Source organism: Shewanella sp. Koi 1 (genome assembly GCF_052907445.1).
Genome location: NZ_JBREJM010000001.1, coordinates 2,879,758 through 2,935,000 on the forward strand (window position 1 = coordinate 2,879,758; position 55,243 = coordinate 2,935,000).

The window sequence follows — 55,243 nt, forward strand, 5'->3', positions numbered from 1 at the left end:
AGTTCACTTTTGACAGCACTCACTCGCTTTGCCCATTCCCGCGCATCTTGGTTCATTCTCACCGGCTCTGCGATTGCCCTCGAAGCGGCCGCATTGTATTTCCAATACGTGATGAAGTTAGATCCCTGCGTCATGTGTATCTACCAGCGTCTCGCCGTATTTGGCATTCTGGCGGCAGGACTGATAGGTATGACGGCGCCTAAGTACCGCATCGTTCGCATTTTAGGCGCCCTTGGCTGGGCCGTCAGTGCAACCTGGGGATTAAAACTGGCGTTAGCCTTAGTCGATATGCAGAATAACCCTTCGCCCTTCTCGACTTGCTCATTTTTACCCGAATTTCCAGCTTGGATGCCACTCCATGAATGGTTCCCATCCGTGATGTTGCCAACGGGAATGTGTACCGATGTGCCATGGCAGTTTATGGGCGTCACCATGGCCGAGTGGATGGTGGTAGCCTTTAGTGGTTATCTGGTCGCACTGTTACTGTTTATTGTGCCCATCTTGAGCGGCTCGAATAAACCTTCGCTCTACAAATAATCTTGCTAAGGCAGACTAAGGTCTGCCTTATTTTTAGCTATAGCTGTCAATCTTTCTCGCCGAAAGTACTCTGCGAACTTTGATTTAAGCCAATGGCAAATAGACCAAAAAACGCTAAACTGGCTCCATGATAACGGCATTTGGAACGCGTAGAACATGGATAAACGGCCTCTCATTGAGCCTCAAGCACCGTTAACCCACTGGCAAAAGAGCCTGCCGTTTAAACTCAGCCTGATCCAACTGCTGATCGCCAGCATACTGATCTTCAGCACGGCTTGGGTCATTCTCAACATTCAGACCCAACAGATCAGCGAGCAGCAAACCCTGCTCAATCAAAACCATGGCCAAATCATCATTGCTAAATTGCAGGAAATGACCTCCCAAGTGGAGAATCAGGTCAATGCCATCAGTCAAATCGCCATGCTATACCGTTACGAACCTGAGCAACTCAGTAAGAGCATTCCGGTATTACTCTCGATTGAAAATCAAAAGGCGATTATTTCAGGTGGCGGGATTTGGCCCGAGCCAGGGGCATTTGACCGGCAAAAGTTTCGCGACAGCTTATTCTGGTCACACAATATTCACGGCGAATTGGTCGCCATCAATAGCTATAACGATGATAGTTTTCCAAGCTACCACACCGAAGAATGGTATCGGCCTACCCGCTATTTCCCCGTAGGAAAAATATTTTGGTCTAAATCCTATGTCGACCCCACCACCCATGAGCCTATGGTGACCGCATCGGGTGCCATGTGGATGGATCATCAGTTTATTGGAGCCGCCACGACCGATATCAGCCTTGAAAAACTCAATCAGCTCCTACGCAATACCATGCTCGATGTCAGTGGCTACGTGATAGCCCTAGACCATCAAAACCAAATCTTGGCCTCGCCTAATAGTGACAATCTGCCACAATCTTCCCACAGTTCCACCCATGCCCTACAAGACTTCGATGAGTTGGCAAAAACTGAGACGGCCTTTAGCCCCATTGCCTCGGCACTGCACTTAGCCGACCGCAGTTTTATCGAACAAGCCGTGGCTGAGCGCGTATTTACCCAAGAGCAAATGGATAACCTCACCCGTCTAAGCAACGATGGGGAACGGCAGATGCTCTCCGCCATCGTCAATGACAATGCCAAAAACCAGTTCTTAACACCTAGACGAATCGCCTCGGTCTCATTGACTATGGACCCTATCCTCAAGGGTCCCTCACTGGTGTCGGTGTTTTTAATGCCCCACACCTACTGGAAAATTCTGGTCGTCACGCCCATCGCCCCATTACAGGACACGGCCAAAAAACTGATCGAAAAAGTCGGCCTCTCCCTCGTATTAATTCAGATGCTCGGCCTTATCCTGCTGTTTTTATTGCAACATAGATTAATTATCGCCCCCATTATGGAGATGGTGCAGGCACTCAAACGCAATGATTCGGCCTCTATCGAATTAAAAGCCAAGGAGCGGCACGATGAGGTCGGCCTACTAGCGAAAAGCTTCTTATCCCGCACCCAACAGCTTGAAGTCGCCATGGCCAGTCTAGATGCCAGTAATCTCGCCCTTGAGCAGCAATTACTGACTCAACAGCATTTTCAGCAGGAGTTAAATCAACGTAAGGAACAATTAAGATCCTTACTCGATTTCTCATCCACCATCATTTACATCAAAGACTTAAACGGCAGATATACCTTAGTGAACAACAAATACTGCGAAGTGTTAGGGATTGAGCGGCGCAAGATCATCGGCGCCACCGACTTTGATCTGTTCCAAAACTCACTCGCCCAACAGTATCAACAGAACGACCAAAGGGTCACCCATAGCCACGATGCCCTGCATTTCGAAGAAGCCATTCCCTCCCTTCGCGGCGAGGTTATTTATCAAATGAGTAAATTCGATATTCGCGATGATGAGGATAATTCCATGGGCGTCGGTGCCATTGGCTTTAATGTAGACTTGAAAAAACGCCAAGAAAAAGAACAAGAAAAGCTGCTGCAATCGCAATTAGCCCAGCTAAAAGATGAGCAGCGCAAGACCCAACTCTCGCAGCAAGAAAACAGCCAGCTCAGGGAACAACTCGCGGCGATTCAAGCTGAGATCAATCAGCAAATCCAACTCAACTTGAGCAAACAACAAAGTCAGAAACTGATGCAGAATTTCCTAGCCGACGTCATGAGCCAAATGATGCAAGAGCAGGACAAACTCCTCGCACAGATCTGCCAAGTGCGCACCAAGGAGGATGACAGCCACCAAGCCCAAGTGGTGCAATTGATGAGCCAACAAGCGGCCAGACTCAGGCATATATCTCAGCTGTTTACCGATCAGCATAGTGAGATACGCCCGCTGCATTTAGCTCAGTTTATCAATCAATTATTGAGCTTATTGCAGCCACAACTGTTGAAAACTCAGGTTAAAGTCAAGCTAGAGTGCGACGAGCAATTAGTAGTCGATGGCAATGCTTGGCAATATTTGCAATTTTTCTATCGGCTGATTAACAACACCTTGCACCATGCCTTTAAAGAGCATAATCAAAACAGAACCTTAGCATTAACCCTTGAGAAGAAAGACGGCGAGTTTCAGATGCAGCTTAAGGACAATGGTGTCGGGATATCAGTCGCGCACCTTGAGCAACTAAAACAAGAAATTCAACAAAACCAATGTATTGGCACACTGACTTGCATTAATCTTTGGATAAAAGAAGAGTTACATGGCGAGCTTAAGGTAGAGAGTGAGCTCAATCGTGGCACTCTGATTGAGTGCCACTGGCCATTAGCTGCAGTATAGCCACGGCTAAGTGCAAGCCCATTGGGACAAACTAGTCGCTCGACTTATCGAGGGACACATCCACCAGATAATGGCCCTGTAGCCAATTACGGCCAATTAAGAGTTTATTGGACATTTGACTGCGGTCCTTAAGATTCACTTTGACGGGATACTCAAGTCCCGGTTCGCCTAAGGTCAATTCGACCATATAACGCACTTCACTCCCCTGCGCGTTACGGATAAGCGAAGTATCGACAATCCTTGCCCTTAACCGCTTTTCCTCTCCACGCTCATTTTCGGTAGTGAAATTAAGCCACTTGCCGATGTTGTTATCCATATTGATAGGATCTTCATCGTCAATCTTGAGATCAATCGCATGCAGGGAGTTTTCAACCGCCCCCGTATCGATGCGCGTTTTAAAGGTCAGCCCGGCCTCTTTCACTTTGATTAACGCTGTCGGGCCAATAAGACGTTTCTCAGCCACATCAACAACATAACGGCCCGCTAACCAATTACGGCCGATCAGTAACTTATAATCCATATGGCTTCGGTCACGTAGGTTAACGGCAACCAGACGGTGTTGGCCCTCAAAACCAATGTCCAACTCGACCAAATAGCGGACTTCACTGCCTTGAGCGTTATTCACTGTGGTGGTCTTTAGGATTTTCGCCGCTAAGCGCCGCTGCTCGCCCGCCTCGTTTTCGGTGGTAAAATGCAGTGTCTTACCTATGTTATCCTGCATCTTATCGGATGCACCGCCTTCAACTTGCAGATCAATGGCGTGCAATGAAGTGTTCGCAGCCCCCGTATCAATTCTTGCCTGAAAATCCAGTTGTGCGGCCAATAAGCGCATCTTCTCTGATTGACCAATAATCGCCTTAGTGTCAGTAGATACTGCGCTCTGCGCAGGCGTTTGCACCTCTTCGCTGACTTTGCCGCAACCAGCAAGGCTCAAACTTGCTATAATGGCGCCTAGCAATAATGTGGTGCAGCGACCGACACTTTGATGTTGTAACATCCTCACTCCTTATCTGAACGATGACGAGCATACAGCATTGAGCCCATCACCTTGGTCGATGTAGGGGGCTAGTGATAGCACAAAAGCGAAGGAAAAGAGCCGAAAAACACTAAGCTAAGGTCAAATGCAGCATTTAAGCCAATGAAAAAACAAGGAATAGTCACAAGTTAACACGCAATGGTTACAGCCGTTACACCTCTGCCACTTTCGCTTCGTCCAACCAAGCTTTCGCCAGCGCGCGCTCATGTTCACTAAAAACCTTCACCGGACAGGGCAACATAAAAGCCAGTGTATTGACCATAGCACCTAGGCTTTGCATGTCCGCAATCATCACCACCCGCGAGAAATCACTAAAATGAAACACACTGAGTAAAGCATCATCCCAGAGTGCGCCCACGGTAATGCCAATAAAGTCGGGGCTGAACTCGTACCACAAGCGAAGACTCGCATGATCCTGCAACTTGGCCTCAATCGCGGGAAGCAGTAAGGCTTCGATATCCCCATGGGTGACTTGACCCGACACCACAATGGTCAGCATATCTTCGGCATAGCTTGGACGTATCGTTAGCATTATGCATCTCCCTTGATATCGCACGAGAAAATACGGCTATAGAGTAAAGATATACCCTGTAAATGAAGATGCTTGAAAAGTGGGAATTATTTTACTCAAACTTGCGGGAAACTGATGCGATGGCAGGTAATTACGAGATGAGATTGTAAAGTCCGCAAAACTTGCGTAAGCATTGCACGGTAAGGCAAGCCCTATTCACTTCACACCTTCAGAGCCTGCACGAAAGGCATCGACTGGTGCCCAAACAACCCACAGGCCGAAGTAACACATTAAAAGTGAAGTAATGATGGGAGATAACGAACAAAGTAAGTAACTAGCTAACAAACTAACTGATAGGACTAACCCAAGAGATGAGGTTAATCCTAAGCTTAAGCGAAGGTATTACACATGGACTTGAATTTTCGAGATTTCTTGATCGAATAAATTCTTTATAAGGCCAGAAAACTCGGTGATAAACAGCGTTTGCTCTGGCGTGGCCCTATGATTCGCCACTGAGGCTAAGATTTCCTCAAGATCGTACACAATCGCATCGACCTCACGGATAATGGTGTTTCGTTCGGCAAAAGAAAGGGAAGGATTTTGGCCGCAGACCATAATAATCTGTGCGGATAATTGCTCTTCGAACAACTCCATCACAGTATCGTCGGACACATTTTGGGTATCGGGCGTTTCGAACAAGCCAAGATGCTCAGTCAAATACTGGATCAAATGCATGTAACCGTCTTTATCTGTGACCATTTTTTACCCTTCACACACCAAAATCTATCGCCAAAGGCGACACTGAAAAAACAAAACCCACATCTAAAGTGGTCGATATAAAGATTTGCACGTCAGCCACTCGCTAACCATATCGCGAACAGGAGCGCTGACGTATTGATCTAAACCAATCTTATCGCTGTTACTTTGTTAAGGTTAGTACAAACGACACAGGAACGGCTTGGCTAATACTAGATAAACCTGCAATATCACGCAATTTATCCACACCCGAGACCAAATCGAACTCGTTAGCATTGACTATTATCGGCTGAAAACTGCTAACCATCAGTTTATTATCAGATACTTTGGTTAAAATTACCGAAAAAGTTTTCGTTTGTTGCTTTCCATGGAGGGAAATTTTCCCATCGATGTCGGCCACTTTAGTCTCACCGACGGCTAGATCTTTCAACATCTTGGTATCCACCTGCGAGCTTAACTTCAACTCGGGATACAAGGACACTTCAAACAACAGGTTTTGCATACGCTCATCGCGCACATCGATACCAGTCGCCACACTCATCAGGGGAATGGTTAATTCAAATTGACCATTATCCTTAAGGGCACCATTGAGTTGCTTAAAGTGATGAACTTCAGCGATATCACCCTTTTTCACCGACACGAAGCTGACTCGAGAGTCCTGCTTCATTACTTGCCACTGGGCCGCACAGCTAAAACTAACCAGCGTCGATAATGCTGCAATTACTATCCATTTTTTCATCGTATCCATCCTCAATCAGTGAGAGTTAAGGCAAGGCGGTCACCCTGTGACACAGAAGTCCCCGCCGTATCCTTAGGCAATCTGTGACAAAGATCACCTAAGTCTCGCTAAAGATACTCTTTTTCTTGTTTAGCGACTAGTTAACTATCGTTAAACTCGCACCAGCCACTTATCTAAACTATTGGCAAAAGCCTGTTTATCCGCCGCCGATAAGGCATCAGGACCACCGGTATGCACACCTGATGAACGTAAATCTTCCATAAAATCGCGCATCGTCAGTTTTTGGCGAATATTGTCCGTAGTGTAGAGTTCGCCGCGGGGATTAAGCGCCAGCGCGCCCTTTTCAATCACTTGCGCCGCCAACGGGATATCGGCGGTGATCACTAAATGCGTAGCCTCAACATGGTCGACAATGTATTGATCTGCCACATCAAAACCTGAGCCGACACGCACTTGGCTGATATAAGGCGATGGTGGCACCCGCAGCATTTGGTTCGCCACCAGCACTAGCGGCAGCGACTTTCGCTCAGCCGCGCGAAATAAAATCTCTTTAATCGGGTTTGGGCAGGCATCGGCATCGACCCAAATCTTATACTGTCCCACGCTTACGCTCCTAAAGACCATTAAGGTGCTAAACGGTCAATGACCCATTCATCCGCTTGGCGAGTGTAGAGAAAACGATCGTGCAGCCTGTGCTCACCGCCCTGCCAAAACTCGATGCTCGAGGGTTTGACTAAGTAGCCGCCCCAAAAACTCGGTAAGGGCACATCACCCTTGGCAAATTTGGCTTTCATTTCAAAGAACTTACCTTCGAGCACTTGTCGCGCGCTCAGTTTGCTCGACTGCTGTGACACCCAAGCCGCAATCTGGCTATCCTTAGGACGGGTCATAAAGTATTTCAGCACTTCGGCGGTAGAGAGTGGCTGCGCCTCACCGAGAATCGATACTTGGCGTTCAATCGGATGCCAAGGAAAATGCAGACTCACCTTGTTATTGGCTGCGATCTGCTGCGCTTTTCGGCTACCTAGGTTAGTGAAGAACACAAATCCCGAGTCATCGAAGCGCTTTAATAGCACAATTCGCTGATAGGGCTGACCATGCTCATCGACGGTGGCAACACACATCGCCGTGGGATCGCTCAGCTCGGCATAGCGAGCTTGCGTCATCCATAACTCGAATAGCTGCATGGGATTTTGGGGTAAATCGGCGCGTCTTAGACCGCCTTTGGTGTATTCGCGGCGAATATCACTGAGATCTGTCATAGGGTTTCCTTTTACAAGCGCACAATGATTGCCATCGGTGCAATCCGCTGAAAATGCAAGTTTACCATGCCTTACTCGCAATTCGCTGCTCTGTTATTACGCCGTCAATAAAAAAGCCAAGGCCGTTAACCTTAGCTTTTTATTGATAATCCAGCGCTTAAGCGTGGTAAAAAGATGGACTCAAGCAGCACGAGCGAAACTCACCAGAGTCTACCACTACATAAACTCGGGCTGTAACACTTGGGTTTCGAGTAACTGATAATGACTAAAGGTAATCTCCCCACCTGATGTTGTGGTGACCACGGCTTGGCCTAGACACAGATGAGCAGGGAATCCTTCGGTAACGATAGGCTGATTAAAACCAATCAAATCCCAACTCGATGGGGAGAATCCATTGATTAATCGCGCTACAACGGGATGGGGGTAAGTCGCTAAATCGAGATTAGTCTCGAAGCTCACATAGGAATGCTCCCCTTGCCCCATCGATGGGGTGATATGCAAGGTAACATAGTCTGTCCCACGTATCGCATTCAACGAAAAACCAGCAGGCTGAAAACAATGCATATCAAACTGAAAATCGGGAAAGAGTTGCTGAAATTCAAGCCGTTGATAAATCCCCTGCTCAGTTTGTGTTGGCAGCTTGAGATAATCGGCAAGCTCGCCACGGATGTGGTACATCATCAGTTCAAGGCAAGTCTCGGTTGAGGGGATAACTTGGCTATCTGTACAAAACAGATCGCCAGTACAAAACGGATTGTCACTACAAAACAGATAGTGATGATGTGAGTCTAAATGGCCCACTCGAAAGGCTTTGCCGGGGATCAAGGTTCGCAATTTAGCGATATCGTCTGCAAAGTTCGAGCTTTGTAGCTCAGCTTGGTATTCATTCTTGCGCTGATAACAGAGCGCGGAGATGTGTTCCACGCCTAAGGCGTTGATAAAATGGCAGGCAGCATCAACCAGCGTGCTATTTCCACAGGTGAGCAGCAGAATCTTATCATCCCAGACGAACAGACTGGATTCACTCAGCAGATAGGCATCGCAGGCAGGATTACTGATTGTGGACAGGATTTCCGCATTGGCGCAGGCCACTAAGGTTGACCAAAAGCCGTACTCTCGTTGGCGCAATGACGCCATCTTGGGAGTGAGTTTGATCTCAAGCTTTTTTTCCGCGCCTTCAAAAAACATCAAACCGTTCGCCTCATCTTATCCCTGTGTTTGGGCATCTATTGATATAACAGTCATTAATGGTTCGCTGGCAACGCTGGCTTAAGTGAACACACGCATGTTAAGACTGGTAACCCATCAATTTCGCGCGGCTATTTTTACACGACTAACGCCGCAATAAAACCACTGAGCTTGCTTTTACAAGGTGACAGCCTTGCAAAGCACTAGCGAAAAGCAACTGGCTATAAAAAACAAAAGTCAGCCTAAGTGTCCCTAGGCTGACTTTTTTAACACACTCAATATTAAGAAAAATCTTCTAAATAAGTGTAACCTTTTAGGCCCACTTGCAGTTCTTCTAAAATCTGGGCGCGTTCGTCTTCGGCAATGTGCTGATTCACTAACTCTTCGTAAGTACGCATAAAGTCAACGGCATCTAAGTTAACATAGCGCAGTACGTCAGCAACAGTATCACCGGCAAGGACCGACTCAATGTTGGTCATACCGTTCTCTTCGATGCTTACCACAGCAGAGTTGGTATCACCAAACAGGTTATGCATATCACCTAAAATCTCTTGATAGGCACCGACCATAAAGAAGCCCATCAGATAAGGACTTTCAGCGCTCCAAGCCGGAACGGGCAGCGTGGTTTCAATCCCTTGACCATCAACGTATTGGTCCACAATACCGTCAGAGTCACAGGTGATGTCCAGCATCACGGCGCGGCGCTCTGGCGCTTTGTCTAAACCAGACAGTGGCAGCACAGGGAACACCTGATCGATACCCCAAGCATCCGGTAACGATTGGAATAAAGAGAAGTTAACGAAGAACTTATCGGCTAACTTTTCGTTTAACTCATCGATAATCGGTCTGTGGTAACGGTTTTTAGTGCTTAACAAACCTTGAACTTCGTGGCATACACGCAGGTTAGCCTGCTCAGCCCAGGCACGTTCTGCCAAGCTTAATTGACCTAAGGCAAACAGCGATTGCGCTTCTTGCAGGTCACTTTGGCTATCGTGGTAAATCTCAATCAGTGCACGTTGATCGGCGCGGCCGCTGATCTCGGTCCAAGATTGCCACATGTTGTGCAGCAGCTGTGGCGACTCTTCCGCTGGCGGCTGGATTTCTTCTACCTGATAGGCTTCAGTACCAATCACATCGGTGATCAACACAGCGTGGTGCGCCGTTAAGTGACGGCCAGATTCTGAAATAATACGTGGCATAGGTTGCTCGTATTCATTACAGATATCGGTAAGCACGTTCACGATGTTATTCGCGTATTCACTTAAGCCATAGTTCATTGAGTTGTTACTTTGGCTACGAGTGCCGTCGTAATCCACCGCTAAACCACCGCCGACGTCGAAACAGTTAATGCTGGCGCCTAACTCACGTAATTCACAGTAAAAACGCGCCGCTTCGCTCACACCTTGACGAATATCGCGGATGTTGGCGATTTGCGAACCTAAGTGGAAGTGCAATAACTGCAGCGAATCCAACATGTCGTTTTCTTTTAACTGATCTACCACAGTTAAAATCTGCGCCGCAGATAAACCGAATTTAGACTTTTCGCCACCGCTGGCCTGCCACTTGCCTTTACCTTGGAAGGCAAGGCGAGCACGTAGACCTAAGCGAGGTTTCACTCCTAAGCGCTTAGACTCGGCCAACACCATCTTCAGCTCAGACAGTTTTTCTAAAACGATGTAGACCTTATGGCCTAACTTTTCACCAATTAAGGCTAAACGAATGTACTCGTTATCTTTGTAACCGTTACATACGATCACTGAACTGGCTTTCTGCGCCATGGCCAGTACGGCCATTAATTCTGGCTTACTGCCGGCTTCTAGGCCTAATTGTGGAACTTCTTTTGATGCTTGGCTCGCAAGGATCTCTTCTACCACAGTTTTTTGTTGGTTTACTTTAATGGGGTAAACCAGCAAATAGTCGCCGCCTGATACTCATATTTTTGTATCGCTTGGTCGAATGCTTGGCACAAACTGTTCACTCTGTGGTGCAGAATTTGCGGGAAACGAACTAATACAGGTAAAGCGACCCCTGCTTTAACCATGTCTTTTGCTAGCTCATTTAAGCCAATCTTGTGATCAGGATTCTTAGGATCCGGCGACACTGTCACCTCACCTTGGTCGCTGATCCCATAAAACCCTTGGCTCCAGTGGGTAACGTTGTACCCAGCACGAGCAGCATCAATAGACCAATCATTCATTTTTATTTAGCCCGTCTATAAAAAAATGGGTTAAACGGCCACTGCATTCTTGCACGACCGCCCGTTCGACAAACCCAGGTAAACATACGGTTACCTGACATACAATTAGGATGTATTCACCCTGTTTAATGCAGCAAAATCCCCCCAGCAGAGGTGACATTGATGCGTTTTTCCTTAACGCAGCCGGGGTAAACCCCAATTCTTATTACACTGGCGATGGTAGGAGATTGCGTTCATATCACCTTTTATCGCCAAGGTTTCTCACCAATGGCATTAACCTTAGCGCGCTTTGAGGTTAAAAAACACCCAAAACCCTAACGTTAGGCGTTGCATCACAGCCGAAGACCCCAAATTCATTAAAAAGAGGGTCAAGCATGTCTACAACAACAGGTAACACTAAAGGAACAACATTACATATTAAGCGGCCAGGCAAGACCGAGCGCACCTAATAACAGGCAAGATTATTGTAACAGGGGACTGTTGGCTTCTTCGCGGCCAGAATTGATACGGATTAACGTGAGATGTTTAAGGCTGGTATCGTCATAGGGCATAACGATTGAGCGCTGACATTGTGATGCTTTTAGGCAAAGAGCAAAAAATGGATGCTTGTGCATTAGCTAAACAATTCCTCTTAACCCCATGTAACCATTATAAATTGTACGTTACACGGTTAATGACCTGTGAACCATAAAACCATTACAACTCACGTAATATTTGTCATGTCTGTAACGAGCGAAGTCGTTAAACGGCGCAATTAAACCGCGCAATGTCACAGAATGCAAGCAAGAATCTCATTTAATATTTTTCATTAAAATATAACAAACACCCCATTAACAGGGATGGCATCCCCATGCAGGGTTAATTTTGATAAATTAATAAGTTAGTGAATAATCCTACTTTTAATACGTTCAATATTTTTTAATAGCCTTGCAGAATAAATGGCTAACAATCGCAGCGTCGGCATGATTTTTAACGCTCACTAAGCCATTAATCCTAAAGTGCAAACCTAAAAGCCGAACTGGAAGCTGCCGTTTACGGATAAAGCGGTTATAATCACCGCCGAATGACATCTATAGATAGAGAGCTACATGGTACAGATAGGAAAAACCTGCAAACTTGAGGTGGTAAAACAAGTCAGCTTCGGTGTGTATTTAAATGCCCACGAATTTGGCCAAGTGTTACTGCCGAACAAAGCCACCCCAAAAGATTGCCAAGTCGGTGACTGGCTAGAGGTCTTTTTATATCTGGACTCTGAAGATATCGTCATTGCCACTACGCGCAGACCACTTGCGCAAGTCGGTGAGTTTGCCTATCTAAAAGCCGTGGCAACGGGTCCTTACGGGGCATTTTTAGACTGGGGATTAGATAAAGATCTACTGCTGCCCTTTGGTGAGCAGCATAAACCCATCGAAGAGGGTCGCTCTTACCTCGTTTACGTGCATGTTAACCGCGCGGATGAACGTATTGTCGCCTCATCAAAAATTGATAAGTTCCTCGATAAAACTCCAGCTCAGTACGAAGTAGGTCAACAGGTTGACTTATATATCGGTGGCACCACAGATTTAGGCTACAAAGCCATTATTAACCATGCCCACTGGGGCGTGATTTACCAAAATGAAGTGTTCCAAAAGCTGCGTTTTGGTCAAAGAGTGAAAGGTTTTATCAAACAAGTTCGCCGCGATGGCAAAATCGATTTGGTCTTGCAACAAGGCAGTAAGCAAGAGCTCGATAAGCACGCGCACATTATCTTAGTGAAACTTAAGCAAGCAGGTGGCTTCTTACCGCTGACCGATAAAACCGATGCCGAAGTGATTTACGAGCAACTCGGCATGAGCAAAAAAGCCTTCAAGAAAAGCATCGGCGGACTGTTTAAAGCGGGCAAGTTAAGCATCGATGATGATGGCTTACGCCTGACTGAAGCAGACTGATTGGACAGAATAGTCAACCGAATACGGGACTTAGCACTCTCTTGCCCCCATGTTCGTGCTTTATTTGTACAAATAGTTTGCCTTAAACCTCAGTTTACCGACAAGCGCTAGGATATTAAGCATGGCTCTGTTATAACAAAGCCATGCTTTTTTCTTTGGAGCTTATATGGAACTCACGTTACACGAAGCCAGAGTTATCGGTTGTCTACTTGAAAAAGAAGTCACCACCCCAGAGCAATACCCTCTTTCACTCAATGCCCTGACCCTCGCCTGTAATCAAAAAACCAGCCGCGATCCCGTATTGGACTTAAGCGAAGCGCAGGTTCAAGATGCCCTCGATTCATTGAATAAAAAGCGACTTATCAGCGAGCAATCCGGCTTTGGTAGCCGAGTCGTCAAATACAAGCACAGATTCTGCAACACCGAATTTAGCGAGTTACAACTTTCCAGCGCGGCGCTAGCTATTGTCTGCTTGCTGCTGCTTCGCGGCCCACAAACGCCGGGCGAGTTGCGAACCCGCAGCAACAGGCTGCATGACTTTAAAGATGTACTCGAAGTGGAAGCCTGCATTAAGCAATTGATGGAGCGAGATAAACCCGTGCTAGCCCAACTGCCACGGGAACCAGGTAAGCGTGAATGCCGTTACACTGAGTTATTCTCCCAAGGTGCTGAGCAGGTCAGCGCCGCGTCATTCACCAGTGCCACAAATGCAGATGCCCACCCGCTAAATGAGCAGGATAGGCAACAACTGGAAGCGAGAGTTACGCAGCTTGAAGAGCAAGTAGCTGAACTTAAAGATAAGTTAGACTCGCTTATCGCTTCTTTATCCTAACCGCACCGCGGGACAACTTTCGCGAATGGTCGCTCTTAATGATGACTAACGTGAAAGTTTGTCCGCTCACTCACTGACGAGACAGCGAATGACACCAAACGCTCCCAGTACATTCAACAACATGCTTTTGATCGCTGGCTTTGAATGTCGCAAATTTCTATTTAACCTTCGCGGGATTATCGCCCTGATCGCCTTTGCATTAGTGTGGGGCATGCTGTTGCTCTACCCCATCCAAGGCGCTTCGACCCTATTAATGCAGCCCAATATCAAAGATCTGATCGACGGTCTCTTAGGCAACCAAGCACTCAATGTGCTGTTTGACTGGCCCGTGGCGGAAATGGCTATCTTCTGGTGCTTTGCGCTGTATCTGTTTCCCATGTTCAGTATTTTGATTGCCGCCGATCAGTTCTCCTCAGACAAATCCCGCGGCACATTGCGCTTCTATACCCTAAGAACCAGCAAAGACAGCCTACTCTTCGGCCGCTTTTTGGGGCAAATATTGATCCAAGGTCTACTGATCTTATTGACTATCCTCGCCACCATAGCGCTGGCACTCACTCGCGATATCGGCTTGTTATTACCCGCATTAACGTCGGGTGCCTTGGTCGGCATCAACTTGCTTATCGTGATTTTACCCTTTACCGCGGTCATGACCCTATTGTCCCTTTATGCCAACACGGCAAGACAGGCCATGGTGCTCGCCACCATCTTGTGGACAGTCGTCTCGATTGCACTGTTGATTTTGGGTAATCAATCCAGCTTATTTGAAGGCTTACAATGGATATTGCCTGGCGCTCAACTGTCGAACATGGTCAACACCAATGGACTCAATAGTTTTGCCTACGCACCAATCCCCCTATTACAAACCGCATTCGCCCTCTTCCTTGGCCGCGTTTATATACAAAGGAGTCAACTATGATCCTCATTCAATGCCAAGGACTGTCCAAACACTATGGCAGTAAAAAAGCGCTCAATAACGTTAACTTAACCCTCGAATCGGGAGCGCCCATCGCCTTGGTTGGCCCTAACGGTGCAGGTAAAACCACGCTATTTAGCCTACTTTGTGGTTACCTCTCCCCAAGCGCGGGCACGGTTCGTATTCTGGGAGAAGCGCCAAATAGTCCAGCATTATTAGGGCAAATTGCCGCCCTGCCACAGGATGCGACGCTCGATCCCAATTTGACCATTATCAGTCAGTTAAGCTTCTTTGCGCGTCTTCAAGGGATGGATAGCAAGCAGGCAAATCAAGAAGCCCTGCGAGTGCTGAATTTAGTGGACTTAGCCGAGGTGGCGCAGCAAAAGCCACCGAGCCTGAGCCATGGAATGAGTAAACGTGTGGCGATTGCCCAAGCCTTAATCGGCTCGCCTAAACTGGTATTACTCGATGAGCCAACCGCAGGACTCGATCCTGCCAATGCGAAGAAAATCCGTGAACTCGTCAGAACGCTGTCGCCCACAACCACTTTTGTGATCAGCTCTCACAACTTGGACGAGCTCGAGAAGCTCTGTGACCAAGTGCTGTATCTAGATAAAGGTGAGCTAGGCCAATCGATTTCAATGCGCTCATCCAATAATGGCAGTGATTATCTCACCCTCACTATGGAAAGCTGCGACAGTGAAGCGCTCATCCAAGCCGTCAGTCAAATAGCCGATGTAGTGAATATCACCTCAAAACAAGCCCATGTATTTGTGATCCAGTTGGATGACACAGCAAATCGACATTATGAGTTTGAAACCGCCCTACTCGCCCTATTTAAGCAGCAGCATTGGCAATATAAGATGCTGCTGAAAGGACGCACATTGGAAGAAACGTTATTTTCTTAAGCCCGCGATAAGTCCAGCTATAACTCCACCGCTTAGCTCCAACTCTTACAGCGCCCGCAAGGGCGCTCAGCTAAAAACATTTTATATTTAACCTCCAGAATTTGCGTATGCCTTATATTTCCATTCCATTAAAAATAAACCCAAAGCCTCAATAAAGTTTGTACTTAAATCATTTAGCAAAATTTATAAGTTATGCTAGGTTATTTTGAACAATCTGTATTTTTCGCCTTTAAACTGACACAAGATCTATGTTCAGCTGCTATCGATATAATTGGAATATTTCAATCATTAAGGAAACTAATGGCTACTAGAGAAAGCATGAAACAATGGATTGTAGAATATCTTAATTCCTCAGGAGGACGAGGCTCACCTCGTGATGTATCGAAGTATGTCTGGGAGAAATACGAATCTGAGCTAAAATCCTCTGGAGATCTGCTGTACACTTGGCAATATGATATCCGTTGGGCCGCTCAAAAGTTAAGGAATGAGGGTGTTCTGAAATCAGTTAATGGACGACGTGATTTACCTTGGGAGCTAAGCTAAATATAAACCTTGTTAACTCAAGTAGGCGTCATCACAGCAAGTGAAAAGATTACCGCATAAGGAGCAATACACAGTGAAGTGGGCATTTATTGACTATGAAAACGTCGGTAATTTAGAAAAAATCGACCTTTCTATATACCAAAAAATAATCATATTCCTTGGAGCAAAGCAACCCAAGATAGATTTTGGTGAAAAAAAGTATGACACGCCACTTGAAATCATCGTTATTCAACTGAAAGCAACCCAGTCAAATAATCTAGACTTTCATCTATCATATTATCTCGGATGTTATGAGAGCACTGCGAGTGAAAACGTAACCTTCGACATCATTTCAAACGATAATGGTTTTGCTCCACTTATCGCACATATAAAAGCAAATGGACGTATCTGTAAGCATATTAAGCTTGCAACAGTAGAAAATATCAGCGCAAAATTACTGCATAGTTTAACTTCGAAGCCAAAAGAGAAACGCCCGAAAAAAGTTGACTCCTTACGTAACCATATCGCTTCTCATATGGGGATTAAAGGTAATCAAATCGCAATCCAAGGCTACTTAAATCAATTGATTAATGACAAAGTGATTTCAGTGTCTGGAGATAGGTAAGTTATCATCGCTAACCAATAAAGCAGCAGTTAAGCCGCTTTGGTAAACCTAGGCTTTCAATCTGATCCCGAGCTTGTTATAACTCCCCTTTCCTGCTCTTTCGCTGAATTCAGAGGTTTCAATGAACAAAGCACAACTTACCCAACGTATCGCCACTTCGCTTGAACAGTCCCAGGCCAGCACTAAACCTGTTGTCGAACAGATCCTACAACAGATCCATATCGCCTTAAGCGAAGGTGAGAAAGTCTTCCTGCCACAATTTGGCACCTTCGAATTACGTTATCATTTACCTAAATCGGGTCGAAACCCGCAAACTGGCGAGACGATTGAGATTGCAGGCTTTAACCAGCCAAGCTTTAAGGCGGCGACAGCGCTTAAACAAGCGATAAATGAGTAGTATTGCGGATGTGTAAAATTGCCTCGTGAAAACCACGGGGCTTTTTTATGGGACAAGGTTAACGACATCATTTTGGCAATAAGCCTTAGCGCTCAAACGCAGCCTACAACAGCTCAGTTTGATGCTATCAAGCTCAATGTGGAGAAATAAAGTTGAGAAATAAGTAGGTTATAAGGCAGGACTAATGCCTGTAACAAAAGTGGCAAGCGCGAAGCCGTACCTCTAGCGAAGAAGATAGAAACGGCACTTTAAACAAAAACCCAAAAATCAGAGCCGTAGATGCAAAAAAGCCCCGACTAATGTCGAGGCTTATTTACTATTCACTAAGAATAATGGTACCCGAGGCCAGACTTGAACTGGCACGCTGTTACCAGCGAGGGATTTTAAATCCCTTGTGTCTACCGATTCCACCACTCGGGCAAACTTTGAATATCGCAAGCACTGCTATTGATATTGTTAACTCTTTGCTTCGCTCTTCTACTTATATTTCAATGTATAGGTAACGAAGTTTAACGCTTCAGCTCGCTTTGAGCTGTCACCATTATAATAATGGTACCCGAGGCCAGACTTGAACTGGCACGCTGTTACCAGCGAGGGATTTTAAATCCCTTGTGTCTACCGATTCCACCACTCGGGCAAACTCTTTATATTAACGACAGGAATCGTGTCATTAATATCTTAATTATGGAGGCGCGACCCGGAGTCGAACCGAGATCGACGGATTTGCAATCCGCAGCATAGCCATTCTGCCATCGCGCCATCTTTCCAATCCTTTTAGATTGGAGCGACATATCGGGTTCGAACCGATGACCTATACCTTGGCAAGGTATCGCTCTACCAACTGAGCTAATGTCGCATCATGTAGAGTTAAGATTTTGTTTTCACATCGTCTCTCGTCTACGGGGAGGCATTCTACCTATTTACCATGCAGTGTCAACCGCTGTTTTATCGATAACTTACTGCTTGCGCACTAAATAATCTCTTTGATCTTTTATTGCGCTATTCGGCCGTTAAATCTTTCCAAGCGGCTAAAATGTAGCTCATCATTGACCAGAAGGTTAACACAGCAGCGATATATAACAGCACAAATGCTGCGGTGATCATTAATGGGTTGTATTGCCAGATCAGGCCAATAATCGCCACCATCTGCGCCGCCGTTTTATATTTGCCGATCCAAGAAACCGCAACCGTCCCGCGCTTACCTAATTCAGCCATCCATTCACGCAGGGCTGAAATCACAATTTCGCGACCAATCATAAACAGTGCCGGCAGCGTTAACCAAATATCGGCATATTGCTCCACCAGTAACACCAGCGCGGTGATCACCATCAGTTTATCGGCAACGGGATCGAGAAAAGCCCCAAAACGAGTGAGTTGCTTGAGTTTACGGGCGGCATAGCCATCCAAGGCATCGGTAATGGCGGCAAGCCAAAACACAAAAGCAGCAACGAAGGGAGTCCAACTGTAAGGCAGATAAAAGAGCACCACAAAGATGGGCAGTAAAAAAAGCCTAAAAAGGGTTAATGCTATAGGTAAGTTAAACGGCATGATCGAACCAGTTAGTCAAAAGCAGCGCCAATCTTGCCTTAAATTTATCACCCTCGCAATGCATCATGAATGGTTTGTGCCATTTCTATGCTAATACCAGGCACTTTCGCTAACTCGGCCACACTCGCGCCCTTCACTTCCTGTAAACCACCAAGATGTTGCAATAATGCCTTACGCCGCTTAGGACCAATGCCCGGAATGGATTCGAGCGTCGAGGTGTTACGGGTTTTCTGGCGACGATTGCGATGGCCAGTAATCGCAAAGCGGTGAGACTCATCGCGAATATGTTGAATAAGGTGCAATGCGGGCGAGTCATCTTCAAGGGAAAAGCTCGTTTCAGTGTCGCCAAAGATTAAGGTTTCAAGCCCAGGTTTACGGTTCTCTCCCTTTGCCACCCCAATCAGTTGCGGGGCTTTATCTAAATTGACGAACTTCTCATCCACTATTTGTTGCGCGATACGCAGCTGCCCTAGACCGCCATCGATAAATAAGATGTCAGGAATTTTGCCGCTGGCATCGATTTTATCAAATCGACGGCTAATGGCTTGTTTCATCGCGGCATAATCATCGCCGGGGGTAATGCCTTCGATATTGTAACGGCGGTATTCGGCCTTATGTGGCCCCTCGCGGTTAAACACCACGCAGGAGGCTACCGTGCTCTCCCCCATGGTATGGCTGATATCGAAACATTCCATCCGCTGGATCGGCGCATTGAGTTCGAGGATTTCTTCCAACAAGACAAAACGCTGTTCAACGGTGTTTTTATGGGACAGACGCGTCATCACCGCATTAGTGGCATTGGTCAGCGCGAGGCGCAAAAAGCTTGCCCTATCGGCGCGCACATTGGTTTTGATGCTGAACTTTTTGTTTAACGCCTCAGAGACGGCCGACTCTAGCTCATGCAATTCTTCAAAGTGATGACTTATCACCACTTCCTTAGGAATGGTGCGTTGAATATCGGCATTTAAATAAAACTGTAGCAGGAAGGAACGTAAGACTTCTTCGATATCCGTTTGCGCAGGCACCGTTGGATAATAACTGCGGCTACCAAAAATTTTACCTTCGCGGATAAATAGCAAGTGAAAACAGGCGATACCCGAGGCGTAGTGTACGCCGATAACATCCATATCCCCGGTATTGCCCGAGACTTCTTGCTGCTCGGCCACGCGGCGCAGCGCCATAATTTGATCGCGAAAACGCGCGGCTTGCTCATAGGCTTGCTGCTCGGCGGCCTCTTCCATCTTAGCCACGAGCTCACTGATAACTTGCTTATCTTTTCCCTTTAGAAACAAACTGGCAAGTTTAACCTGCTCATCATACTCCACATTACTGACCTTACCGACGCAAGGCGCGCTGCAACGGGATAACTGGTATTGCAGGCAGGGACGAGTGCGGGATTTATAATAGAAATCATCACACTGGCGGATAGGAAACAGCTTTTGCATCAAGTGCAAACTTTCGCGCACCGCGCCGCCATTCGGATAAGGCCCAAAGTAATAGCCCTTCTCCCGCTGCGGCCCGCGATGGTATGCAAGGCGTGGATGCTCGTGTTGACTCAAGAAAATATAGGGGTATGACTTATCGTCCCGCAGTAACACATTGTATTTGGGCATGTACTGCTTGATATAGTCATTCTCAAGCAGCAGCGCATCGGTCTCGCTGTGGGTCAACGTCACATCGATATGATGGATATGGGACACCAGCGCTTGGGTTTTCACATTCCCAAGGTTTTTACGGAAATAGGAGGATAAGCGCTTCTTAAGATCTTTGGCTTTACCCACATAGATGACGTCACCTTTGACGTCATACATGCGATAAACCCCTGCAGAAGATGAAACCGTGCGTAAAAAACTCTGGGCGTTAAAACCTGTCGACATCGTTATACACCCACTCTTTTACTCACCGTCTTCAACACAACTTGATAAATCGTCTTCACACTCACAACTAACACTTAATTAATGCTAGAACCATTGACACAAGTGGCCATTAGAAATGGCCTGCATCTAACATTTTATAGCGGATCGCTAAACGGGTTAGCTCCACATCGCCACTGATCCCAAGCTTGGCAAACAAGCGATAACGGTAACTGTTCACCGTTTTTGGGCTTAAGTTGAGCTGCTCCGAAATATCATTAACCTTTTCACCGTTGGTGATCATCAACATAATTTGCAGCTCACGCTCGGACAAGGCTTTAAACGGATTCTCATCGGCGGGATTGAATTGGCTTAATGCCATTTGTTGGGCAATTTCTGGGGATAGATAGCGCTGCCCACGGGAAACCTGACGTATCGCTTGCAATACTTCGGGTGGCGTTGCCCCTTTGGTTAAATAACCAGACGCGCCCGCCTGCATCACTTTACTGGGGAAAGGATCTTCAGTATGCACAGTTAATACAATAATCTTGGCATGGGGCTGATAACGTAAAATCTTACGTGTGGCTTCGAGCCCGCCCATCCCAGGCATATTCATGTCCATTAAGATGACATCGGCTTCATTTTGTCTCGCCCACTGTACCGCGGTCTCGCCATCTGGCGCTTCTCCCACGACTTTGATCCCACGTTCATCTTCTAAGATGCGGCGGATCCCAGTTCTTACAAGCTCATGGTCGTCAACTAAATATATCGATATCAACTTTTATCCACCTTTAACCAATGTCGACTAACACAGTGTAGTCAAATCAGAATACCGCAACCGGAATATAGGTTATCAGGGTAATTTAGCCCAACAATGGTATTTCGCAAAGCATAAAATGAATATTGTTAACTAGATGATATTTAAAGGAACAACGGACTCATTAACCCAGTTTAAATTCTGCACTTAAGGCGCTACTGGTTTCGGCATTCACGGCAATTCATCAAGGCAAAGCTCAACGCCGCAAGTTTTAAACACCATAGAATAAAAGCCTGAGAATCCAAAAGAACGCAAATTGCTTAACGAGCTTTAGACTTAATCTGGCGGAGAAGCAGCACTTAGTATGAGGAACCTGGGGTGCAAATGCCAAAAACAAAAAAAGCCATCATTGCTGATGGTTTATCTGTGGAGTATTGCGAAAGAGCTGCGCTTAACATGAGGAACCCTAGGGTTCAACTTACTAAATTGCAAAGACAAAAAAGCCATCATTGCTGATGGTTATCTGTGGAGTATTGCGAAGGAGCTGCACTTAATATGAGGAACCCTAGGGTTCAACTTACTAAATTGCAAAGACAAAAAAGCCATCATTGCTGATGGTTTATATTTGGAATATTGCGAAGGAGCTGCGCTAAGAATGAGGAACCCTAGGGTTCAACTTACTATATTGCAAAAACAAAAAAGCCATCATTGCTGATGGCTTTTCCGTAGAATATGGCGGAGGAGCAGGGATTTGAACCCTGGGTGGGCTATAAACCCACGCCGGTTTTCAAGACCGGTGCATTAAACCACTCTGCCACCCCTCCGAACGAGCGAGATAATAGCTATCTCCCCTCGGGTTGTAAACCTAAATTTATTATTAATTGAATTGATTGGCGATTTGATATGCAGTCGTCGATAAAACCATCGAATAACGTCTTATCTTCACCCAAAAGTCACTGTGTTCACACTTAAGGTGGCACTTATGGCTACTTAGGCGCAAACAGGCTGCGCTCAATACGCACGTCCCTTTAACTCCGCAGCCCCCTAAAGTAGCCACTTTATATAGCCGAAATAGGCATTTAATAAAAAGTCGCACGAATCAAAGCGCGCTAAAGGCGTGTGAAGGCAAATTGGCGATGTGGATGCCTGCACTTATAAGTAGTTAAGAAGGTGGGAAGAAACCCTCAAGGTAAATACGAGTTTGCTTAAGTAAATGGGCGTTAACCTTAGCTAATTGGTATTCGTATCGCCCAACCGAGTCCGCGTGCACCTATCAACCAAACAACACTGAGTTGGTAGAGCTGGCTCTGTTCAGATAACACTCAAATACAGTAAAAAAGCTGACAAGGTTCGCATGCAGAACCTAGGTTCGAATTCTATAAACAAAAACACCATCATCGCCGATGGCATTTTGTGGAATATAGTGGAGGAGCTACGCTTAGAATGAGGAACCCAAGGGTTCAACTTCCTAAGTTGCAAAAACAAAAAAGCCATCATCGCCGATGACATTTTGTGGAATATGGCAGAGGAGCTGCACTTAGAATGAGGGAACCCTGGGTTCAAATGGCACAAACAAAAAAGCCATCATTCTGATGGCTTTTCCGTAAAATATGGCGGAGGAGCAGGGATTTGAACCCTGGGTGGGCTATAAACCCACGCCGGTTTTCAAGACCGGTGCATTAAACCACTCTGCCACCCCTCCGAATGGCGCAAATAATATAAGCATCATCGGTGCTTGTAAACAGCAATTTTTCAATATTGTGTCAAATGCTCATCTTATGCTCACCAAGATGTTTTTTCAGGCAAATAGCCAACAAATTTTCAGCAATATCTGAGTAAACCAACGCAAAAACACCTATACAGTAAGAGACTTGCCGTCTTGGTATGGTAAAATCGCGGTAACTTTTCATGGTAAATGCTTATATGAATTCACTCTTGATACCATCATCCTCACTCGCGCCTGAATTTAACCTTCCTACCCTGCCGCAATCGGCCACAGGGTTAAAAGCCCTGCTTTTAGGGCAAGAACGTGTATTGGATGCTTTTAAGTTACATAACGCCATTGCCGATCAACAGCTGTACCTCGCCGATTTCCCCGGCATCGACCGACAATTAATCATGCAAGCCCTCATGGAAACCATCGAGCCCTTATCCAACGCTTATTTAGTGGCGGCTCGTCCTGTAGAAAAAGCGATTCAATTCCAATGGCAGTATGAAGTGCCGCTCGACAATCAAGGCGCCATTGCCGAAAAAAATGTCAGTTACCGTTACCTAAGTGGCAATATCCGCCGTGCCGATCTTCTCGGCCGCATGGTGCAATCGGCAAATGGCAGCAAATATCAACCCGGTGCCCTCGCCCAGTGCCACTATGTGTTTATCTGCGCCGAATCTCTGTGGAAACGCGAAAGCCTATGGGATCTGATGATGCAAATTCTGACGCAAAAATCCTATCAGATAAGCAGCCACCTGAGCCCTATTCCGCTAAATTGTAAAATCATTCTGATTGGCGCAGGCTTAATCTACAGCCAAGTCCGCTCAGAGGACTGGCAATTTCAGCGCCACTTTAGTTTGCTGGCAGAGCTAGCGAGTGAACTCGATCTGACTCGCTTTAAAGAAGTGCAATATGCCAGTTGGTTACAAGCCGTGGCTCAGAGTGTTGAGGTTGGTTTAGAGCAATCAAGCCTTGCGCCACTGTTTAGACACAGTGCTAGGTTAACCGAACATCAACGCCGTTTAAGCCTGTCGATGCTCGATTTTGCCCAATTAATGGCTCAAGCTAAGGTCTATCGCGGCAAAGCCACTATCAATGCCGCCAGTATTGAACACGCGCTCGAGCAAGCCAACTATCGCCATAACAGCTCTGAAGAGTTTTCAGGGCAAAGTTTTGATGACAATTTCATAAATCTGCCAACTGAAGGCGCTATGGTAGGACAGATTAATGGCCTGACGGTTATCGATGCGATTGACCATAGTTACGGCGAACCCGCGCGGATCACCGCAACCGTGCACTATGGTGATGGCGAAGTGGCAGACATTGAAAGAAAGTCCGAGCTGGGCGGCAATATCCACGCTAAGGGCATGATGATCTTATCCGCCTGCCTATATCGTATTTTTGGTCGTGACGCCCCGCTACACCTTAATGCCAACATCGTATTCGAGCAGTCCTATCAAGAGATCGATGGTGATAGCGCCTCGCTCGCCGAGTATTGCTGTTTGATGTCGGCCATTGCCGAGCAGCCGATTATCCAGTCGCTCGCCATTACCGGCGCCTTGGACCAATTCGGCAATGTGCAAGCCATTGGCGGCATTAATGAGAAGATTGAAGGCTTCTTCAATCTGTGTGAACGACGCGGTCTTACGGGTGAACAGGGCGTGATTATGCCTAAGTCGAACGTACTGCAGCTTAACCTCGCCCCTAAAGTGATAACAGCTGTAGGCAAAGGCCAATTCCATATCTATGCAATTGAGCATATGGACGAAGCGGTGGAGCTACTGATGCAGATGCCAGCTGGCGTTGCCAATGAAGATAATGACTTCCCTGCCGACTCCTTATACGGCCTAGTGCAAGAACGGCTCGATAAACTGGCGGGAAACGGCGAAGAAGAGATTAGCTTAATGACGAGATTACTCGCAAAACTGGGATTATTTCGCCATTAATTAGCTGATCGGAGTTGTTTAGCTTACACGTGTTCGCTAATCTTGGCGGCTCTTATTGCTGGAGTAGTAAAACAATGAATAAAGCAAACAGTTTCAATAAAGAAGAACTCATCGCCTGTGGCCATGGGAATTTATTTGGTCCAAACTCGCCTCGTTTACCCGTCGATAATATGCTGATGATCGACCGGATCATTACCATTAACGATAACGGCGGTGAATTTGGCAAAGGTGAAATTGTTGCTGAACTCGATATTAATCCAGACCTCTGGTTCTTTGGCTGCCACTTCATCAGCGACCCAGTAATGCCAGGTTGTTTAGGTTTAGACGCTATGTGGCAGTTAGTCGGTTTTTACCTCGGTTGGGAAGGCGCCGAGGGTAAAGGCCGCGCACTGGGCGTAGGTGAAGTGAAATTTACCGGACAAGTGTTACCTAGCGCGAAAAAAGTGACTTACAAGCTAAACATCAAACGTACCATTCATCGTAAATTGGTCATGGGTATTGCCGATGCCATTCTTGAAGTCGATGGTCGTCAAATTTATAGTGCGACTGATTTAAAAGTTGGCGTATTTAGCGACACTTCAACCTTCTAATCGCTGTTGTACCCTACGCGACTCGATACAAAAATGCCCTCATCTGAGGGCAATTATGCTGCATTACTCTGTCTGTTCAGGGCTATTTAATCCACGAGAAACACTCGTTATTTATTAAATAGCCCATTAACTCGGCCATCCACACCTTCACGCCAACCACCTAACCACTGTGATCGCGAATCAAGATTTGCATAAGGACAAAGCTCTTTAGATCGACCCCCAATACCCGCTTGGAATCCTTTGGAAAAAGCTCTGTCTAAACGATCTCGTTTTTGTCTTTTCATGCAAGCGTCCTCTGTTCTACGTGAAATAGAAGCAACAGCTTCATCCATAGAAATAGTGCTTTTCAGCGCCGAGATCAATCAAAAAATCGTCCATTTTATCGACTATTTATTAAACTATTGAGATCATGGTTAAAAAAAATCGAGGCAATTTGCCTCGATTTTTTGAGTCTGAATTTAAGCTGAAAAATTAGCGAACTCGACGACGTAACCAGACTAAAGGTAAGGCAAGTAACCAAGCGAGAGATGCTGCGCCCTTACGTTCATAATTACCCGTGTCAGTGCTTTCATCCACAGTACAAGCTTCACCATTAGTAGATGGCTTGAGCACCACCATACGCGGAATATAGGCTGTTACGGGGTCACCGTTACCGCTAAGTTCAAACAGGGGAAGACCATTCTCACCTACGATAACATTGCCATCCGAGTCAAACTGGTAAGAAGGTTTACGGATAAAGGCGGTACCTACTATAGTCCCATCTTCATTAATGCTTGCGGCTTCAACAACGAGAATATCGCTGTTGTAGCTTAGCACCTTGCCAGTACCGTCCTGCACTTCGATCTGATGGCGAGTCAAATTGCCATCAGAGCCTTTTTCAAAGCCTTTGGATTCGCAGGTCAGCAAGTTATTGAGGTTACTGAACTCACCAGTAGATTTCTCGTAGAGGAAGCCCGCCTTAGGACGTGGTTTTTCCTTATCGTAGGTAGTTTCAATATAACCAACAACTTGGCCTTTATTATTGATATCTTTGGGTTTGCTCGAAAGATCCGTGGTCGTTGATGCAAAATCATTCGGCGTTACATAACCAACTTCAGGCGTATTGGTATCAAAGTAGAAAAACTTATCACGTAAATAACCTTGGATATAACTGCGATAGCTACCAACAAGAATACCGTTGTCATTCACATCATAGGCGATTGAGCTTGAAATGGACTCACCCATTGGGATCCAATGATATTGATAGTTGCCCTCGGCATCTTTACTCCAATAGGCCGCATCTTGGCGTAATCTATCGGTATTACCGTTACGGTACACGTGCGAGCGTCCGGCGACTACACCTTCATTGTTTACACCCAAAGCTTGAGCGGTAAAGGTCAAGGTGTTATCACTCGCAGGGGTTAAGCCTAAAGGTAAAGCTGTGCCAGTTGCAACGCCATTATCCAGTTGCCACACATATGCACGGGTTTGGTACTGAATATTGCGCGTACCTTGAGTATTCGGATATTGCTCGCGCTGAATACATACATCTAACGGTAACGTGTTATCTGTACCTAAACAGTAGGCGACACGATCGCCACCATATTTACTGATATCAGTACTAACATAACCAACAACTAAATTGTTATTGTTGATCGCAGTTGCCGCTGACCAACCGCCTAACTCAACGGTTTTGTCATCTTTAACATATTGAGTATAAGGTGGGGGCAATGGGATTTCGCTATCCCCTACTTTGGCAACTCCGCGATATTCATAATCACGGTAATACCAGTAATCCGCAGTATCATCCGTAGTCGCGGTATTTTCCGTTTTCTTTTCAGGTGCAGTCATACTGCCCACTTTCACGCCAGCATCGTTGATGCCATAGTAAAAGGTATCGACGGAGTTAACGACCGAAGTATCACTCGGTGGCGTAGTGCCATTGATACTGTCAAAGGTCGGTAACCATGCGCCAGCGGCACCATTTTGCGCGGCGATAAAAGCAAAGTTATTGGCAATAATCGCAGACGTAATCGAATAAGTAATGGTTTCCTCAGGGGCGATACCATCTTCGACGTCAATAACCCCGCCTTCCACATCTGAAGTACTGAGTTTTTTCTTACCTTTAGCGATACCGACTAACTCATCGTTAGCATTCACGCCTAAGGCATAACCGTTGCGAGTGCCTTCGAGCGTGCCTTGCAGATCATAATTATCAAGGTTAACAATTTCATAGACGGGTGCAGCATGGGCACTGTGTAATACGCCAAGGACACCTAAGGCAACCAAGGAGAGGGCTTTATCCAACTTTGACTTCATTAATTCTATTCCCATTTTTATTATTGGTTTACTTCAGTGACTCAAGCTCTTCCCATCGCTCGAAGCAAACTTCCAATTGTTTTTCTTTATCTGCCAACAGGTTCAATACCGGATTGATTTTATCCTGTGCCTGACTATAAAAATCTGGGCGCGCCACTGTGGTTTGCAATTCGAGGATTTCTGCCTCTAATTTCTCCATTAACTCAGGCATGGCCTCTAATTCACGCTGTAACTTGTAGGACAGTTTTTTCGCGGTTTTGGCGGGCTCTGCCACTTTCACCTCAGCGGTTTTTGCTGTCGCAGGAGCTTCGACCATGTTTGGTTGACTAGGTTCCTCAGAATAAAACTTTGCCCCTTGATCAATTGCGTCTTGATAACCACCAACATACTCGCTCCAATGCCCATTACCCGCATACCACCAGCTGCTGGTGACAGTGTTATCGATAAAGGCCCTATCATGGCTCACAAGTAACAGTGTGCCTTGATATTCAGTCAGCAGCGACTCTAGCAATTCTAGGGTCTCAATATCAAGATCGTTTGTCGGTTCGTCGAGGATAATCAGGTTTGCGGGGCGAATAAGTAACTTAGCCAGCAGTAATCGGTTTTTCTCACCGCCCGATAATGCCTTCACTGGCGTGCGGGCACGCATCGGTGAAAACAGGAAATCCTGCAAATAACTTAAGATATGGCGATCTTGACCATTAATAGTGATGGTCTTTTTACCCTCACCCACGTTGTCTTCAACGGTTTGCTCAGGATCCAGCGCCTCACGGTATTGGTCGAAATAAGCAATCTCCAACTTAGTACCGACTTTCACCTCACCCGATTGAGGTTGTAACTTCTCAATCAACAGCTTAATAAGGGTCGATTTACCACAGCCGTTAGGGCCGATAAGCGCAATACGATCCCCGCGAAGTACTGTGGTATTAAAGTTTTTAACCAGATTTTTATCGGGCAGATTGTAGTTTAAGTCCTTCACATCGAAGACCAACTTACCCGAACGCTCGGTATCAGCCACCGCCATCTTGGCATTGCCCTGACGATTTAAGCGCTCGCTACGTTCTTGACGCAGTGCTTTCAATGCACGCACGCGGCCTTCGTTACGGGTACGACGGGCTTTAACGCCTTGGCGGATCCAGACTTCTTCTTCGGCTAATCGCTTATCGAATAAGGCGTTTTTCTCAGCTTCAACCCTTAACCATTCCTGCTTGCCATCAAGGTATGCTTGATAATTCCCAGGCCATGAGGTCACTACACCACGGTCTAAATCAACGATACGTGTGGCCATGCGGGCAATAAAGCCCCTGTCGTGGCTGATAAACACGATGGCGCCTTGGAAATCCAAAAGGAATTTTTCCAGCCATTCGATGGTATCGATATCTAAGTGGTTTGTCGGTTCATCGAGCAGCAATAAATCCGGCTGACTCACGAGGGCGCGGGCAAGCGCTACTTTACGCTGCCAACCGCCGGATAATTCACTCAAGGATTTATCGGGATCGAGGCCTAACAACTCACAATTTTGTTTGATGCGCGAGTCAAGCTGCCAGCCATTGTGATGATCTAAAGTCTCCTGCAGCTTTTGCATTTGATTGAGCATACGCTCCATCTGCTCAGGCTCGGCAAAGGCCACATCGTGGGACAGTTGATGGTACTGCTCTAACGCTTCACCGACTTCCTTTAAGCCAGCAGCGATATAAGAATAGACCGAGCCCTGCTCCGCCTTTGGCGGATCTTGCTGCAAACGGCTAACGGTGACGCTGTTGTCGATGTTGAATTCCCCTTCATCGAGCAGCACATCGCCGGATAAAATCTTCAATAGACTCGACTTGCCCGCGCCGTTGCGGCCAACAATACACACTCGCTCGCCACGCTCGATGGTGAAATCGGCATTTTGCAGCAGCGGAGTGTAACCATAGGCTAACGAGCCATTATTGATACGAACCAGACTCAAACTAAGCTCCTAAAAATTCTTGTAATTGGGTAGCGTCAAAGGGCCAAAAGAGGCAACGCTCATCCGCGGCCTTCACCACGGGAATACACACGCCATAACGTTCAACTAAGGCTTCATCATCACAAATATCGATGGCCGTAAAGGGCACCTCGGCGGCATTAAGCAATGCCGCAGCCTGTTCACATAAATGGCACCCTTCTGTGTGGTATAGAATGTAACCCGCTTGCAGTACATTATGCATGGGTGATAAGCCAAGTGTTATGGATATGGGGATTGCGCTTGTAATCCATCGGCAAGGTCAGATCATCGATGTTTTCCACCTTGATTTTCATCTTGGCCAAGGTTTCGGTGTCCATCTTAAACTTGCGTTTGTTGTTGGAGAACACTATCTCCCCATTTGGACTTAATAGCTTGATGAGCATGCCCAATAAATTCACATGATCACGCTGCACATCGAAGGAATCTTCCATCCGCTTGGAGTTAGAGAAGGTCGGCGGATCGATAAAAATCAAATCATATTGCGCAGATTTATCGAGCGCACTATCGCGGATCCATTGCAAACAATCGGCCTGCACAAACTCATACTGCTTGCCACTGAGATCGTTTAAGGCAAAGTTTTCCTTTGCCCATGCAAGATAGGTGTTTGACATATCAACCGTTGTGACCGACTTAGCGCCACCTAATGCGGCATGCACAGAGGCGGAACCTGTGTAAGAGAACAGGTTCAATACCCGGCGTCCTTTCGATTTTTGTCCCACTAAACGGCGGGTTAATCTGTGGTCGAGGAACAACCCAGTATCCAAATAGCCCGTCAGGTTCAGCTTAAACTTAGCGCCATATTCAGTGGTGATAAGTTCAAGCTTTCGCTCATCCAGCTTTTGATATTGATTGGTGCCCTTTTGACGCTCACGGGTCTTCATAGTGATCTTGTGCGGATCGACACCAATCGCAGCAGGCAGAGCCAGTAGCACATCGCTTAAACGGCGTTTTGTCACTGCCTCTGGAATACTGGCTGGCGCCATATATTCCTGCACCACGATATGGTCTAAATAGCGGTCGACCGCGACGTTATATTCGGGAATGTCGGCATCATATAAACGGTAACTGTCGATACCTTCTTTTTTCGCCCACTTTTCTAATTGCTTAGCGTTTTTCTTAATACGGTTCGCAAATGCTGGCGCGATATCGGCAATGTCCACACCTTCTGGCAATACGGGCGTATCACGGCGAGTACTTTGCGCGTGCAAGGTATAAAGGTTAAAGGCACACTCTAGCGCACCGTTAAACATCTTCATTTGCTTATCGGCTTTGAGTTTCAGCGCCGAAATCAGCTCAATATCGCTACAGAGCATGGCCACTTTCCAGCCGCCAAACTCCTTCTTAAACTTGTCGCCTAATTGGTAATACAGCTGCAATAGCTCAGAGACGCTACCTAAACGCTCACCGTAGGGAGGGTTAGTAATGAGGTAACCTTCGCCAGCAGGCGGCTCGACATTGAGCGCATTTGCCACTTTAAAATCAATCAGTTCAAGTACACCGGCGTTTTGCGCATTGCGTTTTGCTAGTGCCACTAAGCGCGAATCGATATCCGAGCCGTAGAACTTCACTTCACAACGTTTTACACCTAAGGATGCGCGCGCCTTGGCTTCTTCTAAAATCTCATGCCAGGTGGCTTTATCGTGGCGGCGCCAATGTTCAAAACCAAAACGGCTGCGTTGCAACCCTGGAGCAATATCGGCAGCCATTAATGCGGCCTCAATCAGCACAGTACCACTGCCGCAGAAAGGATCGAGTAAGGTCGTTGGCGCGGCTTTCCAGCCACTGCGCACCAACATGTTGGCGGCGAGGTTTTCTTTTAATGGGGCTTCACCGGTCGTAGAGCGATAACCGCGTTGATGTAAAGAAGGTCCCGAGAAGTTCATCGCAATGGTAATCACCCCATTACGGAAATGGGCGTCGATTTTAATGTCGGCATCGATACGAGCGACGTTTGGACGGGCGTCACCGTCATCACGGAAACGGTCAACAATCGCATCTTTAATCTTTAACGCACCAAACTGGGTGTTGTTGATAAAGCCGCCAGTGCCGTGAAAATCGATACTGAAAGTGTTGCGATTGGAGAAATGAGCTGACCAATCAATACAATAAGCTGCATTATATAATTGCTCCGCCGACTCACAGGGGCCCTTATAGATCACCAGCACGATACGGCTGGCCAAACGCGTCCACAGGGTAATACGGTAGGCTAAGGCAAGCGGCGCGGTAAAATAGACACCGGCAACACTCTCTTTAATCTCAGTCGCACCAAATTCTGTCAGTTCTTGGGCTAAGCTATATTCAAAGCCCTTAGGGGCGGCAGCAAAAAAATTAAGCATGGGATAATCAATACGCAGTCAAAATCAAAGCGACATTATACCTGTGAAGCAACATAAAAGATAAACAGTTATTAGCCGAAACTCGATTTAGTCAGGCAGTTAGCACTCTTTTTACTGCAGATAAACGGGGCACATAGCCCAGATTGTCCGAAATTCCCCCATTACGATTCATATTTAAGCACTCGTCCACTTTTTTGAAATTCCTCCTTGCAATGCCACAGCGCTGCCGTTATAGTTCGCCCCGCTTTAAAGACGGACGCGGGATGGAGCAGCTTGGTAGCTCGTCGGGCTCATAACCCGAAGGTCGTTGGTTCAAATCCAGCTCCCGCAACCAATTTAAAGCCAAGGTAATGATATTCAAAAGGATATCGAATCTTGTAAATCCTCAATATCGGACGCGGGATGGAGCAGCTTGGTAGCTCGTCGGGCTCATAACCCGAAGGTCGTTGGTTCAAATCCAGCTCCCGCAACCAATTGATGGATAAAAAATAAAGTAATAATCGGACGCGGGATGGAGCAGCTTGGTAGCTCGTCGGGCTCATAACCCGAAGGTCGTTGGTTCAAATCCAGCTCCCGCAACCAATTATCAACTTAATATCACTAGGCCAGCATTAAGCTGGTTTTTTTTGTGCCTAAAATTCGTATAAGTGAATGGCTACTGCTTGCTCATTACTAATCTTTTCCCCTGTTTTGGTCTGCTGTACTAATCTCATTTCCCAAAGCGTCACGATTTTAATCAAGCCTAATTAATGCCACGATTTCAGTCATAAATGCCAACAGAGTCGTTTGCCGCCCAATACGCATTTCTGCTATGATCCATCGCTGACTAATCATAATTCCACAAATTGACAGATAATCAGCACTTAGCCTTTTATCTTGCGATACCAACCCATCGCCTGCAGGTACAAATATGATTAACCACTTTAGTGTGCTCGGTATCAAACCTAGCGCCAAAGAAGACGACATTAAAAAAGCCTATCGCCGGCTCTCAAACAAATACCATCCCGATAAGTTGTTAGGTGCCTCTGATGAAGAAAAAGAGCAAGCATCACAACAACTTGAGCGCGTTAAAAAAGCTTATGAAGTGCTCTCAGATCCCAAGCTTAGAAATGCGTTTATCCGAGACTTCAACAATGTGATCGTGACCGATCCCAATGGCGCGATGCGCGAATTATGGGATCAGTTTTACCCTTAAGCGGGTTATTTCCAGTGCAACGCTGGGAGTGCCAAATTAATGAGCTTAGTTTGCCAAGCCCCTTAATTTGGACCTTTTATTGCAACACGGTTTATTTTGAGAAGCTGTTTGTTTGATAGCTTTTTATTTCGAGACATGCCCATGGCCAAAAAACTGAATATCTCACGCATTAATGAGCTTAAGACCAATGCCTACGACAATATCGAGTCCTATGATGACCCGGATACGCCCAAAGCATTGGAGCAATTTACCAGTCAAATCAAAAAAGTATTACAGGCCGATCCTAAAATGCTCGAGTCGGTACCCGAGTATCTGCCTGTAGCACTCTATGGCCGAGTAAAATTTCCAAGTGACGCCAAGCTTAAATGGGCTCACTGGATTAACACCGCAACGCAACCCGAGTGGGACGAGTTCAAGGTCACTATTGGCTTTAACAATGCCGATGTCCCATTAGTGCAGGCGGTGCGCGCCTATTCAGAAGATTTATTGATTGAAAGCTGCGCCGTACTCTATTTACTGGAAAACCAAGGCAAAAGTGCACCTGCGCCTAAACGCAGCGCTGACGATGATTTTGAAGACGAAGACAGTGATTACGCCGATTATTCCGATGACGACGATGATGACGGCGAAGAGGAAGATGGCTACTACGATCACTACGATGATGAGGACCGCTAATGAACACTAGTCTCATTGAAATAACCGTTGCCGAGATTAAAGAGCTCGCCGATGTCGAGCCCAAACAGGCCAGTAAACGTTTCGAACTCATCGCCACCACAATGAACGATGAGCAATTAGTCGAAGTCATTGAAAAAATGGATATTGTGACTCTGACACAAATCAACAGTCACCACGATATCTCCTGCCCGTCAATTATGTCGGAGCTGATGACCCCTGAGCAAATTCGCGACATCGTCTGTCAGCAACCTTTGTATTGGGAAGAAAAAATCAAGAACAATGCCGAAGAGCTCATTCAGCATACCTTTGATTTTTTGACCTATTTAATTCGTATCCAAGATAGCGAAGAAAAACAAACCGCTATTTTAGAATGTATTGCCGAAGATCCCGCCGGCCTCTTCTATCTGTCTATCCCCTTTATCGAGATGATGTTGGGTGAGCGCCACGACGATGAAGACCACTTCAACGATTATTATGACGATGAAGAAGATACCGACACCGTCGGCTATGACAGCCGTGTCGACAGTGAAGAAGCCCATAGCTTAAGCCTAGATGACCCACGTAGTCTGATGGCATTAATCCATGAGCTGGCACCCGATGTAGAAAAAGCCATTAAAAACCTGCTGCGTAACGAAAGCTCTGGCTGGGAGATGATCATTAATAAGTTCGTCAATGAACTGGTTATCCAAGCCAAAGAGAAAAACCAAGTCACGGATGAATACGCAGAAGTGGATGATATGTTTAGCTTTTTAGATTAAGGATCCCTAGATGCAACTGGTACTGCGTGATTTAGACCAAGGTCCATACCTGAGCAAGGTGTTAGCCAAAGGCCAAGCAGACGACACCCTTAGTGGTGAGCAGCTCGCACAAATCAAATCTAAAGCCATTTTGATGAGCCTCAAATTGGCGGATAAGTTCTACAACAAGTACAAGATGCACTTACTTGAACAGGCGGCGCACGATGTGATTGGCGTTGTCAGCCTCGGATTAATGGAACTGTCTGATCAGGATCAACAGCAAGCGGTGCGTTTATTGCTCACCAGCGACGGCGTAGTCAAATGCTTCCAAAAGGGTTGGAGCATGCTCAGCGTCGTCAGCAAACATAAGCTGGCGAACGGTAAGTCGCTCTATGGTGATGTGGACAAATTCCTGCTGGAACAAGTCTCTACACCGCCTGACGCCGAAGAGTGGCTGGGCTATGAGGCCTACCAGGATGCCTTGGCCGAGCACCAACGTCAGCAATCGATTGCGGCACTCATGGCACAGTTTTATGCCCAAACCAGCTACGATCCTTTAGATTTCTTAAATCTGGAGAGCGTATTGGCCGAAGCCGTGCTGTATCGGATGTTGTTTGATAATGCCAAAGTCAGACAAGATCTGAAAAAGCGCATTGCCAAAATCAGCTTGCAGGACGAATGGTTCAGCCTTGATTATATCGAGCAGCAAACCCAAAAAGCCTTGGCGGAACTCCCTGCGGAGCTGGCCGAGACTATCGGTAAAGATTTGGGTAAAAACTTTGCGCCAGCATTGCTGCGTACATTGAATTTCGCGAAAAGCTACCGCGAACTGCTGCTTAGTGATGCCTCACCAGAGCGTTTAGAAAGATTTGAGCATAAAGAAGGACTCGTCGGTCTACTCGGCTGGCCGCTTTATATCGTGCTTTAATCCTTATCGGGGCGCTAATCAATTAGCGCCCTCTTTTTATCTGCCGTCTGAATTTGCTTACCCTTCGTTTATGGTCTCGCCACTAGGTGCAATACAAAATACCGGCATCGCCGCATCGGAGCGAAGATAGCCCCAAATCCTGAGCCCTTGTGCTTCTTTACTGTAGGGGAGTCGATACTTGTACAGTTGCGCCTCGATATAATCAGTAAAATCCGCAGTCTTTTCCGGCAGTAATCTGCCGCGGTACTCTCTTTTGAGCGGGTCAATCTCAAGCCATTCAATCCGCTCGCAAATTGCGAGTAATTCGTCCCACCACACTGGCGTAAAACCTGGGTTTGGCCCTTCATCTTCCAGTAACTTGTAGCGCACATGGGGCATAAAGTCCGGCTTTTCATGGAATGCCAGCTCCAGCTGACGCCATTTAGTGAGGCTCATCACCGAGGTTAATTGATGCTGATTGAGGTATGCCAAGGTGTCTGCCTTCATTGCGATGTGCCTGCTCCCTGTGAGTAAAAATCCTTAAGTGGCGTTATCTTAGCGCAAGCGGATAGATACTTAAATCGACTTAGCTTGAATTTAGAGCACGTTATGGTCAGTTGAGACAGTCAGTTAAGATAGTCATTAAGTAAGTGAATAAATGTAAAAAAGCCTGCAATGCAGGCTTTTGATATTTAAAGAAAGAGGCTAACGCTTAACGGAAGGTCAGTGACGTGGTATCCGTTAATTTATCATTGTCTTTCACGGTTAACTCGACCGTATGGAGTCCGCGGCGAGCTTGGCGAAACACCACTGGACCACTTGCACGGCTACCGTTATCAAACTTCCACTTATGCTGCTTGATCACACCGTCTGTGTCATAGCTGGTCGAAATAAACATATCGACTAGCCATAAATTGATGTGCTGAATTTGCGCAACGGGTGGCTTTTTCACGTTCTCAACCACGACAGACACCATTTGTGAGCTGCTATGGCTTAAGCCATCATTATCGGTCACGGTTAACGTCACTAGATAATCACCAGTTTGCGCATAGGTGTGGGATACCGACTCGCCCATGGCTTGGCTATTATCGCCAAAGTCCCACTCAGTAGAGACGATTTGGCCGTCGCTATCAATAGAGGTTGACGTCAATTGCACACTCGCACCATTCACTACCTGAGTGAAGCGGGCCTCAGGAGCCACTTTTTCGGCTTCGAGCAGCAGTGAAATCACCACAGGATCATGATCCGATGAGCGATAAGCATCACTGGCGTACAGATCTTGCACCTGCGCAGCTGTCTTAAACTCTTCGTTGTAATCTAATACGCGCGGCTCGTCGGTATTGATATGCCACTCGGTCACATCTAGGACTTTATCTACTAACGCGGCATTGGCCAGCGCATGGTCTAACTGCCCAGATTCACCCGAGAATACATAGGAATAAGGATTGGCTTTTTCGAGTTTTGCAAACAACTCGCTAAAGCCAGCGTTAGCCAATGCGCTTAGCGGATCTTCCTTAGCGTAGGAGTTTAAGTCGCCAATTAGCAGTACGCCTTGCTCTGGATACTGCGCGGCAATCCACTGCCCTGCCGCCGTTGCTGCGCGGGTACGGGTAATATTGCAGTTACCTTGGCCATCGTTCATATCTGGGTCGCCAGCACACTCACTGCCCTTAGATTTCAAGTGATTAACCGCAACGACTACACTTTCATCACTGCCGTTTAGCGCAAAGGCTTGAGTCAACATAGGGCGATTTTTGCTGTCGTCGAACAGCGGCTGCCCGGCGTCATCTAAGGGAGAGTTAGCGCTCGATAAAATACGCGCATCACCCTGAGGGCTCACCTTGTCACTGCGATAAATTAAACCGACGGTAATCGCATCCGTACCGATCGCGCTTAAGTTAGTGCCATTAACCTTTGGAATAACATAGGCATAACGATTTTCACCCACGGCGGCATTGAGGCCCGCCACGAGATCGGCAATCGCCGAGTTAGCGCCAAAGCCATCGTTCTCGATTTCCATCAGACCAAACACATCGGCACTGATCCCCACCATAGCGCTGACAATCTTCGCTTTTTGACGCTCAAACTCACTCAGGATATTGGCACCGCGCGCAGTAGGGAAACCACCGCCCAGTCCATCGCCATTAAAGTAGTTCAGTACGTTAAAGCTGGCGACTTTCAGGTTGCCACCTTCGGCAAGCACTGGCGATTGTGGACGAGGATTTTCCGCCACAAAATTAACTGACTCAGTCGGCATAATACGATAAAGATTAAAGCCATAGTGCATAACGCCCGTCAGGCTCGTGGCTTTATCGCCCACACGCACTGTGTTCGATGCGCTTAAACCTGGCGCAGGGAAAATCACAGGATCAGGGTTCTGCGCCGTTAAGCCATCGTCGAGTAAAATACTGTCTTTAAGATTGGCCGCAGTGACGGTCAAGGCATCGGCACCTGGCGCAGCGACTTGTGTCCCAATAAAGTGACGGCTGCTACCGAGTGAAATTTCACCATAGCGACCTAAGTTGTAGACTTCGTTCACCACCAAATCTTGGCTAAAACGTACACGCATGCCTTCGAATGGTTCAAAGTCATCGCTCGAATTCACAGGTAATGTCACCACGGCGGCTGTGGGTAGGGTTTGTCCTGCGGCACACAGTTTATGATCGGCAACGGTAGTCAGTTCCGTTAAGCCTTGATATTCAGTGACTTTAGCCTTTAAGCGTACACGGTCGCCCGCCACGTAACCCGTAGGTGCATTACCGGTATAAACAAACACCCCTTCCGAGGTTTGAGGATCATTATCGGCTTCGTTGTCGGCCATTTGCACGAAGATGCCCTTTAGGCCAGCTTCTTGATTACTCACCACTACGGCTTCTACCACTAAGGTTTGTCCGTTTAACGGACTGACATTGGTCGAACCTTGTAAGGCATGGATAGGCGTTGAGGCTTCGCCACAGGCTAGTGAACTCGGTGGCGGCTCAACAGGAACGTTGGGGGTGCCAGCGCTGAACTTACCCAGATCCGAGATATCGTCTTTGGCAAAACCTAACCATGTATTAAAGGTGACAGCATCATCAATAATGGTATCGGCGATTAGCTGATCGGGATTGCGGCGCAGAGTATTGTCCTGCGTCGATAAATCACCACTGCCCCACTCAGTGCCGGGATCGACACCTACTTGGCCTAAGCTATCAATCACTTGGTCTTGATAGGTCAGCACAATGGCATCGTCACCATTGAAAAAACTCGCGCTGCTTTGTTGATTCGTCACCGCCAGAATATCCGCCGATGCGTCGTTATCAGCAACCACATAAGTCGCACCTGCGGCTAAGGTGCCGTTCAGGGCGATAGTCGTGCCCACATTGGTGCTGCCATTAAAATAGAAGCGCAATTGATACTGGCTTAAATCGAGAGTGTTGGCAGTTGGGTTGTACAGCTCAATGGCTTTGTTATTGCTGCTGCCTTCAACATATTCAGAAATAATCAGATTATCGGCAGCATGGGCAAAACCACACACGCTACTGATGGCTAACGCCAACAGTGTTTTGTTATTAAACATAATGACCCCTAATAAGTATCTTTTTTATATTGGTATTGAAGTTAAAGACTTACGATTTCACGAAGCGCTTAGCCTCGAAAACTGACGATACTATAGGGAATCAAGGTTACAAATTAGTTGCACGCAAGTTGCAACTTAAGATGGATATTTAGGCGGCGATTTAGCGGATTGGACTAGGAAAAATAGCGAAGATGGCGAGCATGGCTCACCATCTTGTTAACGATCATCAGGGTTGCCCGTTATAGCGGCTGCAACTGCTCATCCAGCAGATTCACCAACAACAACTCCCCCCGAGTGCTGACTCTGAATTCTCCATACTTGGCTTGGCTGAAGTGGTCTGCTTGGCCCTCTTCGAAGAAGAAACTATTTGAGGCAAGCTTTACTCTATGATTACGCAGGCGAAAATCTACCGTGAGTTGCTCAGCCGTTTTGGGTTGGTCACGGTAAATACCGACAAAGTGCGCCACCTTTTGCGTATCGAGCGTCAACAGCAGTTGCCCCTGCGTCATCCCTTCAGGCAGTGCGGCGCGCACCTCCTGCGCAATGGCATACTCCAAGGCCATGTAATCCCCCTGCATAATCGAGCGAGGATCCACTGGCGCTAAGGCAAAAAGTACCACTTGGCCATCTTGTAATAACTGCTCAAACTGGGCGATTCGCCAGTTGATGCTTATCAGCAGTGCTGCGGCGGTAAACACCACTAAGACTAAAGCGCGCTTATGGAAACGGCTTAATGCTAAGGTCGCTTTATCCATTATGCTTGCTCCTTATGCTCAACCTGCACTTGCGTGATCGGAAAAAAGCGCCACATCAATAGCCTCGCGATAATAAGCACTCCGCCTAATCCCATTAAATACAGAGATTTAAGCATCAAAGTGGTCTCGAGGGAATAATAATAGCCCGCCGCAAACACTAGCCCGGAGGCGATACCCATCCCCTTAAGCCACGCCTCGTGCCCGTAGTGCCCCAACAATATCAGCAGCACTGCCGTTGATAAGCCCTGCATGGGGAAAGACAGTGCAGTAATGAGCACTAATCCTAAAAACGCAAATAATATGGCGGGATGGGTGAATGGAGTCTGCCATTGTTTACAAAGACTCAGGAGTAAAAAGCTGCAGATGGCAAACACTACCAGTAAATGAACTGCGGTTATCCCCGATTGCCAATCCACGGCATACAACTGCGAAAACTCGCTATCCAGACTAAACACATGCATAAGTTGAATGCTGAGCAGATTTGCACTGGTGGCAAAAATCCACATTCTCGCCCTTTGATAGTGGTGCCCAGTGCGGTGAAGATTGAGTAGCACAACGCTCGATAGTAACAGCCACAGCGTCGGCGTTAACGATAAGAGATGCCACTCGGCCAACAGTCCTGTGACGCAGACACTACAGCCAAATGCAAATACCCACTGGGCCACTGCGTGCTTGATTATCCCCCAAAGCAGTAAAAACAGTGCCGCCATGCTCAGATACCAAGCCAGATTGAAGGTATCGCCGAGTAAATCAAACAGCCCCCAAGCTAGAGCAAGCGTGCCGCTTAAACAGGAGGCAAAGGCAAACTGCTGCAAAAAGTGCTGCTGGCGCCCGCCCCAATATAAGGCAAGCCCTAGGCCTAAATAACTGCCACCGATAAAAAGTGCCGTGCCTCCTTCGAATCGCCCCCACAGGCTATCGAAAAGTGACACCATAAAACCTAATAAGAACCAAGCGGCTATCCAAGCCGCACCTACTTGCATCAAAGCGATATACCAGGGCATATCTTGGGATTCGGGGAACTCTAGGGTATTCACTGCGCCCTTAGCATATAAACTCTGCCACAGAGACTGCGGCGCAGATATCTCGCTTGTTTGCAGCGACTCATTGGGGTGCTTATTCATGGCTTAGCTCCTCATTCTCACTGGGAGTCTGCGTAGGCGAGATGCCCGCTTTAGCTTGCCGATGCAATCGCCTTAACACAGTGCTTAAGCCTGTGCTCGCTAAAATGATGTAAAGCCCAATCAACAAAAAGCCGCTAATGGGATCGCTATTGCGAAACAGCAGTTCGGTGAATAACGCCGCGCCGACGCTGATCAAGCTAAAGCCACCCAATGCCAAGGGATAAACCTGCAATCGTTTGTGCCTGAACCACCAGAATCCAAACAATAGATGGCCAAAGTAACCAACCCACACCGCAACCAGCAGTGGCTTAGTGTCGCTCGGCTCAAAAATTATCCAACACACCAGTAAGGTAAAGCACCCCATGGCCGTCAATGAACTCGCATACTCTACAAATGGCGCATGCCAACGTCTGCTGATACTGCCGAGAAACACAAAACCGTAGTAGATAGTCAGATTAAGGACCACAAAGAGACATAACCACAACTGTTCATCCAGCCAGAGCGAAGCCGTATCGGCATACAGCCCAAGGCTTAAATTCACTAGCCCCACCAGCAGTAACCATAGGCCATCAAAGCCTGCCACCCACGCGAAAGGCAAAATCGCAAGTGCCCAAATGGCGAACAGCTGCCAAGGATCGGCGCCAGTTTGATAAGTTTGCCCAACTAGCGCGAGCAGCCCTCCCACTAACATGCTCACCACCAGCAGCGCAGCATTGGCAAGGGTTGCTCCGAACAAACAATGAGAAGGGTCAACGAGCTGCTTCGCTGCGCTGCGATAATACAACCAGACAAAGCTGACAAGGCTAATTAATAGCGCCGCTTCAATCAGCGCAAACTTGCTCATTCGCGCGAGTGACTGCCAGTTATAGGCAAAAAAGAAAAGCACTCCGCAGGCAAAGCTTAACGCCCCCGCCCATTGTAAAAGCTGCGCTAGTAAGCTGCGCCAACTGGCGGCGTTGGGTGGCACGGATAACTGTCGATAGAGTTCATTTGCCTCGGTTGGCGTGATATGTCCCTGTTCCAGCCATTCATAGACGTGCGAGGTAAGATGGCGCAATCTGAAATCTCCCTATTATTACCTGACGATGACAGCGCAACTATCACTAAAAGCTACCACTAAGTGCTATCACTAAGTGCGCGACAAACCTGCCAAGTAAATTGCCAAAGATAGTCCCTATTGTATTGATCAATAGAGCAAATAGAGAAGTGAATCTTCAGCCTTATCCATAAATCACCTAAAGTGATATAGGTACTGTCTATTGGCAGGGGAAATCCTAGTTCAACGAACGCGTTTATAACTGCAGTGGACTGAGCACCGCAAGCAAGGCTATCAATAAAAAGACTAAGGATTGCAAACGGAGTCGCAGGCTGGCTTGAGGTGGGGATAACAACGCCACGTAAAACAGCCAAATGGCATACATACCGTAGTTAAGCCCCAAAAACAGCAATAGGCTGTAGCCATACATTTCAGGAAGGAGTTTGAGCGCACACACCAAAAACACCGCGGTAGTGGATACATAGAATACCGATTGGCAATAAAATAGCGCGCTGAACCACTGTTTATCAGGCTCAGATAAAGGCGCACTCATCAGCTTCGGCAGCCGCTTTTGTTTCCCCTCCAGTAAGTGGTAAACGCACACACCTGCACTCAGGATTGTTGCTATCGACAAACTGATCATTGGTTATCTCTCGCCCTTATTCGCGGCCATTAGGCCCATGCTCATCTAGGGAGTAAGACCCGCCAAAGCGGCACTCTATTACAACAGCCTTACTCTTAATGACAAAAGCTGTGCGCTATTACACATAGCATGTGCCATGACACAGGTATCGGCGGAATCACATTCATAAAGACTAAATCATGCTAAACCACGGTAAATCAATAAATAAACTTCAGATAACAAAAAGGAGCCACAGGCTCCTTTGTTTATCACAGGCAAGGCTTACATGGTGGCCATGGTCCAGTAATCGAGGCGCTTTTGCGGATCGGCTAACAGGTTTTTACACTCTTCTTTGTATTTGCCCATTAGTGCACCTAAGTTACTTGAGCCGCCTAGACTCTGGATCTGGCGCGCTTTAGCGTCGGCCACCGCTTGAGTGACTTCGGCTTCTGACTGATACTTCTTCGCCAGATTTTCAGCCTCGACTTTAGAGGTTTTTAAGCGCTCACCCACAGCTTGCATTTGCGGGGCATTCATGGCGCCAATGGCCTCGGAACTGATTTGATAATAAGCAGCACATTCAATGGCTTCTTTACTAAAGGCCTTTTCTGCCTCATCGGCGACTACGCTATGGCTCACGGTTAACATTAAGCCAGCAACGGCAAACGCTTTAAACATCTTGTTGTCCTTTTTATTGGCAATTAAGCATAAACTACTTAAGCAATGAGTGGATCTCAAGCTCGTAAGTTAAAAATTTCTGATCCCGCACAAACCCTAAGGCCTCGTACAATCCCTGCGCGCGGACATTCTCCTTTTGGGTCTCCAGCACTAAGGCGCGAGCGCCCTGGGCTTTGGCATATTCCGCCGCCTGTTGCACCAACGCCCGACCGATGCCAACACAACGCGCATGCTGGGTGACAAACACATCGTTTAGGATAAAAATCGGCGCTAAACGCAGCGATGAAAAACTGGGATATAACTGCACAAACCCCAGCCCCATTCCCTCGGGGGAGCGCGCCATAAACACCACGGACGAGGCATCCTGCAATCGCGCACGAATAAACTGCTCCGCCGCGAGGACATCATCCTTACAGCCGTAAAACTGCCGATACTCATTAAATAACAGGGCAACCTCATGACTATAGGATACGTCAGCGCGAGAAATAATGTTTGCCATCGGCCTTTCCAACCTCAAATCTACATGCGTGTTGCGAGTCCAAATAGCGAATGACCATCGCCATTTGAAGCAGCAATCCGCCCTACTCTACTGGTCGCTGTTGTAAGCGAAATGCTAAGTTGTGTTTCACTGTGGCCCATTCGGAATCGATAATGGAATACACCACGGTATCGCGGATCGTGCCATCCTTGAGGATCTTATTGTTGCGCAGCACGCCATCTTGCTTGGCGCCGAGGCGGGCAATAGCTTGGCGAGATGCTTGATTATGCCAATGGGTGCGAAACTCGACGGCAATGGCATCGAGGGTTTCGAATGCAAAGGTCAGCAGTAATAACTTAGATTCGGTATTGATCCCCGTGCGCTGGGCGCGCTTGGCATACCAAGTGTAACCAATCTCTAAATGGCGATGCTCGCTCTCCCAGTGGCAGATACGGGTGCAGCCGACAATCTCACCAGAGAGACGGTCGCGCACCGCAAACGGGAAACTCTCGCCGCGCGCTTTCTCATCCAAGGCTTTAGTCACATAGGCTTTCATCTCGCTTGACTCTGGCACGCTGGTAAACCATAAACGCCACAACTCGCCATCTGTCACGGCTAAACTCAAGGCGGCAACATGGGATAAAGAGAGGGGTTCTAGCACTACATGTTCACCCGTTAAACAACCTAAAAGATCGCGTTCGCCCACAGTATCGCCTCCATTAGCTGACTAAAAAGTGTGTCCTTGCGCACATTTTTTACTAGCCTAACATTAATCTAAAATAAAAAAACCTCTATTTTCAATGTGATTTGATAATTTCATTCTAGGAGCTGACGCTAAGATTTCCTTAAGCTTCGCCTTAGAAAATGACATGTTAATGAATCGAATGAGGCTAGTTCTGATGCCGCTAAATAACGCAGGGATCGAAAGCGTTCGGATAGTGATGCCCCCTTTTAGCCTAGCGTCAGCGCAAACTAGCAAAAGAGAGCGACTTAGGCATCGATTGGGCGGATGTCGATAACCCAGCACATTAAGATCAAAAAAGCGCAGTGTTTACTTAAAAACACTGCGCTTTTACGTCGCAATTAGCCTTTGGCCATCTCAAGTCAAAACTGACTGAGATTAAAACCCGTGCACGCTATTACTCACCCTAAACCAACCAGCAATACTGTTGCGCTGGGCTAAGGTTCTACTCACCTCATGGGGGAAGCGCTCGCTTAAGAAAATCACAAAGTGACCCATCTTAGGCGCGATGCGTTCAATCTCATTATCGGTTTCATCGTAAATAATCAGCTCGCCGCAATCTGCTGGCGTCCAATCGGGATTTAAGAAAAACACTGTGGTTAAGATACGGTTTTGACTGCCTTTTAGCGCATCCACATGCTTCTTATAAAAGGCGCCGGGTTGGTACACGGCATAATGGCTTTCGTAGTCGAATAACCCCATAAATAATCGACGATTTAGGCCATCCTTTAACTGCGTCATCAAGTCTAGATAGAGGCTATCTGGCTCACTCTGCTCCTCAAGCCACTGGATCCTATCGCGGCGGATATCGGGATTGAGCTGCTGCTCAGCGCCACGTCCAATCGAGGCCGCTTTGAGCTCATGTATTTCTGTTGCTTGGATTTTTTCCAATAATACTTGGCTAATGGGTTGAGGAATTAACTCGGGTAAAAAAATATAGCCTTTGTCTACCAAGGCGTCAGCGATCACATCCAGCACTGCTTCACTTAATTGCGAAACCATTAATGCTACATCCAATAATAAAAGGCTACGCTTTAGCTGTACTCAAGGGCTCAAAGGAGGGGGAACTGAGCCTGATTTTCGAGGGGCGTCGATACGGGATAAAGAAGCTATCCCACAGTCAAATTTGGCGGGATTTTAGAGTAAAGATTATCGAAAAACAATAGCGTAAAAAAAGGCTTGATAGGTTGCCCTACCAAGCCTTTGGCCCTTTTTACAATGAATCGTTTAATCGACTAAACCACGGCGCTTTAATAAGGCATCGGTCGTGGGTTTTTGACCGGTAAAGTGGATGTAATCCTGCATCAGATCTTCGCTGTTGCCTTTAGACAATACCGCATCACGGAACTTATCGCCGTTTTCGGCTTTTAAACCACCATGTTGGCCCATATAGGCAAAGGCATCGGCGGCAAACACTTCCGTACACAGATAAGCGTAATAACCGGCAGAATAGCCACCGGAGAAAGCATGGCTAAAATAGCTCGACTTATAACGCGGTGGAATTGGCGCGAAATCGAGGCCATGTTTGGCTAACACTTGATGCTCAAACTGTTCCACATCCTTGATTTGGGTGTCGGCACCAATCGAGTGCCATTCCATATCCAGTAATGCAGCCGCTAAATACTCAACAGTATCAAAACCTTGACCAAATTTATTCGAGGCTAAGATTTTATCGAGTAAGGCTTTAGGAATAGGCTCACCAGTTTGGTAGTGCTTGGCGTAATTGGCAATGACCGCAGGGTCAATGTTCCAATCTTCGTTAACTTGAGACGGAAACTCCACAAAATCGCGCGCTGTAGAGGTGCCTGCCACACTCGGGTATTTCACCTTGGAGAATAAACCGTGCACCGCATGACCAAATTCATGGAACATAGTGGTCACTTCATCGAAGGTCATCAAGGTTGGACCGTCGGCAGGTTTCGGGATATTCAGTGCGTTATACACCACAGGCTTAGTGCCTAGCAGGCCGCTTTGAGTGACAAACTCATCCATCCAAGCGCCGCCGCCCTTACCTTCACGGGCATAAGGGTCAAGATAGAACAGACCAATAGAGCTGTTGTCTTTATCGAAAACCTCAAAGGCGAGGACATCGCTATTCCATACTGGTAAATCGGTGCGCGGTTTTACGCTGATGCCGTAGAGTTTGTGCATCGCGAAGAACAAACCATCCTTCAGCACAGAGTTAAATTCAAAGTAGGGTTTGATGCTGCTCTCATCGAGGGCGTATTTTTGCTGACGCACTTTCTCGGCGTAATAAGCCCAATCCCAAGGTTGTAATTCAAAATTACCGCCGGCCTTTTTGATTTCAGCTTGGATATCCGCCGCATCGGCCTTAGCGTGAGCCAGCGCTTTAGGCGCCAAGTCATCTAAAATTTCATACACAGCGCTTGGCGTTTTAGCCATTTGGTCTGCCACGGCGTAGGCTGCCCAAGTATCAAAGCCGAGTAAGTTGGCTTTCTTGGCGCGCAGCTGCGCCATCTTCACGATTAAAGGGCCATTGCTGGCAACGGCGCGGTGAGCCGAGGTTTCCCAGACTTTTTGGCGCAGTTCGCGGTTGTTTAAACTGGCCAAGATAGGCTGACGAGTCGTGTTCACTAAGGTAATCAGGTAACCTGTTTTACCCGCTGCCTGCGCTGCGGCCGCTAAGGTCGCGATTTCGCTGTCAGATAGACCGTCCAGCTGTGCCTTGTCGGTCACAACAATCACATCGTCTTTAAATGACTTTAAGCTGTTTTGAGAAAACTCAGTCGCAAGGGTCGCTAACTCAGCGTTAAAGTCGCGCATTTTGGCTTTATCGGCATCGGATAATTTGGCCCCAGCACGTACAAACTGCTCGTAATAAAACTCGACCAAGCGCTTATCTTCGGCATTTAACCCGGCACGTTGTTGATAAACGGTTTCTACACGGGCAAATAAACTTGGATCTAAGTAAATGTTATCGCGGTGAGCCGACAGCTTAGGCGCTAAATCCGCCTCGGTCTTTTGAAAATCATCGTCGGAGATTAACCCCGCCAGATTGAAGAAGGTGCGTGACACTCGAGTTAACAACTCACCCGAGGTTTCCATGGCTAAAATCGTATTCTCGAAGGTTGGCGCCTGTTTATTGGCAATAATGGCGGCAATTTCAGCCTCATGCTCTTTTATGCCCTGCGCAAACGCGGGAGCATAATCCGAACTCTTGATCAGGTTAAACTGCGGAGCTTGATCCTGCAGTGGACTCTTACTCAATAGCACATTGGTTGCATCAGCTTGAGTCGATGCAGCAGCTTGCATCGCGACCGCATTGGCGGCCTCGGTATTGGCTGCCGGTTTTTCTGAGCAAGCGCCCAATAACAATGCCGCGGCCACGGCAGTAGTAATAACAGACTTACGCATAGGAACTCCCTAGAGTGTTACTGCCCTGTCTTTATATTTTTTAAGTGAAAGGTGCGAGTAACGGATTTTGGCTTCTCTTCCAACTGACGCATGCTTTGGGCGCCCGTTTTCGACGCACAACCTTAGCAAGTTAAGCGACCTTCGGCCAAGTTTTCAAAGCCTAGGATCGAGGGGAATTTGTATCTCTTTATGTGTGACGGCCGTCAAATTACGGCATCAAGGGCATTTTGTCTGCGATTGAGCGACGAGCGGCCATAGGTAAGGAGCAAAACAATCAAGGTTTTAAACGATAAAATTTATTTTATAAATAAAAGCTTAGGCGAAAACACTTCATAAAAATCGTCAACATTATCTCAAAGACTCATCGAATATCAGCACAGGTGAAACTCAATCAGCTAACAAATATTAATTATTCTTAATAAATAGCTGGCAACATCGAATTAACCAGCCGATGAATAAAAATACCGCAGCCATGGTGCACAAATTAATCAATCAGGCGCCTGATCACAATTTGAAACAGCTTTTATCCAATTAATGTCACATTCAGATCATCAAATCTCTTTATAATCCCCGTCCGTTAACTAAATGACGCGACAACCTAACGGTTCTTTCGTTATGAATTAACAGGATGATGGGCATGTTCTCAAAAGAACATGTATTAGGGTCAAATAAATATAAATAGAGAAAACGATGTTAAATAAAAAACTACTCGCAGTGATGATCACTGCCGCCTTAGGCGTAAGCGCCTGTGGCTCGGATGATGAGAAAATCGTTCAAGCGGATTTACGTGTATTAGAAACGACGGATCTGCACACAAATATCATGGATTTCAACTACTACAGTGGTAAAGAAGACCCAACAATTGGTCTGGCACGTACCGCAAGCCTTATCCATGCCGCCCGTAAAGAAGCCAAAAACAGTGTACTCGTAGATAACGGCGACCTGCTTCAAGGTAGTCCTATGGGAGACTACATGGCTAAAGTCGGCCTGCAAATGGGCGATGTTCACCCCGCCTATAAAGCGATGAATCTATTAGATTACGAAGTAGGTAATATCGGTAACCACGAATTTAACTATGGTTTAGATTTTTTAAATAAATCACTTCATGGTGCAGAATTCCCTTATATTAACGCCAACGTCTATTGTGCCGATGATAAGGGCTGCTGGAATGATGTGAAAAAAGGTGAGCATTTATTCACCCCTTATATTATTAAAGAAAAACAAATCGTCGATAGCGAAGGAAATAACCAAACCATTAAGATTGGTTATATTGGTTTTGTGCCACCACAAATCTTATTGTGGGATAAACAAAATCTGACCGGCAAAGTAACGGTTGAAGATATTGTGGCGACTGCCAAAAAATATGTGCCTGAAATGAAAGCAAAAGGCGCTGATTTGATTATCGCAATTCCACACTCTGGTATTGGTTCGACCGAAAATCCTGGCGATCCTATGGCAGAGAACGCAACCTATGCCTTGACCTATGTCGACGGTATTAATGCCATCCTCTTTGGTCACAGCCACTCTATTTTCCCCGATGCCAAATATGCCGACTTACCTAACACAGACGTGACTAAAGGTCTGTTAAATGGTGTACCAGCCGTCATGCCTGGACGCTGGGGTGACAACTTAGGTGTGGTCGACTTTAAACTCGAGCGTAAAGACGGTAAGTGGTCTGTACTTAGTGCCACCACTAAGGCACGTCCTATCTATGATGGTGCAACTAAAACACCATTAGTCGAAGCCGACGCCGCCATCCATGATGCTGTCGCCGCCGAGCACCAAGGGACGCTCGCCTTCGTGGATGAGCCAATTGGGGTTGCTGCCGCCGATATGTATAGCTTCTTGACCTTAGTGCAGGACGATCCAACCGTACAAATCGTTTCTGACGCGCAAATTGCCAACGTCAAAGCCAAACTCCCCGAGGCATTAAAAGATCTGCCAGTTTTATCGGCTTCTGCGCCATTCAAAGCCGGTGGTCGCCACGGTACAACCAGTGATGCAGACCAATACGTACAAGTCGATAAAGGCGCATTGACCTTTAAAAACGCCGCCGATCTTTACCTCTACCCCAACACTATGGTGGCAGTTAAAGCGACGGGTGCTGAACTGAAAGATTGGCTGGAGTGTTCGGCTAACCAATTCAATCAAATCGATCCAACCAAAACCACGCCGCAGGAATTAATCAACAACTGGGATGGTCACCCAACCTATAACTTCGACGTGCTCGATGGCTTGACCTACAAGATTGATGTCACTCAACCAAGCAAGTTCGACCGCGACTGCGCCGTCGTCAATGCCAATGCTAACCGTATCGTCGATTTAAGCTACACAGATGCCAACGGTAAAGTCTTCACTGGCGAAGAGTTTGCGGCTAAAGAATTTATCGTGGCCTCAAATAACTACCGCGCCTTTGGTGGCAAGTTTGCAGGTACAGGCAGTGATCATGTGGTACTCGAACTGCCAGATACTAACCGTGAAGCCTTAGCGGCCTATATCACGGCGCAATCTCAGTTCAACGAAACCACAGGCAAGTATGATGGCATGGTCAACCCAAGTGCTGACTACAACTGGGATTTCAAAACCATCAGCACCAATGTTGCGTTAGATATTCGCTTCCAGACCCAAGATAGCGATAAAGCCGCTATCTTTATCGAAGCCAATAAACAACGCGAAATGACCAAGATTAGTAAAGATGAACTCGGTTTCGCCGTGTACCGCATCAACCTAAGCCAAGATAAAGCGAAGTAATTTGCGTTATTACACTTAGGTTAGGCCAATATCAGGCTAAACTCAGTCTCGTACTTAGACAAGAAAGGGCTCCCTGTGAGCCTTTTTTTTATTCTAAATCCCAACCAAATATCGATGAATGTATAGTGCTTTGAGTGTCCTTTGTGATCATCGGCTTAGCTCTCCACTTTGTGTTAACGGTTATCTCACTTATCATTAGTGCGTGATATCAACCAAGAGAAAGCCTATGAAATCCCCCTCTATCCTGTGCGCATCCGCCATACTGCTTGCCAGCCTGCAACCCGTTAGTGCCGAAGTTCTCCTGCAGCTACCAAGTGATGTCGAGCTGTTAACCGTGAATGGACAAAAGCCATTAAGCACCTCGCCAGTCACGCTGAGTGATGGATTGAACCAAATCGCGTTTCGCTACAATGCCCAGTACCGCAAACAGGCTAATTCGGTACGCTATCAATCGGACGTACTGATCATCCGCTTTAACGAAACCGACCAAGCATTACAGCTCAAACTGCCCAATATCGACTCGGCTAAAGCCGCAAAGCAGTTCGATGAGTCACCGTCAATCGCGCTTGTAGATAAGCACAATCAAGTGATTAGCTTTAACCAAGACAGATTAGTGAAAAACGGGCTTCAGATAGGCCGAAACTTCGAACAGGAAATCTTTCAATATAATCAAGGCCAGCATCCCGCCTCGATAAGGCTTGCTGCGGTGCAAAGCCAGCCTCAATTACCTGCAGCAACGAGAGCACCAACGCTGCCAGCTACCACTTCTGCACCATCAACAGCCGTAACCACCAGTACTGCCGCATCAACAGCTGCGATAACACAAGGCGCAGCGCCTGACTCACCGACTCAAGCTGAAATCAGCCATATGCTAGATTATTGGTATCACCTCGCCGATGACGCCACCAAAGCAAAATTCAAGGCGAAAATTAACGGGCAATAAGCGTGTTCGTTAGGTTTTTGCAGTAACAAACGAGCAAGACACGCTACCCCATAAAGAATAGAGCAGCCTAGGTTGCTCTTTTTATTGGCCTGATATTAGTTGCCTAAATGGTTAGGGGAAAACCAAGCTGAACCGTGAGTGAAGTGGGAATATAAAGAGTTAACAGGTGGAAATTGGAAACAGCAAAAGTAAAGAATCCACCTTCTGAAGAAGGTGGCTTTGTTTTAACCCCCTAAAAGGGGGCCTTTATTCAAGAGCAAGTTGACCCTGCTCTTGCCGCTCTACTTTCTCTTGATGCCTAACGTATCTACGGATTATTTCCTCGTTAATTCCAATCGAATCGACGAAGTATCCTCTCTGCCAAAAATGATTTCCCCAAAGTTTATTCTTACGTAGGTAAGGAAATTTACTGAATATTTTCAACGCTATCTTACCTTTTAACGCCCCCATTAAATTCGATATAGATATCTTCGGAGGTACCTTCACCACTAAATGGACATGGTCAACTTGAACATTTAGCTCCATGACTATGCATCCCATTTGATGGCAATAAACCTGAATGCATCGATAAACCTCTTTTCCGACATTACCTTTCAATATCCGAAAGCGGTACTTTGGTGTCCAGACTATATGATATTGACATCGCCAGAACACATGCGATGCTTGCTCGTATCTACTCATGTTATTTGCCTCTTTTGACTTCGCTAAAAATCAAAGATGCATTTAACATGGGTAGGTATACAGGCAAAGCCTCAAATGATGATAACCACCTACTGAAGTAGGTGGTTTTGGGCTAAAAACAAAAAAGCCAGCTTATTCAGCTGGCTTCTTCGTTTAATTAGGCGCTTGGCGATGACCTACTCTCACATGGGGAGACCCCACACTACCATCGGCGCGATTGCGTTTCACTTCTGAGTTCGGGATGGGATCAGGTGGGACCACAATGCTATTGTCACCAAGCAAAAATTGTCTGGAACAATTTTTAACGCGCTTTAGCGCGGCCCCTTAGGGTCAACTACATGGATGTAGTTGATAAATACTTATTCCAGTGAATTCGGAAAGCTGGATTGAGTGCACTTCTTAAGTGTTCATATTCAAGCTAAGTGCTACTTAGCAAAACCCATCTGGGTTGTATGGTTAAGCCTCTCGAGTCATTAGTATCAGTTAGCTCAACGCCTCACAACGCTTACACACCTGACCTATCAACGTCCTAGTCTCGAACGGCTCTTTAGTGGACTCAAAGTCCAAGGGATGACTCATCTTGGGGCTCGCTTCCCGCTTAGATGCTTTCAGCGGTTATCGATTCCGAACATAGCTACCGGGCAATGCCATTGGCATGACAACCCGAACACCAGCGGTTCGTTCACTCCGGTCCTCTCGTACTAGGAGCAACTCCCCTCAATCATCCAACGCCCACGGCAGATAGGGACCGAACTGTCTCACGACGTTCTGAACCCAGCTCGCGTACCACTTTAAATGGCGAACAGCCATACCCTTGGGACCGACTTCAGCCCCAGGATGTGATGAGCCGACATCGAGGTGCCAAACACCGCCGTCGATATGAACTCTTGGGCGGTATCAGCCTGTTATCCCCGGAGTACCTTTTATCCGTTGAGCGATGGCCCTTCCATTCAGAACCACCGGATCACTATGACCTACTTTCGTACCTGCTCGACGTGTCTGTCTCGCAGTTAAGCTGGCTTATGCCATTGCACTAACCGTACGATGTCCGACCGTACTTAGCCAACCTTCGTGCTCCTCCGTTACTCTTTGGGAGGAGACCGCCCCAGTCAAACTACCCACCAGGCACTGTCCTTAACCCCGATTAGGGGCCCAAGTTAGAACATCAACACTACAAGGGTGGTATTTCAAGGACGACTCCACAAGAACTAGCGTTCCCGCTTCAAAGTCTCCCACCTATCCTACACATGTAGGGTCAATGTTCAGTGCCAAGCTATAGTAAAGGTTCACGGGGTCTTTCCGTCTAGCCGCGGGTATACGGCATCTTCACCGCAATTTCAACTTCACTGAGTCTCGGCTGGAGACAGCGTGGCCATCATTACGCCATTCGTGCAGGTCGGAACTTACCCGACAAGGAATTTCGCTACCTTAGGACCGTTATAGTTACGGCCGCCGTTTACCGGGGCTTCGATCATGAGCTTCTCTTGCGATAACCCAATCAATTAACCTTCCGGCACCGGGCAGGCGTCACACCGTATACTTCCTCTTGCGAGTTTGCACAGTGCTGTGTTTTTGATAAACAGTTGCAGCCACCTGGTATCTGCGACTGCCGTCAGCTTAGGGAGCAAGTCCCATCACCAACAGCAGCGTACCTTCTCCCGAAGTTACGGTACCATTTTGCCTAGTTCCTTCAGCCGAGTTCTCTCAAGCGCCTTGGTATTCTCTACCCGACCACCTGTGTCGGTTTGGGGTACGATTCCCGCTAACCTGAAGCTTAGAAGATTTTCCTGGAAGCATGGCATCAACTACTTCATCCCCTTAGGGACTCGTCATCAGCTCTCAGTGTATAGTGACCCGGATTTGCCTAAGTCACCCACCTACCACCTTAAACGCGGACTACCAACGCCGCGCTAGCCTAGCCTTCTCCGTCTCTCCATCGCAGTTAGCGGAAGTACAGAAATATTAATCTGTTTCCCATCGACTACGCCTTTCGGCCTCGCCTTAGGGGTCGACTCACCCTGCCCCGATTAACGTTGGACAGGAACCCTTGGTCTTTCGGCGAGGGGGTTTTTCACCCCCTTTATCGTTACTCATGTCAGCATTCGCACTTCTGATACCTCCAGTGTGGGTTACCCCTTCACCTTCAACGGCTTACAGAACGCTCCTCTACCGCGCAACTCTAATGAATTGCACCCGTAGCTTCGGTGGTATGTTTAGCCCCGTTACATCTTCCGCGCAGGCCGACTCGACTAGTGAGCTATTACGCTTTCTTTAAATGATGGCTGCTTCTAAGCCAACATCCTAGCTGTCTAAGCCTTCCCACATCGTTTCCCACTTAACATACACTTTGGGACCTTAGCTGACGGTCTGGGTTGTTTCCCTTTTGACGACGGACGTTAGCACCCGCCGTCTGTCTCCCGGATAGCACTCTTTGGTATTCGGAGTTTGCAAAGGGTTGGTAAGTCGGGATGACCCCCTAGCCTTAACAGTGCTCTACCCCCAAAGGTGTTCGTCCGAGGCGCTACCTAAATAGCTTTCGAGGAGAACCAGATATCTCCCGGTTTGATTGGCCTTTCACCCCCAGCCACAAGTCATCCGCTAATTTTTCAACATTAGTCGGTTCGGTCCTCCAGTTGATGTTACTCAACCTTCAACCTGCCCATGGCTAGATCACCGGGTTTCGGGTCTACGCCTTGCAACTAAACGCGCAGTTAACACTCGGTTTCCCTACGGCTCCGCTATTCGCTTAACCTCGCTACAAAACGTAAGTCGCTGACCCATTATACAAAAGGTACGCAGTCACGGTCTCAAGTACCGCTCCCACTGC

The 55,243-nt window shown here is 47.1% G+C and carries 45 protein-coding genes, 9 tRNA genes, 2 rRNA genes and 1 pseudogene (1 of these 57 cut by a window edge); 20 read left to right on the forward strand and 37 right to left on the reverse strand.

Annotated elements, in window-relative coordinates; genetic code table 11:
- Positions 1-9: 9 nt before the first annotated feature.
- Entirely contained in the window at positions 10-537 is a 528-nt protein-coding gene (gene dsbB / locus ACUZ8J_RS12565; RefSeq protein WP_086904690.1) for a disulfide bond formation protein DsbB, read from the forward strand.
- Positions 538-693: 156 nt separating this feature from the next.
- On the forward strand, positions 694-3,312 hold the full coding sequence (locus tag ACUZ8J_RS12570) for a PAS domain-containing protein (protein WP_446693992.1): 2,619 nt from the start codon (positions 694-696) through the stop codon (positions 3,310-3,312).
- A 31-nt stretch (positions 3,313-3,343) separates the two neighbouring features.
- On the opposite strand, the gene ACUZ8J_RS12575 is transcribed toward ACUZ8J_RS12570, so the two are convergent.
- From ACUZ8J_RS12575 to ACUZ8J_RS12615, 9 genes and pseudogenes are all read right to left on the reverse strand, one after another.
- Complete coding sequence (locus ACUZ8J_RS12575; RefSeq protein WP_446693993.1) at positions 3,344-4,309, reverse strand: putative ATP-dependent zinc protease; 966 nt, start codon at positions 4,307-4,309, stop codon at positions 3,344-3,346.
- A 190-nt stretch (positions 4,310-4,499) separates the two neighbouring features.
- On the reverse strand, positions 4,500-4,880 hold the full coding sequence (locus ACUZ8J_RS12580) for an STAS/SEC14 domain-containing protein (RefSeq protein WP_086904687.1): 381 nt from the start codon (positions 4,878-4,880) through the stop codon (positions 4,500-4,502).
- Between the two features lie 381 nt (positions 4,881-5,261).
- Complete coding sequence (locus ACUZ8J_RS12585) at positions 5,262-5,618, reverse strand: DUF3802 family protein (protein WP_086904686.1); 357 nt, start codon at positions 5,616-5,618, stop codon at positions 5,262-5,264.
- 160 nt (positions 5,619-5,778) lie between these two features.
- Positions 5,779-6,354, reverse strand: a complete 576-nt coding sequence (locus ACUZ8J_RS12590) for a YceI family protein (protein WP_446693994.1) — start codon at positions 6,352-6,354, stop codon at positions 5,779-5,781.
- A gap of 150 nt (positions 6,355-6,504) precedes the next feature.
- Complete coding sequence (locus ACUZ8J_RS12595; RefSeq protein ID WP_011622341.1) at positions 6,505-6,957, reverse strand: YaiI/YqxD family protein; 453 nt, start codon at positions 6,955-6,957, stop codon at positions 6,505-6,507.
- Between the two features lie 20 nt (positions 6,958-6,977).
- On the reverse strand, positions 6,978-7,616 hold the full coding sequence (pdxH, locus tag ACUZ8J_RS12600; protein ID WP_446693995.1) for a pyridoxamine 5'-phosphate oxidase: 639 nt from the start codon (positions 7,614-7,616) through the stop codon (positions 6,978-6,980).
- Positions 7,617-7,832: 216 nt separating this feature from the next.
- Positions 7,833-8,804: an adenosylmethionine decarboxylase gene (locus ACUZ8J_RS12605; protein WP_446694937.1), complete on the reverse strand. Its 972-nt coding sequence runs from the start codon at positions 8,802-8,804 to the stop codon at positions 7,833-7,835.
- A gap of 281 nt (positions 8,805-9,085) precedes the next feature.
- A pseudogene (gene speA / locus ACUZ8J_RS12610) lies at positions 9,086-11,001 on the reverse strand (biosynthetic arginine decarboxylase).
- A 461-nt stretch (positions 11,002-11,462) separates the two neighbouring features.
- Positions 11,463-11,615: a hypothetical protein gene (locus ACUZ8J_RS12615; protein ID WP_011622337.1), complete on the reverse strand. Its 153-nt coding sequence runs from the start codon at positions 11,613-11,615 to the stop codon at positions 11,463-11,465.
- A 474-nt stretch (positions 11,616-12,089) separates the two neighbouring features.
- Here ACUZ8J_RS12615 and ACUZ8J_RS12620 point away from each other — a divergent pair, with 474 nt between their 5' ends.
- From ACUZ8J_RS12620 to ACUZ8J_RS12650, 7 genes are all read left to right on the forward strand, one after another.
- Entirely contained in the window at positions 12,090-12,929 is an 840-nt protein-coding gene (locus ACUZ8J_RS12620) for a CvfB family protein (protein ID WP_086904872.1), read from the forward strand.
- A 166-nt stretch (positions 12,930-13,095) separates the two neighbouring features.
- A complete protein-coding gene (locus ACUZ8J_RS12625; RefSeq protein WP_374919279.1) occupies positions 13,096-13,761 on the forward strand; it encodes a YceH family protein in 666 nt (221 codons plus the stop codon).
- An 88-nt stretch (positions 13,762-13,849) separates the two neighbouring features.
- The gene (locus ACUZ8J_RS12630) at positions 13,850-14,680 is read left to right on the forward strand and encodes an ABC transporter permease subunit (RefSeq protein ID WP_446693996.1); all 831 of its coding nucleotides are present in this window, start codon (positions 13,850-13,852) and stop codon (positions 14,678-14,680) included.
- On the forward strand, positions 14,677-15,585 hold the full coding sequence (locus ACUZ8J_RS12635; RefSeq protein ID WP_446693997.1) for an ABC transporter ATP-binding protein: 909 nt from the start codon (positions 14,677-14,679) through the stop codon (positions 15,583-15,585). The genes ACUZ8J_RS12630 and ACUZ8J_RS12635 overlap by 4 nt, the downstream gene beginning before the upstream one ends.
- A gap of 300 nt (positions 15,586-15,885) precedes the next feature.
- The gene (locus ACUZ8J_RS12640; RefSeq protein WP_086904878.1) at positions 15,886-16,128 is read left to right on the forward strand and encodes a hypothetical protein; all 243 of its coding nucleotides are present in this window, start codon (positions 15,886-15,888) and stop codon (positions 16,126-16,128) included.
- A 73-nt stretch (positions 16,129-16,201) separates the two neighbouring features.
- Positions 16,202-16,732: a PIN domain-containing protein gene (locus tag ACUZ8J_RS12645; protein WP_446693998.1), complete on the forward strand. Its 531-nt coding sequence runs from the start codon at positions 16,202-16,204 to the stop codon at positions 16,730-16,732.
- A gap of 121 nt (positions 16,733-16,853) precedes the next feature.
- Positions 16,854-17,129 (forward strand): HU family DNA-binding protein, encoded by a 276-nt coding sequence (locus tag ACUZ8J_RS12650; RefSeq protein WP_446693999.1) that lies wholly within the window; start codon positions 16,854-16,856, stop codon positions 17,127-17,129.
- A gap of 333 nt (positions 17,130-17,462) precedes the next feature.
- Here the strand turns inward: ACUZ8J_RS12650 and ACUZ8J_RS12655 are convergent.
- From ACUZ8J_RS12655 to ACUZ8J_RS12695, 9 genes are all read right to left on the reverse strand, one after another.
- Positions 17,463-17,549: transfer RNA gene (locus ACUZ8J_RS12655), tRNA-Leu, on the reverse strand.
- Positions 17,550-17,679: 130 nt separating this feature from the next.
- Positions 17,680-17,766 (reverse strand) — tRNA-Leu (locus ACUZ8J_RS12660).
- Positions 17,767-17,814: 48 nt separating this feature from the next.
- Positions 17,815-17,888, reverse strand: a tRNA-Cys gene (locus ACUZ8J_RS12665).
- A 21-nt stretch (positions 17,889-17,909) separates the two neighbouring features.
- Positions 17,910-17,985, reverse strand: a tRNA-Gly gene (locus ACUZ8J_RS12670).
- Positions 17,986-18,128: 143 nt separating this feature from the next.
- Positions 18,129-18,677, reverse strand: coding sequence for a CDP-diacylglycerol--glycerol-3-phosphate 3-phosphatidyltransferase (gene pgsA / locus ACUZ8J_RS12675; RefSeq protein ID WP_011625896.1), 549 nt, complete (start codon positions 18,675-18,677; stop codon positions 18,129-18,131).
- Positions 18,678-18,724: 47 nt separating this feature from the next.
- Positions 18,725-20,554, reverse strand: a complete 1,830-nt coding sequence (gene uvrC / locus ACUZ8J_RS12680; RefSeq protein WP_446694000.1) for an excinuclease ABC subunit UvrC — start codon at positions 20,552-20,554, stop codon at positions 18,725-18,727.
- A 109-nt stretch (positions 20,555-20,663) separates the two neighbouring features.
- A complete protein-coding gene (gene uvrY, locus ACUZ8J_RS12685; RefSeq protein WP_011622328.1) occupies positions 20,664-21,308 on the reverse strand; it encodes a UvrY/SirA/GacA family response regulator transcription factor in 645 nt (214 codons plus the stop codon).
- 712 nt (positions 21,309-22,020) lie between these two features.
- A tRNA-Ser gene (locus tag ACUZ8J_RS12690) sits at positions 22,021-22,111 on the reverse strand.
- 787 nt (positions 22,112-22,898) lie between these two features.
- Positions 22,899-22,989: transfer RNA gene (locus tag ACUZ8J_RS12695), tRNA-Ser, on the reverse strand.
- 221 nt (positions 22,990-23,210) lie between these two features.
- Here ACUZ8J_RS12695 and ACUZ8J_RS12700 point away from each other — a divergent pair.
- Both ACUZ8J_RS12700 and fabA read left to right on the forward strand, forming a co-directional pair.
- Positions 23,211-24,944, forward strand: a complete 1,734-nt coding sequence (locus tag ACUZ8J_RS12700; protein WP_086904448.1) for an AAA family ATPase — start codon at positions 23,211-23,213, stop codon at positions 24,942-24,944.
- Positions 24,945-25,018: 74 nt separating this feature from the next.
- A complete protein-coding gene (gene fabA / locus ACUZ8J_RS12705) occupies positions 25,019-25,534 on the forward strand; it encodes a bifunctional 3-hydroxydecanoyl-ACP dehydratase/trans-2-decenoyl-ACP isomerase (protein WP_446694001.1) in 516 nt (171 codons plus the stop codon).
- Positions 25,535-25,641: 107 nt separating this feature from the next.
- Here fabA and rmf read toward each other — a convergent pair whose 3' ends face one another.
- From rmf to rlmKL, 5 genes are all read right to left on the reverse strand, one after another.
- Complete coding sequence (gene rmf, locus ACUZ8J_RS12710) at positions 25,642-25,818, reverse strand: ribosome modulation factor (RefSeq protein WP_011071969.1); 177 nt, start codon at positions 25,816-25,818, stop codon at positions 25,642-25,644.
- A 187-nt stretch (positions 25,819-26,005) separates the two neighbouring features.
- Positions 26,006-27,832: a DUF3466 family protein gene (locus ACUZ8J_RS12715; protein WP_446694002.1), complete on the reverse strand. Its 1,827-nt coding sequence runs from the start codon at positions 27,830-27,832 to the stop codon at positions 26,006-26,008.
- A 28-nt stretch (positions 27,833-27,860) separates the two neighbouring features.
- On the reverse strand, positions 27,861-29,783 hold the full coding sequence (locus ACUZ8J_RS12720; RefSeq protein WP_446694003.1) for an ABC transporter ATP-binding protein: 1,923 nt from the start codon (positions 29,781-29,783) through the stop codon (positions 27,861-27,863).
- A 1-nt stretch (position 29,784) separates the two neighbouring features.
- A complete protein-coding gene (locus ACUZ8J_RS12725; protein WP_446694004.1) occupies positions 29,785-30,024 on the reverse strand; it encodes a glutaredoxin family protein in 240 nt (79 codons plus the stop codon).
- Positions 30,017-32,158: a bifunctional 23S rRNA (guanine(2069)-N(7))-methyltransferase RlmK/23S rRNA (guanine(2445)-N(2))-methyltransferase RlmL gene (rlmKL, locus tag ACUZ8J_RS12730; RefSeq protein ID WP_446694005.1), complete on the reverse strand. Its 2,142-nt coding sequence runs from the start codon at positions 32,156-32,158 to the stop codon at positions 30,017-30,019. Before rlmKL ends, ACUZ8J_RS12725 begins: the two co-directional genes overlap by 8 nt.
- Before the next feature lie 257 nt (positions 32,159-32,415).
- Here rlmKL and ACUZ8J_RS12735 point away from each other — a divergent pair.
- From ACUZ8J_RS12735 to atcC, 7 genes are all read left to right on the forward strand, one after another.
- Positions 32,416-32,492: transfer RNA gene (locus ACUZ8J_RS12735), tRNA-Met, on the forward strand.
- A 62-nt stretch (positions 32,493-32,554) separates the two neighbouring features.
- Positions 32,555-32,631, forward strand: a tRNA-Met gene (locus tag ACUZ8J_RS12740).
- Positions 32,632-32,663: 32 nt separating this feature from the next.
- Positions 32,664-32,740, forward strand: a tRNA-Met gene (locus ACUZ8J_RS12745).
- 328 nt (positions 32,741-33,068) lie between these two features.
- The gene (atcJ, locus tag ACUZ8J_RS12750; RefSeq protein WP_011622321.1) at positions 33,069-33,353 is read left to right on the forward strand and encodes a cold adaptation protein ActJcold adaptation protein ActJ; all 285 of its coding nucleotides are present in this window, start codon (positions 33,069-33,071) and stop codon (positions 33,351-33,353) included.
- A gap of 141 nt (positions 33,354-33,494) precedes the next feature.
- Positions 33,495-34,028: a cold adaptation protein AtcA gene (gene atcA, locus ACUZ8J_RS12755; protein WP_041412985.1), complete on the forward strand. Its 534-nt coding sequence runs from the start codon at positions 33,495-33,497 to the stop codon at positions 34,026-34,028.
- Positions 34,028-34,786: a cold adaptation protein AtcB gene (atcB, locus tag ACUZ8J_RS12760; RefSeq protein WP_086904444.1), complete on the forward strand. Its 759-nt coding sequence runs from the start codon at positions 34,028-34,030 to the stop codon at positions 34,784-34,786. Before atcA ends, atcB begins: the two co-directional genes overlap by 1 nt.
- 10 nt (positions 34,787-34,796) lie before the next feature.
- Positions 34,797-35,693 (forward strand): cold adaptation protein AtcC, encoded by an 897-nt coding sequence (gene atcC, locus ACUZ8J_RS12765; RefSeq protein WP_109287585.1) that lies wholly within the window; start codon positions 34,797-34,799, stop codon positions 35,691-35,693.
- 57 nt (positions 35,694-35,750) lie between these two features.
- Here atcC and ACUZ8J_RS12770 read toward each other — a convergent pair whose 3' ends face one another.
- The 11 genes from ACUZ8J_RS12770 to ACUZ8J_RS12820 form a co-directional block, all read right to left on the reverse strand.
- Entirely contained in the window at positions 35,751-36,179 is a 429-nt protein-coding gene (locus tag ACUZ8J_RS12770) for a DUF6678 family protein (RefSeq protein WP_446694006.1), read from the reverse strand.
- Between the two features lie 205 nt (positions 36,180-36,384).
- Positions 36,385-39,231 carry an ExeM/NucH family extracellular endonuclease gene (locus ACUZ8J_RS12775; RefSeq protein WP_446694007.1) on the reverse strand — a complete coding sequence of 949 codons (2,847 nt, stop codon included), beginning with the start codon at positions 39,229-39,231 and terminating at the stop codon, positions 36,385-36,387.
- 239 nt (positions 39,232-39,470) lie between these two features.
- Entirely contained in the window at positions 39,471-39,986 is a 516-nt protein-coding gene (locus tag ACUZ8J_RS12780; protein WP_446694008.1) for a GDYXXLXY domain-containing protein, read from the reverse strand.
- Entirely contained in the window at positions 39,986-41,110 is a 1,125-nt protein-coding gene (locus ACUZ8J_RS12785; protein WP_446694009.1) for a DUF4401 domain-containing protein, read from the reverse strand. The genes ACUZ8J_RS12780 and ACUZ8J_RS12785 overlap by 1 nt, the downstream gene beginning before the upstream one ends.
- Positions 41,103-42,167, reverse strand: coding sequence for a DUF2157 domain-containing protein (locus tag ACUZ8J_RS12790; RefSeq protein WP_446694010.1), 1,065 nt, complete (start codon positions 42,165-42,167; stop codon positions 41,103-41,105). The genes ACUZ8J_RS12785 and ACUZ8J_RS12790 overlap by 8 nt, the downstream gene beginning before the upstream one ends.
- A gap of 235 nt (positions 42,168-42,402) precedes the next feature.
- On the reverse strand, positions 42,403-42,789 hold the full coding sequence (locus ACUZ8J_RS12795) for a hypothetical protein (RefSeq protein WP_086904437.1): 387 nt from the start codon (positions 42,787-42,789) through the stop codon (positions 42,403-42,405).
- 261 nt (positions 42,790-43,050) lie between these two features.
- Entirely contained in the window at positions 43,051-43,446 is a 396-nt protein-coding gene (locus ACUZ8J_RS12800; protein ID WP_011625878.1) for a hypothetical protein, read from the reverse strand.
- A 34-nt stretch (positions 43,447-43,480) separates the two neighbouring features.
- Positions 43,481-43,945, reverse strand: a complete 465-nt coding sequence (locus tag ACUZ8J_RS12805; RefSeq protein ID WP_446694011.1) for a GNAT family N-acetyltransferase — start codon at positions 43,943-43,945, stop codon at positions 43,481-43,483.
- An 82-nt stretch (positions 43,946-44,027) separates the two neighbouring features.
- On the reverse strand, positions 44,028-44,630 hold the full coding sequence (locus tag ACUZ8J_RS12810) for a GNAT family N-acetyltransferase (RefSeq protein WP_446694012.1): 603 nt from the start codon (positions 44,628-44,630) through the stop codon (positions 44,028-44,030).
- A gap of 414 nt (positions 44,631-45,044) precedes the next feature.
- On the reverse strand, positions 45,045-45,668 hold the full coding sequence (locus ACUZ8J_RS12815) for a 2OG-Fe(II) oxygenase (RefSeq protein WP_011716631.1): 624 nt from the start codon (positions 45,666-45,668) through the stop codon (positions 45,045-45,047).
- Between the two features lie 225 nt (positions 45,669-45,893).
- Entirely contained in the window at positions 45,894-48,041 is a 2,148-nt protein-coding gene (locus ACUZ8J_RS12820) for a M3 family metallopeptidase (protein WP_446694013.1), read from the reverse strand.
- A gap of 690 nt (positions 48,042-48,731) precedes the next feature.
- Here ACUZ8J_RS12820 and ACUZ8J_RS12825 point away from each other — a divergent pair.
- Positions 48,732-50,792 carry a bifunctional 2',3'-cyclic-nucleotide 2'-phosphodiesterase/3'-nucleotidase gene (locus ACUZ8J_RS12825; protein ID WP_446694014.1) on the forward strand — a complete coding sequence of 687 codons (2,061 nt, stop codon included), beginning with the start codon at positions 48,732-48,734 and terminating at the stop codon, positions 50,790-50,792.
- 226 nt (positions 50,793-51,018) lie between these two features.
- A complete protein-coding gene (locus ACUZ8J_RS12830) occupies positions 51,019-51,735 on the forward strand; it encodes a DUF2057 domain-containing protein (protein ID WP_446694015.1) in 717 nt (238 codons plus the stop codon).
- Positions 51,736-51,981: 246 nt separating this feature from the next.
- Here ACUZ8J_RS12830 and tnpA read toward each other — a convergent pair whose 3' ends face one another.
- The 3 genes from tnpA to ACUZ8J_RS12845 all read right to left on the reverse strand — a co-directional run.
- Positions 51,982-52,416 carry an IS200/IS605-like element ISShes8 family transposase gene (tnpA, locus tag ACUZ8J_RS12835; RefSeq protein WP_039978090.1) on the reverse strand — a complete coding sequence of 145 codons (435 nt, stop codon included), beginning with the start codon at positions 52,414-52,416 and terminating at the stop codon, positions 51,982-51,984.
- Positions 52,417-52,579: 163 nt separating this feature from the next.
- Positions 52,580-52,695, reverse strand: a 5S ribosomal RNA gene (gene rrf / locus ACUZ8J_RS12840).
- A gap of 173 nt (positions 52,696-52,868) precedes the next feature.
- Positions 52,869-55,243: ribosomal RNA gene (locus ACUZ8J_RS12845) — 23S ribosomal RNA — on the reverse strand (it continues 518 nt past the right edge of the window).

Excerpts from the sequence above, each read along its gene's own strand:
- ACUZ8J_RS12570 (WP_446693992.1), top strand. The coding sequence starts at position 694 with ATGGATAAACGGCCTCTCATTGAGCCTCAAGCACCGTTAACCCACTGG.
- ACUZ8J_RS12575 (WP_446693993.1), bottom strand. The coding sequence starts at position 4,309 with ATGTTACAACATCAAAGTGTCGGTCGCTGCACCACATTATTGCTAGGC.
- ACUZ8J_RS12580 (WP_086904687.1), bottom strand. The coding sequence starts at position 4,880 with ATGCTAACGATACGTCCAAGCTATGCCGAAGATATGCTGACCATTGTG.
- ACUZ8J_RS12585 (WP_086904686.1), bottom strand. The coding sequence starts at position 5,618 with ATGGTCACAGATAAAGACGGTTACATGCATTTGATCCAGTATTTGACT.
- ACUZ8J_RS12590 (WP_446693994.1), bottom strand. The coding sequence starts at position 6,354 with ATGAAAAAATGGATAGTAATTGCAGCATTATCGACGCTGGTTAGTTTT.
- pdxH (WP_446693995.1), bottom strand. The coding sequence starts at position 7,616 with ATGACAGATCTCAGTGATATTCGCCGCGAATACACCAAAGGCGGTCTA.
- ACUZ8J_RS12605 (WP_446694937.1), bottom strand. The coding sequence starts at position 8,804 with ATGTTTTTTGAAGGCGCGGAAAAAAAGCTTGAGATCAAACTCACTCCC.
- ACUZ8J_RS12615 (WP_011622337.1), bottom strand. The coding sequence starts at position 11,615 with ATGCACAAGCATCCATTTTTTGCTCTTTGCCTAAAAGCATCACAATGT.
- ACUZ8J_RS12620 (WP_086904872.1), top strand. The coding sequence starts at position 12,090 with ATGGTACAGATAGGAAAAACCTGCAAACTTGAGGTGGTAAAACAAGTC.
- ACUZ8J_RS12625 (WP_374919279.1), top strand. The coding sequence starts at position 13,096 with ATGGAACTCACGTTACACGAAGCCAGAGTTATCGGTTGTCTACTTGAA.
- ACUZ8J_RS12630 (WP_446693996.1), top strand. The coding sequence starts at position 13,850 with ATGACACCAAACGCTCCCAGTACATTCAACAACATGCTTTTGATCGCT.
- ACUZ8J_RS12635 (WP_446693997.1), top strand. The coding sequence starts at position 14,677 with ATGATCCTCATTCAATGCCAAGGACTGTCCAAACACTATGGCAGTAAA.
- ACUZ8J_RS12640 (WP_086904878.1), top strand. The coding sequence starts at position 15,886 with ATGGCTACTAGAGAAAGCATGAAACAATGGATTGTAGAATATCTTAAT.
- ACUZ8J_RS12650 (WP_446693999.1), top strand. The coding sequence starts at position 16,854 with ATGAACAAAGCACAACTTACCCAACGTATCGCCACTTCGCTTGAACAG.
- pgsA (WP_011625896.1), bottom strand. The coding sequence starts at position 18,677 with ATGCCGTTTAACTTACCTATAGCATTAACCCTTTTTAGGCTTTTTTTA.
- uvrC (WP_446694000.1), bottom strand. The coding sequence starts at position 20,554 with ATGTCGACAGGTTTTAACGCCCAGAGTTTTTTACGCACGGTTTCATCT.
- ACUZ8J_RS12700 (WP_086904448.1), top strand. The coding sequence starts at position 23,211 with ATGAATTCACTCTTGATACCATCATCCTCACTCGCGCCTGAATTTAAC.
- fabA (WP_446694001.1), top strand. The coding sequence starts at position 25,019 with ATGAATAAAGCAAACAGTTTCAATAAAGAAGAACTCATCGCCTGTGGC.
- rmf (WP_011071969.1), bottom strand. The coding sequence starts at position 25,818 with ATGAAAAGACAAAAACGAGATCGTTTAGACAGAGCTTTTTCCAAAGGA.
- ACUZ8J_RS12715 (WP_446694002.1), bottom strand. The coding sequence starts at position 27,832 with ATGAAGTCAAAGTTGGATAAAGCCCTCTCCTTGGTTGCCTTAGGTGTC.
- ACUZ8J_RS12725 (WP_446694004.1), bottom strand. The coding sequence starts at position 30,024 with ATGCATAATGTACTGCAAGCGGGTTACATTCTATACCACACAGAAGGG.
- rlmKL (WP_446694005.1), bottom strand. The coding sequence starts at position 32,158 with ATGCTTAATTTTTTTGCTGCCGCCCCTAAGGGCTTTGAATATAGCTTA.
- atcJ (WP_011622321.1), top strand. The coding sequence starts at position 33,069 with ATGATTAACCACTTTAGTGTGCTCGGTATCAAACCTAGCGCCAAAGAA.
- atcA (WP_041412985.1), top strand. The coding sequence starts at position 33,495 with ATGGCCAAAAAACTGAATATCTCACGCATTAATGAGCTTAAGACCAAT.
- atcB (WP_086904444.1), top strand. The coding sequence starts at position 34,028 with ATGAACACTAGTCTCATTGAAATAACCGTTGCCGAGATTAAAGAGCTC.
- atcC (WP_109287585.1), top strand. The coding sequence starts at position 34,797 with ATGCAACTGGTACTGCGTGATTTAGACCAAGGTCCATACCTGAGCAAG.
- ACUZ8J_RS12770 (WP_446694006.1), bottom strand. The coding sequence starts at position 36,179 with ATGAAGGCAGACACCTTGGCATACCTCAATCAGCATCAATTAACCTCG.
- ACUZ8J_RS12775 (WP_446694007.1), bottom strand. The coding sequence starts at position 39,231 with ATGTTTAATAACAAAACACTGTTGGCGTTAGCCATCAGTAGCGTGTGT.
- ACUZ8J_RS12780 (WP_446694008.1), bottom strand. The coding sequence starts at position 39,986 with ATGGATAAAGCGACCTTAGCATTAAGCCGTTTCCATAAGCGCGCTTTA.
- ACUZ8J_RS12785 (WP_446694009.1), bottom strand. The coding sequence starts at position 41,110 with ATGAATAAGCACCCCAATGAGTCGCTGCAAACAAGCGAGATATCTGCG.
- ACUZ8J_RS12795 (WP_086904437.1), bottom strand. The coding sequence starts at position 42,789 with ATGATCAGTTTGTCGATAGCAACAATCCTGAGTGCAGGTGTGTGCGTT.
- ACUZ8J_RS12800 (WP_011625878.1), bottom strand. The coding sequence starts at position 43,446 with ATGTTTAAAGCGTTTGCCGTTGCTGGCTTAATGTTAACCGTGAGCCAT.
- ACUZ8J_RS12805 (WP_446694011.1), bottom strand. The coding sequence starts at position 43,945 with ATGGCAAACATTATTTCTCGCGCTGACGTATCCTATAGTCATGAGGTT.
- ACUZ8J_RS12815 (WP_011716631.1), bottom strand. The coding sequence starts at position 45,668 with ATGGTTTCGCAATTAAGTGAAGCAGTGCTGGATGTGATCGCTGACGCC.
- ACUZ8J_RS12820 (WP_446694013.1), bottom strand. The coding sequence starts at position 48,041 with ATGCGTAAGTCTGTTATTACTACTGCCGTGGCCGCGGCATTGTTATTG.
- ACUZ8J_RS12825 (WP_446694014.1), top strand. The coding sequence starts at position 48,732 with ATGTTAAATAAAAAACTACTCGCAGTGATGATCACTGCCGCCTTAGGC.
- ACUZ8J_RS12830 (WP_446694015.1), top strand. The coding sequence starts at position 51,019 with ATGAAATCCCCCTCTATCCTGTGCGCATCCGCCATACTGCTTGCCAGC.
- tnpA (WP_039978090.1), bottom strand. The coding sequence starts at position 52,416 with ATGAGTAGATACGAGCAAGCATCGCATGTGTTCTGGCGATGTCAATAT.